This is a genomic window from Isoptericola chiayiensis (assembly GCF_013149805.1).
Taxonomy (GTDB): Bacteria; Actinomycetota; Actinomycetes; order Actinomycetales; family Cellulomonadaceae; genus Isoptericola; species Isoptericola chiayiensis.
Genome location: NZ_JABEZT010000006.1, coordinates 170,824 through 218,488 on the forward strand (window position 1 = coordinate 170,824; position 47,665 = coordinate 218,488).

Genomic DNA, 47,665 nt, shown 5'->3' on the forward strand with positions numbered 1-47,665 from the left:
GAAGCTCACCGCCGCCGAGCAGCGGGTCGCCGAGCTGAGCCGCAACGAGGCCGCGCAGCAGTCCGCCGAGCCCGAGGCCCCCGCCCCCGTGGCCGCGCCCACCCCGGCGCCGGCGGTCGCGGGCGAGAAGCCCGCCGAGCCCGAGTCGGCCACGGGCATGCTCCAGCTCGCCCAGAAGCTGCACGACGACTACGTCCGCTCCGGCCAGGAGGAGGGCGACCGGCTCATCACCGAGGCCAAGGCCGAGGGCAGCCGCATCGTGCGGGAGGCGGAGGAGACCAGCCACCGCACCCTGTCCCAGCTCGAGCAGGAGCGTTCGCTGCTGGAGCGCAAGATCGACGAGCTGCGCCTGTTCGAGCGCGACTACCGCACGCGGCTGAAGAGCTTCCTGCAGAACCTCCTCGGCGACCTGGACGCCCGCGGCTCGGCCCTGCCGCCGCAGCGTCAGAACGCCGGCGCCGGCAGGTCCGGCGAGAACGTCTGAGCCGCTCCCCGGAGCGTCACCGGAGCGGTCGGGGGCGGACCGGTCCCGCACGGCGCACGCCTGCACGGCGCGTGCTGTTGTGCGGGCCGGTCCGCCCCTTTACGCTCTGGTGACTTCGACGAACGGAAGGCAGCGCATGCCCAAGCTCTCCACCACCCAGCGGGCCACGATCCGCGAGGAGTTCCCGAACCTCTCGCGCGACGTGAAGAAGTTCCCGGTCCGCGACGGGGAGGAACCGTGGACGACGGCGGAGGTCTCCGAGCTCGTCCAGCTCCTCCTCGACGACAAGGAGCGGTTCACCGCCGAGCTCGCCGCGGCCGACGCCGAGCTCTCCGACCTGCTGCGCAACTCCGGCGACGGCGCCGGCGACGACCAGGCGGACTACGGGTCGAGCGCGCTGGAGCGCGAGCAGGAGCTCACGCTGGTCAACAACCTGCGCGACCTGCTGGCGCAGACCACCCACGCGCTGGACCGGATCGCCAAGGGCACGTACGCGACCTGCGAGATGACCGGCGCCCCGATCGGCAAGGCCCGCCTGCAGGCCTTCCCCCGGGCGACGCTGTCGGTGGAGGCGAAGGCGCGCGAGGAGCGTCGCTAGCGCCGTAGAATCGGCCGCGATGTCCACCACGCCCGCCGGTCCCGCACCGGTTCCCGAGACCCCGGACGAGGCCGACGGGCCGACGCCGACCACCGGCGTCGCCGCCACCGGCACGGCGCCCGACGCGCCGTCCGAGCGCCCGGCGAGCCGTCGGCTCGGCCTGCTGGCCCTTCTGCTCGCCGCACTGGTCCTGGTCGCCGACCAGCTCACCAAGTGGTGGGCGCTCGAGTCGCTGACCGAGGGCGAGCGCATCGACCTGGTGGGCGACCTGCTGGGCCTGACGCTGGTCTTCAACCCGGGTGCGGCCCTGTCGTTCATGGCGAACGGGTACACCTGGGTCCTGACGATCGTCGTCGTCGCCGTCGTCGTGGTGATCCTGCGGGCCATGCGCCGCCTGGGATCGCGCGGCTGGACCGTGGCGCTCGGCCTCCTGCTGGGCGGCGCGGTGGGCAACCTGGCCGACCGGCTGTTCCGCGAGCCGGGCTTCGCCGAGGGGCACGTGGTGGACATGATCGCCTACGTCGACTTCTTCGTCGGCAACGTCGCCGACATCGCCATCGTCGCTGCCGCCGGCCTGATCATCGTCCTGACCTTCCGCGGCATCCGGCTGGACGGCACCCGCGAGACGGACGAGCGCGACTGATGGCGCTGCGCACGCTGCCGGTGCCCGACGGGCTCGCCGGCGAACGGGTGGACGTCGCCCTGGGGCGGATGCTCGGCTTCTCCCGCAGCCAGGCCGCCGAGCTGGCCGCCTCCGGGGCGGTGCGGGCGGACGGCCGGGTGCTGGGCAAGTCGGACCGGCTGGTCCCCGACACGCTGCTCGAGGTGGACGTCCCGGACGCACCGACCGGGGCCGTCGAGGTCGTCGCCGAGCCGGTCGAGGGCATGACGATCGCGTACGAGGACGACGACGTGGTCGTCGTCGACAAGCCGGTCGGCGTGGCGGCCCACCCGTCGCCGGGGTGGACCGGGCCCACCGTCGTGGGCGCGCTCGCCGCGGCCGGGTACCGCATCTCGACCTCCGGCGCGGCGGAACGCCAGGGGATCGTGCACCGGCTCGACGTCGGCACGTCCGGCCTGATGGTCGTGGCCAAGTCCGAGGCCGCCTACACCGGGCTCAAGCGGGCGTTCAAGGAGCGCACGGTCGACAAGGTCTACCACGCGCTCGCCCAGGGCCACCCCGAGCCGACGACGGGCACCATCGACGCGCCGATCGGCCGGCACCCGCACCACGACTACCGGTTCGCCGTGGTGGCTGGCGGGAAGCCCTCGGTGACGCACTACGAGGTGCTCGAGATGCTGCCGGCGGCGTCGCTCGCCGAGGTGCACCTCGAGACCGGGCGCACGCACCAGATCCGGGTCCACTTCGCCGCGCTGCGCCATCCCCTCGTGGGTGACCTGACCTACGGCGCGGACCCGGTGCTGGCCTCGCGCACGGGTCTGGAGCGGCAGTGGCTGCACGCGATGCGCCTGGGGTTCGCCCACCCCGTCACCGGCCGGGACGTCGTCGTCTCCTCGCAGTACCCGGACGATCTGGCCCACGCGCTCGACACGCTGCGCGACGCCTACCGGTGAGCCGGTGAACCTCGTCACGGCGAGGCTCGGCGGGAGCGTCACAGGGCGGTCCTAGACTCGGGGCATGCCGGACGCCGAGACCTCTTCGAAGACCGACGACTTCGTCCACCTGCACGTCCACACCGAGTACTCGATGCTCGACGGCGCGGCACGGATGGACGACCTGTTCTCCGAGGTCGCCCGGCTGGGCCAGCAGGCCATCGCCATCACCGACCACGGCTACCTCTTCGGCGCCTTCGACTTCTGGAGCACGGCCCGGAAGTACGACATCAAGCCCATCATCGGCGTCGAGGCCTACGTCACGCCCGGCACGAGCCGGCACGACCGCACCAAGGTGCAGTGGGGCGAGCAGCACCAGAAGCGCGACGACGTCTCGGCCGGCGGCGCCTACACCCACATGACGCTCTGGTCGCGGGACAACACGGGGATGCACAACCTGTTCCGGGCCTCGTCGCTGGCGTCGCTGGACGGTCAGATGGGCAAGTGGCCCCGGATGGACCGCGAGCTGCTCGAGACCTACTCCGAGGGCCTCATGGCCACCTCGGGCTGCCCGTCGGGGGAGATCCAGACCCGGCTGCGGCTGGGCCAGTGGGACGAGGCGGTCCGGGCCGCCGGCGAGTACCAGGACATCTTCGGCAAGGAGAACTACTTCGTCGAGCTGATGGACCACGGGATCGAGATCGAGTCCCGCACGTCCAAGGACCTGCTGCGCCTGGCGCAGCACATCGGCGCGCCGCTGGTGGCGACGAACGACCTGCACTACACCAAGCAGGAGGACTCCCACGCCCACGAGGTGCTGCTCGCGGTGAACTCGGGCTCGACGCTGGACGAGCCGACCTACGACCAGGGCGGCAGCCGGTTCGCGTTCAGCGGTGACAGCTTCTACGTCAAGTCCGGCGCCGAGATGCGACGGTTGTTCGCGGAGATGCCGGAGGCGGTCGACAACACCCTGCTGATCGCCGAGCGCTGCGAGGTCTCCTTCGACACCGGCGCGAACTACATGCCGAGCTTCCCGGTCCCGGCGGGCGAGGACGAGGTCTCCTGGTTCGTCAAGGAGGTCGAGAAGGGGATGCACGTGCGGTACCCGCAGGGCATCCCGGACGCGGTGCGCGCCCAGGCGAAGTACGAGACCGAGGTCATCGTCCAGATGGGCTTCCCCGGCTACTTCCTCGTGGTCGCGGACTTCATCAACTGGGCCAAGGAGCAGGGCATCCGCGTCGGCCCGGGCCGCGGCTCGGCGGCCGGGTCGATGGTCGCCTACGTCATGGGCATCACGGAGCTCGACCCGATCGAGCACGGCCTCATCTTCGAGCGCTTCCTCAACCCCGAGCGCGTCAGCATGCCCGACGTCGACGTGGACTTCGACGAGCGCCGGCGCTCCGAGGTCATCCGCTACGTCTCCGACAAGTACGGCGACGACCGGGTCGCGATGATTGCCACCTACGGCTCGATCAAGGCGAAGCAGGCGCTCAAGGACGCCTCGCGGGTGCTCGGGTTCCCGTTCGCGATGGGCGAGCGGCTCACCAAGGCGATGCCGCCGCCCGTCATGGGCAAGGACATCCCGCTGTCGGGCATCTTCGACCCGGACCACGACCGCTACTCGGAGGCGGGGGAGTTCCGCCAGCTCCACGACACGGACCCCGAGGCGCAGCGCGTGGTCGAGACGGCGCGCGGCATCGAGGGGCTCAAGCGGCAGTGGGGCGTGCACGCGGCGGGCGTGATCATGTCCTCGGACCCGCTGATCGACGTCATCCCGATCATGCGCCGCCCGCAGGACGGCGCGGTCATCACGCAGTTCGACTACCCGACCTGCGAGGGTCTGGGCCTGATCAAGATGGACTTCCTGGGGCTGCGCAACCTCACGATCCTCGAGGACGCCCTCGAGATCATCGAGGCCAACGGCAAGGACCCGGTCCAGATCGAGACGGTGGCCCTCGACGACAAGGCGTCCTACGAGCTGCTGGCCCGCGGCGAGACGCTCGGGGTGTTCCAGCTCGACGGCGGTCCCATGCGCTCGCTCCTGCGCCAGATGCGGCCCGACAAGTTCGACGACCTCTCGGCCGTCATCGCCCTGTACCGCCCGGGGCCGATGGGCATGAACTCGCACGTCAACTACGCGTTGCGCAAGAACGGCATGCAGAAGATCGAGCCGATCCACCCCGAGCTCGCCGAGCCGCTGTCCGAGGTCCTCGACGAGACGTACGGCCTGATCGTCTACCAGGAGCAGGTCCAGCGCGCGGCGCAGGTGCTCGCCGGGTACTCGCTGGGACAGGCCGACCTGCTGCGGCGCGCCATGGGCAAGAAGAAGCCCGAGGTGCTGGCCAAGGAGTTCGTCAACTTCGAGGCCGGCTGCAAGGAGCGCGGCTACTCGGACGCCGCGATCCAGGCGGTGTGGGACACCCTGGTGCCGTTCGCCGGGTACGCCTTCAACAAGGCGCACTCGGCGGGCTACGGCCTGGTCGCCTACTGGACCGCCTTCCTCAAGGCGAACTACCCGACCGAGTACATGGCCGGTCTTCTGCAGTCCGTGCGGGACGACAAGGACAAGATGGCGCTCTACCTGGGCGAGTGCCGCCGGATGCGGATCACGGTGCTGCCGCCGGACGTCAACGAGTCGGCGGCGAAGTTCACCGCCGTCGGGGAGGACATCCGGTTCGGCCTGACGGCGGTGCGCAACGTCGGCGCCAACGTGGTGGACGCCATCGTCGCCGCGCGCGAGGAGCACGGGGCGTTCACGTCGTTCACGGACTTCCTGGACAAGGTGCCCGCCGTGGTGTGCAACAAGCGCACCATCGAGTCCCTGATCAAGGCCGGGGCCTTCGACTCCCTGGGGCATCCGCGCCGGGCGCTGCTCGTGGTGCACGAGCAGGCCGTGGACTCGGTGATCTCGGTCAAGCGCAAGGAGGCCGAGGGGCAGTTCGACCTGTTCGCCGACCTGGGCGGCGGGTCGGACGACGCCGTGACCTTCGCCGTCGAGGTCCCTGACCTGCCGGACTGGGACAAGAAGCAGCGGCTGTCGTTCGAGCGTGAGATGCTCGGCCTGTACGTCTCCGACCACCCGCTGTCCGGGCTGGAGCACGTGCTGTCGCGTGCGGCGGACACCTCGATCGCCACCCTGATGGCCGACGAGCACCGCGCGGACGGGTCCAGCGTGACGGTGGCCGGTCTGCTCACCTCGGTCCAGCGCAAGATCTCCAAGAACGGCAACCCGTGGGCCGCGGTGACCATCGAGGACCTCGAGGGCGCCGTCGAGGTGATGTTCTTCGGCGAGACGTACCTCGCCTATTCCACGGTGCTGGCCGAGGACCAGGTGGTCACGCTCAAGGGTCGGGTGCGCCGCCGCGACGACCAGATGCAGCTCCAGGCCCAGGAGGTCTCGTTGCCGGACACGTCCGCGGTGGCGGACTCGCCGGTGCAGGTGACCGTCCCGCACACCCGGTGCGTCGAACCGGTCATGGTCCGGCTGCGCGAGGTCCTGGCCACGCACCCGGGTTCGGCCGCGGTTCAGGTGTCCGTCGCCGAGCCCGGCAAGCGCACCCTGGTGCAGGCGGGCGACGGGCTGCGGGTCGAGAAGTCCCCGGCCCTGTTCGGCGACCTCAAGGCCCTGCTGGGCCCGAGCTGCCTGTCATGACGGGGCCGACGCGTCCCGGTTGGGACGACGGCAGCGCCGACCACCGGTTCCGCGTGGTGCCGGCCGCGTACGTGCTGCTGCGCCGCGAGGGGCAGGTCCTGCTCCAGCTGCGCCGGGGCACCGGGTTCATGGACGGCTTCTGGGCGGCGGGGGCCGCGGGCCACGTCGAGGCGGGGGAGTCGGTGCTCGACGCCGCCGTGCGCGAGGTGCGGGAGGAGCTCGGTGTCACGGTGACGCCGTCGGACCTGGTGCCGTTGACCGTCCAGCACCGCGGCCTGCCCGGCGGTCCGGCGCTCGAGCAGCGCGTCGACGTCTTCTTCGCCGCGGACCGCTGGAGCGGCGAGCTGCAGATCCGCGAGCCCGAGCGGACCGCGGACCTGCGCTGGTTCCCGCTCGTCGCGCTGCCGGACCCGGTGGTGCCGCACGAGCGGCCCGTGCTGCGCGGGCTGCACGACGGCGTGCTGCCGGCCGTGATGACCTTCGGGTTCGGGTCGTAGGGTGTCCCGGGTGCGACTCAACCCGGAACAGCTCGTCTTCGTCACCGAACGTCATCTGGCCACGCTGACGACGCTGCGCGCCGACGGCACGCCGCACGTCGTGCCGGTGGCCTTCACGTGGGACGCCGAGCGCGGTATCGCCCGCGTCACCGCGCGCCGGGGCTCGGTCAAGGCCCGCAACGCCCGGCGACGCGGCGCCGACGGCGCACCTCCGCGGGCCGCGCTGTGCCAGGTCGACGGCGGCCGGTGGCTGACGCTCGAGGGCACCCTCGAGGCGGTCGAGGATCCCGACGAGGTCGCCGAGGCGGTGCGGCGCTACGCCCGGCGCTACCGGCAGGTCGAGTACGACCCCGACCGGATCGTGCTGCACCTGCACGTGGACCGGACCATGTCGTCGGCCTACATGGCCTCCTGAACCCCCCTCCCCACAGCGCGGATCAGGCGACGACGGCGGTCTCCTCGCCCTCCGGGCCGGCCACGGTGACGCGTGCCCCGCGCTGGAGCTGGCGGCCTCGTCGCGTCTCGACCTCGCCGTCGACCAGCACGTCGCCGTCGGCGACCAGGTCCCGGGCGTGGGTGCCGGACTCGGCGAGCCCGGCCAGCTTGAGGAACTGACCCAGGCGGATGACGTCGTCGCGGATGGGGACCTCGATCGGGGTGTCCATGGATCCATTGTCCGGGACGGCCCCGCCGACCGCCGCCGCCGGACCTAGACTGGGTGGGTGATCCAGCGAATCGACCTGCGGGGCAGGTCCCTGTCCCGTGCCGACCTCCTCGACGTGCTCCCGCGCCCCGAGATCGGGGTGGAGGAGGCGCTGCCCGCGGTGACCTCGGTCATCGAGGACGTGCGCGGTCGTGGCGCCGGGGCGCTGCGGGACCTCGCGCAGCGGTTCGACGGCGTCCGGCCGGAGCATCTGCGGGTCCCGGCGGGCGCGCTGACCACGGCGCTGGAGGGTCTCGACGACGCGGTGCGTTCCGCCCTGGAGGAGTCGATCCGCCGTGTGCGCGCGGTGCACGCCGCGCAGGTCCCGCGGGAGCACGCCACGGTGCTCGCCGACGGCGCCGAGGTGCGTCAGCGCTGGGTGCCCGTGGAGCGCGTGGGTCTGTACGCCCCGGGCGGTCTGGCGGTGTACCCCTCCTCGGTGATCATGAACGTCGTGGCCGCCCAGGAGGCCGGTGTGGCCGCGCTGGCCGTGGCCTCGCCCCCGCAGAAGGACTCCGGCGGTCTGCCGCACCCGACCATCCTCGCGGCGTGCGCGCTGCTTGGCGTGGACGAGGTGTACGCCGTCGGCGGCGCGCAGGCGGTGGCGATGTTCGCGTACGGCGCGGCGGGCAGCGAGCCGGTCGACGGCGCGGTCCTGTGCGAGCCGGTGGACGTGATCACGGGCCCGGGCAACGTGTACGTGGCGGCGGCCAAACGGCTCGTGCGCGGCGTCGTGGGCATCGACTCGGAGGCGGGCCCGACGGAGATCGCGGTGCTCGCCGACGACACGGCCTCCGCCGACCACGTGGCGCTGGACCTCATCAGTCAGGCCGAGCACGACCCGATGGCGGCCTCGGTGCTGGTGACCCCCTCGGTCGAGCTGGCCGGGGCCGTCGAGGCGCGGCTGGTCGACCTCGCGGAGGGCACGAAGCACGCGGCGCGGGTGGCGACGGCCCTCGGCGGGCCGCAGTCCGCCGTCGTGCTCGTGGACGACGTCGAGCACGGGCTGGCGGTCGTGGACGCCTACGGCGCCGAGCACCTGGAGATCCAGACCCGGCAGGCCGCCGACCTGGCGCAGCGGGTGCGGTCCGCGGGCGCGATCTTCGTGGGCCCCTGGTCGCCGGTCTCCCTCGGCGACTACCTCGCCGGGTCGAACCACGTGCTGCCCACGGGCGGCACCGCGCGGTTCGCCAGCGGGCTCGGCGTGCACGCCTTCCTGAAGTCGGTGCAGGTGATCGAGTACACGCGGGACGCCCTGGCCGAGGTGGCGGACCGGATCGTGGCCGTCGCCGACGACGAGGACCTGCCGGCGCACGGCGAGGCGGTCCGCGGGCGCTTCTGACGGCGGCCGGGCGGTCCGGTCGGCGGTCCGTCGGCGGCTCGGTGGCCCGGCGCGCGCAGCGGGCCGTCACCCTGAGAATAGTGTGCCAAGCGGCCCTGCGCCGGCGCCCACCGGAGGGTGTCGGCGCCGCGTGGCAGCATGGACGCCGTGACCGCCGCCCCGCCCCGCCTCGACCCGCTCGTGGTCGGCGGCGTCGTCGGGGCCACGATGTTCCGCCGGGGGCAGGGGTACCAGCGTGCCGGCATGGTCCGCTCGTGGCGCTGGGACGCCGACGGCCTCGTCCTGACCGCGCGCGTGACCGGCAGCGGCGCGCAGCCCTACACCTGCCGCGTGTGGTTCGTCGTCGACGGGGACCGGTACGGCTTCGAGGACTCGAGCTGCACGTGCCCGGTCGGCGTCGACTGCAAGCACGTCGCCGCCGCGCTGCTCGAGGTCGGCCGGCACGGCGTCGACGGACCGGACCGCGACGCGGGCGCCGACGGCTGGCGCGGACGACTGGCCGGCGTCACCGGCCGCGTTCCCGGTGCGACGGCGGAGCACGGCGGGGGAGACGTCCTGCGCGTCGCGCTGCGCTTCCGGCTCGACGGCGCGTTCGGCGACACGGCGCCGGGCCTGTCCGTCCGGCCGGTGGTGCCGGCGAAGAAGGGCGGCTGGAAGGTCGCACCGGAGGCGGGGTGGGACGCGCTGAGCCGCGGCCTGTACGCGTTCGCCGGCGTGCGTGCCACGCCGCGACCGGCGGTGCGGCGCTGGTTCGCCGACCTGGGCGCCGCGCTGGCACCCGGTCCCTTCGCCACGCGGGAGGCCTGGCGCTCCCTCGACGCGGGCGGTCGTGGACTCTGGGCGCTGCTCGCGGAGGCTGCGGAGCTGGAGGTCCCCCTGGTCGGGCACGGCGCACGCGACGAGGTCCGCCTCGCCGACCGGGCCACGCTCCGGCTCGAGGCGCGACGGACCGACGACGGCGTCGGTCTCGAGCCGCGACTCGCTTTCGACGGCGTGGACGTGCCCGCGCGCGCCACGCCCGGCACCGTCGGTGACACGGGCCTGTACGCCGCGGTGGCGGCCGAGGGGCGCACGGTGCTGCACCTCGGGCCCGCCCCGCGACGTCTCGCGGACGGAGCGGCCGACCTGCTCGCCGGCGGCCGGATCGACGTGCCGGCGTCGGACCTGACCGAGCTCTGGGACGAGCACCTGCCGGCGCTGCGACGGACGGTCCGCGTCACCTCCGACGGCACGGTCGAGGTGCCCGAGCCGCCGCGCCCGGTCCTGGTCGCCACGGTGCGGTTCGCCTCCCCGGAAGAGGCGCGGCTCGACTGGCACTGGCGCTACGGCGGCAGCGGACGGGACCGGTCGGTGCCGCTCGACGGCGCCGAGACGGACCCCACCCGCGACCTCGAGGTGGAGCGCGAGATCCGCGCCAAGGCGCTCGCGGTCGTGCGGGGCGTGCCGGGTCACGCTCGCCACGAGCTGGCGGACTCGTGGACCGTCCGGGGGCTGGAGGCGCTCGACCTCGCCCACGACCTGCTGCCCGCTCTGGCGACCGCCGGTCCCGACGTCGTGCTGGACGCCGAGGACGTCCCGGACTACCACCATCTCGACGGTCCGGCACGGGTCGTCGTCGAGGGCGCCGCCTCGGGGGACGCCGACTGGCTGGACCTGGGGATCTCCGTCTCCGTCGGCGGCCGGGAGGTGCCCTTCTCACGCCTGTTCACCGCGCTGGCCCGCCGGCAGAAGCGGCTGCTGCTCGTCGACGGGTCGTGGCTGCGGCTCGACCAGCCGGTGCTGGACCGCCTGCGCGGTCTCATCGACGACGCCGCCTCGCTCGACGACCGTCGCGGGGCGCTGAGCGTGAGCCGCTACGACGCCGACCTGTGGGGCGAGCTCGAGGACGTCGCCGACGCCGTCGAGGTCGCGGACGACTGGCGACGCACGGTGACGGGGCTGGCGGCCCTCGCGGAGGGCCGGGCCGTGCTCGACGACCTGCGTGCCCCGTCCGGCCTGCGCGCAGAGCTGAGGCCCTACCAGCACCAGGCGTTCGAGTGGCTCACGTTCCTGTGGCGGCACGGGCTGGGCGGGATCCTCGCCGACGACATGGGCCTGGGCAAGACGGTCGAGACCCTCGCGTTCGTGGCGCACGCCCGCGCCGAGCGGCCGCAGGACCCGCCCTTCGTCGTCGTCGCGCCGGCGTCGGTGGTCGGCAACTGGGTGGACGAGGCGACCCGCTTCACCCCGGACCTGCGTGTCGCGACGCTGCCCGCCACCGCGAAGAAGCTCGGCACGTCGGTCGCCGACCGGGTGGCGGGCGCCGACGTCGTGGTGGTCTCGTACGCGGTCTACCGCCTGGAGTTCGACGCCCTGGCCGGGATGGAGTGGTCCGGGCTGATCCTCGACGAGGCGCAGTTCGCCAAGAACCCCCGCACGCGGGCCAACCGCACCGCCCGGGCGCTGCGGGCCCCGTTCAAGCTCGCCGTCACCGGCACCCCGCTGGAGAACGACCTGACCGAGCTGTGGGCGATCCTCGCGATCGTGGCCCCCGGCCTGTACCCGTCCGTGCAGCGGTTCCGCGAGCAGACGGTCAAGCCGGTGCAGGCCGCGGCGCGCGACGACGACCCGCAGGTCGTCGCCGCCGGAAACCGGGCGCTGGGGCTCCTGCAGCGTCGGCTGCGCACCCTGATGCTGCGCCGCACCAAGGAGCAGGTGGCCCCCGAGCTGCCCGCGCGCACCGAGCAGGTGCTGCGGGTGCCGCTCACGCCGGACCACCGCAAGGTCTACGACACCCACCTCCAGCGCGAGCGGCAGCGGCTGCTGGGGCTGCTCGAGGACTTCGACGCCAACCGCTCGGCGATCTTCCGTGCGCTGACCGTGCTGCGCCGGCTCGCGCTGGACGCTTCCCTGGTGGACGACGCGTACACCGGGGTCGGGTCCGCCAAGCTCGACCTCGTCGTCGACCAGCTCACCGAGATCGCCGCCGAGGGGCACCGGGCGCTCGTGTTCAGCCAGTTCACGTCGTTCCTCGGCCGGGTCGCCGAGCGGTGCGCCGCAGCCGGGCTGGAGCACGTCTACCTGGACGGTTCGACCACGCGTCGCCAGGAGGTGGTCGCCGCGTTCCGGTCCGGCGACGCCCCGGTGTTCCTCATCAGCCTCAAGGCCGGTGGCTTCGGGCTCAACCTCACCGAGGCGGACCACGTCTACCTGCTGGACCCGTGGTGGAACCCGGCCGCCGAGGCGCAGGCCGTCGACCGCACGCACCGCATCGGCCAGACGCGTCCCGTCCAGGTCACCCGGCTTGTGGCCGCCGACACGATCGAGGAGAAGGTGATGGCGCTCGCCCGGCGCAAGGCCGCGCTGTTCGACGCCGTGGTGGACGACGCGGGCGGACGGTTCTCCGGGTCCCTCGCGGCGGACGACGTGCGCGGACTCCTGGGGCGTTAGCGCACGCCGAGCACGAACGGGAACACGGCCGCCGCCCCGGCCTCGCGCAGCAGCCGCGCCGCGACCGTGAGGGTCCAGCCGGACTCGGTCCAGTCGTCCACGAGCAGCACCCGTCGCCCGGGCAGGCCGGACAGCGCCGCCGCGTTCAGCTCGAGACGCAGCCGCCGCGCCACCCCCGCGAGGCGCATCGCCGAGTTGACGTCGTGGCGGCCGGGCTCCTCGGCGCCCGGCGCCGGCCCGACCGCACCGATGAGCGGTACGCCGAGGTAGGACGCCAGACCGTTGGCCAGGTGGAAGGTCAGCTGCGGACGGGTGACCGACCGGACCGCCACGACCCCTTCGACGAGCAGGGCCCCCGGGCCGCCGTCCGCCCCGGCACCCGCGCCGTCCGTGCCGATCTCCGCGCCGTCCGTGCCGGCCTCGGAGGGCTCGCGGATCGCGTCCCAGTCGTCCAGCACGCGGGCCGCCGCACCCCGCAGCGCGACCGGCGTCTCGCCGTCGGGCGTCGTCGGTGCGAAGAGGTCGCGGACCGGGTTGGACCATCCGAGGCCGTCGAACCGCGCGACCGCGCGGCCCGGCTCGGCGCGCTCCGACTCGGCGATCTTGCCCTTGACCTCGAGGCCGAGCGACGACAGCCCGGACGGCCACATCTTGCGCGGTGCCACCTCGAGGCCCGGACGGTCCATCTCGGAGCGGGCGGACGCGACCGTCTCGGCGTCGGGCGGAGGCGGCAGGGCGACGCCGCCGCACCGGTCGCACCGACCGCACGTCCAGCCCTCGGCCAGCTCCGGGTCGTCGAGCTGATCGCGCAGGAACCGCATCCGGCACCCGTCGGTGGCGATGAAGTCCAGCATCGCCCGCTGCTCGGCGCGCCGTGCCTGCTCCACGCGCTCGTAGCGGGCGGCGTCGTAGGACCACTCGGCGCCGGTGGCCACCCAGCCGCCCTGGACCCGGCGGACCGCGCCGTCGACGTCGAGGACCTTGAGCATGGTCTCCAGCCGGGAGCGCTTGAGGTCGACGTGCGTCTCCAGCGCGGCCGTGGACATCGTCTGACCGGCACCGTCCAGCGCGGCGAGCGCCGCCCGCACCTGCGGTTCGGCGGGGAAGGCCTGCGATCCGAACCAGTCCCAGATGGCGCGGTCCTCGTGACCCGGCAGGAGCACCACGACGGCGTCGTCGACGCCACGTCCCGCACGCCCCACCTGCTGGTAGTAGGCGATCGGCGACGACGGCGCGCCCAGGTGGACGACGAACGCCAGGTCGGGCTTGTCGAAGCCCATCCCGAGCGCCGACGTCGCCACGAGGGCCTTGACACGGTTGTCCTTGAGGTCCTCCTCGAGCTGCTCGCGCTGGGTCGGGTCGGTGCGGCCGGTGTAGGCCTCCACGGCCAGTCCCGCTCCGCGGAGCTGGGAGGCGACCTCCTCGGCCGCGGACACGGTCAGGCAGTAGACGATGCCCGACCCGTCGATCTCCTGCAGCGCCTCGACCAGCCAGGCCACCCGGGTCGGCTGGTCGCCCAGCTCGAGGACCGCCAGGTGCAGCGACTCGCGGTCCAGGCCCCCGCGCAGCACCAGCACGTCCTCGGTGGTCGCCAGCGCCTCCTCGACGGTGGTGGTCCCGGCGTCGACACCGTCGGTGCGCACCGCGAGCTGCTCGGCCACGTCGCGGGTGACCCGCTCGTTGGCGGTGGCCGTGGTGGCGAGCACCGGGATCCCCGGCGGCAGGTCGGCCAGCAGGGTGCGGATGCGCCGGTAGTCGGGCCGGAAGTCGTGGCCCCAGTCGGAGATGCAGTGCGCCTCGTCGACGACGACGAGACCGGCGTCGGCCGCCAGCCGTGGCAGCACCTCGTCGCGGAACGCCGGGTTGTTGAGGCGCTCCGGCGAGCACAGCAGGACGTCGACCTCGCCGGCCGCGATGCGCCGGTGGATCTCGTCCCACTCCGCGACGTTGGCCGAGTTGATCGTCACGGCGCGGATGCCGGCCCGGCCGGCGGCGGCGATCTGGTCCCGCATGAGCGCGAGCAGGGGCGAGACGATGACCGTCGGTCCCGCGCCGCGGGACCGCAGCAGCGACGTGGCGACGAAGTACACGGCCGACTTGCCCCAGCCCGTGCGCTGGACCACGAGGGCGCGGCGGTGGAAGGCGACCAGGGCCTCGATCGCGCTCCACTGGTCCTCGCGCAGCTCGACGTCGTCGCGGCCGACCAGGGCGCGCAGCGCCGTCGTGGCCTGCTCCCGCAGCGTGCTCGACCCGTCTCCGGTGCCGGCGGTGTCCATCAGCCCGCGCAGCATCGCCAGCTTGGCGCGCCTGGTCGCCTCCGCGCGGTCCGGGGACGGTCCCGGGGCGCCGGTACGCTCGTCGGCGCCGGTACCGGTGCCGGCACCGCGCGGCACGGGGGCGCCGGCCAGGTGGGCGTCGCCCGGCGGGGCGAGGTCGTCCTCCGGCGGCGGTGCGTCGTCGTCCGGGGGCACGTCGTCGTCGGTCCAGGCGGGCACGAGGTCGGCGTACTGGTCGTCGGTGGAGGCCACCCGGCGATCGTAGGCGCTGCCCGCGACATCGCGCCGCCGTCGTCCACAGGGTCACGCGGCACCGGCGGACGGCGGCCGGCGGTCAGCGGGACTGCTCGCGCAGCAGCGCCGCCGTCGAGGCGACCACGGCCAGCACCTCCGACACCGCCGCGATCCACTCGTTGGGCCCCGCCTGGGCGCTCGTCACGCCGAAGAACCCGACCGTCGTCGACGCCACGAACGCCAGCAGCGTGGCGGCGCCGAACCCGATCCCGCCCACCAGCGGGAGCCAGTGCCGCCACAGCACCAGGAGCACGGCCAGGACCGCGCCGCCGACGCCGTTGAGGAGGAACAGCGGACCCACGACGGCGATGTCGCGGTACCCGTCGACCCACAGCACCAGGTGCACCGCCGCCGAGACCAGGACGCCCACGGCCGCCACCACGCGCCAGAGGCGGGCCACCGGGGGCCGGGCCCGACCGTGCGCGGCTGGCACCTGGCCCGAGGATGCATCCATGATGGACATGCTGCCACCATGCGGCGTGCCCCACCCGGCACGTCCCGTCGCGAGGAGACCTCGATGAACCAGCCCGCACCGTGCTGCACCCGACGTCAGGTCCTGCGGGGGGCCTCGGTCGCCGTCGGCGGTCTCGCCGTGGGCGGAGCCCTCGCCGCCTGCTCGGAGGGCACCGACCCGGGGGCGTCGGTCGACGACGTGTCCACCTCCGGCGCGGGGGAGGTCGTCGTGGCGCTCGCCGACGTGCCCGTGGGCGGTGCCGTCAGCGCCGAGGTGGCCGGGGTGGCGGTGCTGGTGACGCAGCCTTCCGAGGGGGAGGTGCACGCCTTCAGCGCCGTGTGCACCCACCAGGGCTGCACCGTGACCCCCGGCGACGGCGTGCTCGAGTGCCCCTGCCACCGGTCGGTGTTCTCCCTCACCGACGCCGCGGTGCAGTCCGGTCCCGCACCGGAGCCCCTGGGCGAGGTCGCCGTGGAGGTCGTGGACGGCGACGTCGTGGTCGCCTGACGTCCGGCGCGCCGCACCGACCCTCCGGATCGCTCGTAGACTGGGCCGGTGACCACCCCTGCCGTGCCGGTCCTTCCGCTGCGCCCCGAGCTCGCCGACGAGGTGCCCTACGGGGCGCCGCAGCTCGACGTGCCCGTGCTGCTCAACGTCAACGAGAACCCGTTCGCGCCCTCCGAGGAGGTCGTGGCCACGATCGCCGCGAGCGTCGCCGAGGCCGCCCGGGGGCTGAACCGGTACCCGGACCGCGACTTCCCGGGGCTGCGCCAGGACCTGGCCGACTTCCTCGCCGTCGAGTCCGGTGTCCGGCTCGACCCGTCCCAGGTCTGGGCGGCGAACGGGTCGAACGAGGTCATGCTGCACCTGCTGCAGGCGTTCGGCGGCCCCGGACGGACCGCCGTGTCGTTCGCGCCGACGTACTCGATGTACCCCGAGTACGCCCGGGACACGCACACGCGGTGGGTGACGGGGCGCCGCGCCGAGGACTTCACGATCGACCCCGCCGCGGCCGTGGCCCTGATCGAGGCGGAGCGGCCCTCGGTGGTCCTGCTCGCCAGCCCGAACAACCCGACCGGCACGGCGCTGCCCCGCGAGACCCTCGAGGCCGTCCTGGACGCCGCGGCCCGGGTGCCCGCCGTCGTCGTCGTCGACGAGGCGTACGCCGAGTTCCGGCGGGAGGGCACGCCGTCGGCCCTGGACCTGCTGGCCGACCACCCGCACCTGGCGGTCACCCGGACCATGTCCAAGGCGTTCGCCGCCGCCGGGATGCGCCTGGGCTACCTCGCGGCGTCGACCGCGCTGGTCGACGCGCTGCGCGTGGTCCGGCTTCCCTACCACCTGTCGGCCGTCACGCAGGCGGCCGCGCGGGCGGCGCTCGCCCACCGCGACTCGCTGCTCGCCCAGGTGGCGGACCTGCGTGCGCAGCGCGACGCGCTCGTGGCATGGTTGCGCACGCAGCGTGCGGGGGGCCGCGCGCTGCAGGTGGCCGAGACCGACGCCAACTTCGTGCTGTTCGGCACGTTCGACGACCGGCACGCGGTCTGGCAGGGGCTGCTGGACCGCGGCGTGCTCATCCGCGAGACCGGGCCGGAGGGCTGGCTGCGGGTCTCCGTCGGCACCCCGGCCGAGACCCGGGCGTTCCAGGACGCCCTGACCGACGTGATCGCCCAGGAGGAACTGTGATGGCAGGCCGCACCGCGCGGGTGGAGCGCGCCACGAGCGAGTCGACCGTCGTCGTCGAGCTGGACCTCGACGGCACCGGCCGCACCGACATCTCCACGACCGTGCCGTTCTACGACCACATGCTCACGGCCCTCGGCAAGCACTCGTTGATCGACCTGACGGTCCAGGCGCACGGCGACACCGACATCGACGCCCACCACACCGTCGAGGACACCGCGATCGTGCTCGGGGAGGCCCTGAAGCAGGCCCTGGGCGACAAGAAGGGCATCTCCCGGTTCGGCGACGCGCTCGTCCCGCTGGACGAGGCGCTGGCCCAGGCCGTCGTCGACGTCTCCGGGCGCCCGTACCTGGTGCACTCCGGAGAGCCCGCCGGCCAGGAGTACCACCTGATCGGCGGCCACTTCACCGGCTCGCTGACGCGGCACGTGCTCGAGTCGATCGCGCACCACGCCGGGATCTGCCTGCACGTGCGGGTCCTGGCCGGGCGCGATCCCCACCACATCGTGGAGGCCCAGTTCAAGGCGCTCGCCCGCGCGCTGCGGGCCGCCGTCGCCCTCGACGAGCGTGTCGAGGGCATCCCGTCGACCAAGGGAGCGCTGTAGGGTGCCCGACCAGTTCCACGACGGGTCGCAGCGACCCGACCTGCCCGACGTCCCGGACGACTTCGAGGTCCCCGACGACCTGTCCACCCTCGACGGCGGCTCCGCCGAACCGGAGATCGCGGTGCTCATCACCCAGGTCGCCGACGCCGAGCCCCTGGCCGCGGCGTGCGCCCTGGCCGAGATCGAGGTCGACGCGGTACCCACCCCGGTCGGGGCGCTGGCCGTGCTGCGCGACCGCGGCGGCGAGGCGCCGCAGCACGCGGCGGCCACCGTGTCGGCGGTGGTCAAGGGGGTGCCGCTGATCCTGGTCACCCGCACCGGCGAGCAGCTGACCTGCCACCGGTACGTCGACGGGGCCGACGAGGGCCGGCTCCCGGCGGGCCTCGTCCTGGGTGGCGCCCCCGACGCCCTCGAGGACCTGCTGACCGGCCACCTGACGATCGACGACCTGCCGGGCGTGGTGCCGTCGGCCGGTATCGGACGGCTCAAGGCGGTGCGCATGCTCTCGTCCGTGTCCCGCAAGGCGCGCCGGAGGAAGCGATGAGCGACGTCCCCGACCTCCTGCCCGACGGCGGCGCCGCGGCCGAGCTGAACGCCCGGCCCGCCCCCACGCCCCGTGCGGCGGGTCGTCCGCGGGTGGTCGTGCTCGACTACGGGTTCGGCAACGTCCGCTCGGCGGTGCGCGCTCTCGAGCGCGTGGGCGCCGACGTCGAGCTCACCGCGGACCGGCACGCCGCGATCGAGTCCGACGGTCTCGTCGTGCCCGGTGTCGGCGCCTTCGCCGCCTGCATGGAGGGACTGAAGGCCGTCCGCGGCGACCAGGTCGTGGACCGCCGCCTCGCCGGTGGCCGGCCGGTGCTCGGCATCTGCGTCGGCATGCAGGTCATGTTCGACGAGGGCGTGGAGCACGACGTGCGCGCCGACGGCCTGGGGGAGTGGCGCGGGATCGTCGACCGACTCCAGGCACCGGTCGTGCCCCACATGGGCTGGTCCGGCGTCGAGGCCGCCGAGGGGTCGGTCCTGTTCCGCGGCGTCGAGCACGAGCGCTTCTACTTCGTGCACTCCTACGCGGCGCAGTCCTTCACCCAGGGCCACGACGCCGCCGCGGACCCCCGTTTCACCCCGCCGCGGGTGACCTGGTCGACCCACGGGCCCGAGGGCTCCGCCGCCCGGTTCGTCGCCGCGGTGGAGGACGGCCCGCTGTCGGCCACGCAGTTCCACCCCGAGAAGTCCGGCGACGCCGGCGCCACCCTGCTCGAGAACTGGGTGCGGTCCCTCTGAGGACCGCCGCACCCGACGGCTCGACGACCACGACTGGAGACCCCCGCATGACCGAACGCCTGGTGCTGCTTCCCGCCGTCGACGTCGCCGACGGCCAGGCCGTCCGCCTCGTCCAGGGCGAGGCCGGCTCGGAGACCTCCTACGGCGACCCGCTCGCCGCCGCGCTGGACTGGCAGTCCGGCGGGGCCGAGTGGATCCACCTGGTCGACCTGGACGCGGCCTTCGGGCGCGGGTCGAACGCGGAGCTGCTCTCCCGGGTCGTGGCGCAGGTCGACGTGCAGGTCGAGCTGTCCGGCGGCATCCGGGACGACGCCTCCCTGGAGCGGGCGCTGGCCACCGGTGCCCGCCGCGTCAACATCGGGACCGCGGCGCTGGAGGACCCCGAGTGGACCGCGCGGGTCATCGCCGAGCACGGCGACCAGGTCGCCGTCGGCCTCGACGTGCGCGGGACCACGCTGGCGGCCCGCGGCTGGACGCAGGAGGGCGGCGACCTGTGGGAGGTGCTCGCCCGGCTGGACGAGGCCGGGTGCGCCCGCTACGTGGTCACCGACGTCACGAAGGACGGCACGCTGCGCGGGCCCAACGTCGACCTGCTGCGCGAGGTCGCCTCGCGCACGCCGGCGAAGGTCGTCGCCTCCGGCGGCATCTCCTCGCTCGCCGACCTGGAGGTGCTGCGCACGCTGACCGGCGACGGCGTCGAGGGTGCCGTGGTCGGCAAGGCGCTCTACGCCGGGGCGTTCACGCTCCCCGAGGCGCTCGACGTGGCGGGCCGCGCATGAGGTCCATCCAGCCGACCAGCCCGTTCGCCGGCGACGACGGGTCCGCCGACGCCGAGCTCGTCCGTCTGCTCGAGGGTCTGCGCGCCGGGTCCACCCCGCTGCGGGACGTCGTCGCGCGGCTCGCCGACACCCGCGTGCTGGTGCCCGTGCTCGCCGAGGCCGAGGTGACCGGGACCACGGAGCACGACGGAGCCGCGCTCGAGGTCGACAAGGAGGCGTCGGCCGGTGTCGTCGCCCTCGAGTCCCCGGACGGCCGGCGGGCCCTGCCGGTGTTCACGTCGGTGGCCGCGATGCAGGCGTGGCGGTCGGACGCGCGCCCCGTGCCCGTCGAGGCGCGACGTGCCGCGCTGTCCGCCGTCGACGAGCAGTGGTCGTTGCTGGTCGTGGACCCGGCCGGGCCGATCACGGTCCAGGTGCCCCGCCCCGCCGTGTGGGCGCTGGCGCAAGGCGTCGAGTGGCGGCCCGCCCTCGTGCCGACGGCGGACGGCCTCGAGGTCGACGCCGAGGTGGCCCGCGCCGTCGGCGACGCCGCAGCGCCGGTGCAGCACGTGGTGCGCGCCCATGCCGAACCGGGGCGCAAGGCCGAGGTCGCCGTCGTGCTCGCGCTGGACCCGGGACTGGACCGTGCCGGGCTGGACGCGGTGCTCGGTCAGGTCAACGCGCGTCTCGCGGCGGCGCGGCCCATCGCCGACCGCGTGGACTCCCTCGAGCTGCGGATCGCCGCGGCGCGCTGAGGGGGCGCGCCGAGACGCCCCGCGGCACGTGCGGTCCTCAGCAGGGGTCGACCTCCGCGAAGGAGTCGTCGTCGGCCAGCAGCTCGTTGAGCGTCGACTGCGGCACGAGCAGGGAGCGGTCGTCGCCGGTCTTGGCGTAGACGACGCCGATGACCTCGCCGTCGGAGTCGAGGGCGGCCGAGCCGGACGACCCGGGCTCGACGGCGGCGTCCGTGACGAGCACCTCCCCGAGGTTCTCGTGCAACGGGTCCGTCGTCGTCCCGATCACCCGGCCCACCGTCACGGTCAGCTCCCCGCCGGAGGGGTACCCGACGACGGTGACCTCCTCGCCCTGCTCGGGGTCGGCGCCGGACAGCGCCGCCGACGACGGCAGCGCGTCCCGGGTCCGCACGACGGCCAGGTCGGCCAGGGCGGCGGCGCCGGTGGTCGCGACGTCGATGTCGCGACCGTCGTAGGTGCTGACCTGGAGCGTCTCGGACTCGGCCACGACGTGGCGGTTGGTGATGAGCGTGTGGGAGTCCACCGCGAACCCCGACCCGGTCGACAGGTTCCCGCAGCCCACGTTGCGGATGCGCACCGCCATGCGCTGGACCGCGTCGAAGCCGTCGGGGGAGAGGCGCTCCTCGTCGTCGGCGGCCAGGGTCGGGGCGGCGATGCTCGGCACGATGTCGTCGGGGACGGCCGGCGGCATCGGCGGCAGCGCCGCGCAGGCGGCCAGGGACGCGGCGAGCGCCGTCACGGCGCCGACGCCGGCGCCGCGGTTCCTCCGGGACCGGCGGGTCACTGGGCGAGCTCCGACTGGAGCTGTTCGTTGGCCTCGTTGGCCTCGTCGCACAGGCCCTCGACGTCGGCGGCGAAGCGTTCGAGGTCGGCCTGGTCGTAGGCCTCGCGGTTGTTGAGGTAGCCGATGAGCTGGGACTGCGCCGCGGTGCACTGCCCCAGCGCGGTGGCCACGACGCCGGCGGCCTCGCTGACCCGACGCTGGTAGTCGAGGTACTGCCGGCTCGCGACGTTCTCGTCGCCGAGCTGTGCCTTCTCGTCGGCGAGCTCGGTGATCCGTGCGGTGGCGGTGTCGAGCTGTTCGGTGGTCGCGTCGAGCTCGGCCCGTGTCGCCTCGAGCTCGCCGCGGAGCGTGGCGACCTGCTCGGCGTACCCCTGCGCCTCGGTCTCCCAGTCGGCGGCGTGCTGCTGCCAGGCGCTCGTGGTCTGCCAGAGGTAGCCGCCCGTGGCGAGCGCGCCGATCAGCAGGACGGCCAGGACGACGGCGGTGATCCGGGCCGCACGCCCGCGGGCGGGGGGTGCGGTGGTCGTCCCGTCCGCCGGGGGGACGGCCGACGTCGTCGTCGGCTCCCACGGGCTGCCCGGTGCCGTCATGTCAGACGACGGACCCGGTGTACTTCTCGCCGGGGCCCTCGCCCGGCGCGTCGGGCACCACGGACTTCTCGCGGAAGGCGAGCTGGAGCGAGCGCAGCCCGTCCCGCAGCGACCGCGCGTGCTGGTTGCCGATGTCGGGCGCGGACGCCGTGACGAGGGCGGCCAGAGCGGTGATGAGCTTGCGGGCCTCGTCGAGGTCGAGCTGGTCGTCGGCGTGGGGGTCGTCGGAGAGCCCGCACTTGACGGCGGCGGCGCTCATGAGGTGGACGGAGGCGGTGGTGATGACCTCGACGGCGGCCACGTCGGCGATGTCGCGGGTGGCCGACGCGACGTCGCCCGGTTCGGTGGAGGAGCTCATGGGTCCATCTTGGCACCTTCGACCCGCCGTCGTGGACGACCGGAGGCCGGGGCCGCGTGCTGCGGCCCCGGCCTCCGGCGTGGGGGGTTCGCACCGGCGGGGCCGGTGCCGCGGGACGTCGCGTCGACGCCCGTCAGTCCGGGCGGGTCAGGAGGCGACCTCCGAGCGCAGCTTCGCGCCGAGCTCGGCGTCGACGCTCGTCCAGTACCAGAAGAACCGCTCGCGGATCTCGTCGATCGTGATCGACTTGCCCTGGCCGGTCAGCGTCTCCAGGAAGCGCGCCTTGGCGGCGTCGTCGAACACCTCGCGGTACAGGGTGCCGGCCTGCCCGAAGTCGTCGTCCTCCGAGTGCAGGGTGTACGCCGAGCGCATGAGCTCGCCGTCGGCCTCCCAGCTGCCCTCGGCGGTGCGCGTCGGGTCGGCGGACGGGCCACCGAACGAGTTCGGCGTGTAGACGGGGTGCTCCGCGCCGTTGAAGTGGTACTGCATCGGGCCCTGGTGCATGTAGGTGCTCACCGGCGCGGCGTGCGGCTGGTTGACGGGGAGCTGGTTGAAGTTCGCGCCGATGCGGTGACGGTGCGCGTCGTTGTAGGAGAACACCCGCGCCATGAGCATCTTGTCCGGCGAGATGTCGGTGCCCGGCACCTGGTTGCCCGGCGAGAACGCGGCCTGCTCGATCTCGGCGAAGAAGTTCTGCGGGTTCCGGTTCAGGGTGAAGGTGCCGACCTTGATCAGCGGGTAGTCCGCGTGCGGCCACACCTTGGTCATGTCGAACGGGTTGAACCGGTAGGTCTTGGCGTCCTCGTACGGCATGATCTGGACCTTGACGTCCCAGGAGGGGTGCTCGCCGCGCTGGATCGCCTCGAACAGGTCGCGACGGTAGTAGTCGGCGTCCTCGCCGGCGATGCGCTCGGCGTCCTCGTTGCTCATGTTCTCGACGCCCTGCTTCGAGATGAAGTGGTACTGCACCCAGAAGCGCTCGCCGGCGGCGTTGATCCACTGGTAGGTGTGCGAGCCGTAGCCGTTGAGGTGGCGCCACGACTTCGACAGCCCGCGGTCGCCCATCAGGTAGGTGACCTGGTGCGCGGACTCCGGCGACAGCGTCCAGAAGTCCCACTGCATGTCGGCGTCGCGCAGGCCGGAGGCGCCGAGGCGCTTCTGGGAGTGGATGAAGTCGGGGAACTTCATCGCGTCGCGCAGGAAGAACACCGGGGTGTTGTTGCCGACGACGTCGAGGTTGCCCTCGGTCGTGTAGAAGCGCAGCGCGAACCCGCGCACGTCGCGCCAGGTGTCGGGGGAACCCTGCTCGCCGGCCACGGAGGAGAACCGCAGCAGGGTCTCGGACGTCGCGCCCGGCTGGAACACGGCGGCGCTGGTGTACGCCGAGACGTCCTCGGTGACCTCGAACTCGCCGAACGCGCCACCGCCCTTGGCGTGCGGGTTGCGCTCGGGCACGCGCTCGCGGTTGAACGACGCGAGCTTCTCGACCAGGTAGCGGTCGTGCAGGACGGTGGGGCCGTCGGCACCGACCGTCAGGGAGTACTGGTCGCTCGCCACCGGCGAACCGGTCTGCGTCGTCGTGAACGGGGTCGTCATGGAGACGTCCTTTCTCGGGGGGTTTTCAGCGGGCCGGGGTGCATCGGGGGCACAGGCCCCAGAAGGTCACCTCGGCGAGGTCGACGGAGAAGCCGTGGGTGTCGCCGGGCACGAGGCAGGGGGCGTGCCCGACGGTGCAGTCGATGTCGGTGACGGCCCCGCACTCGCGGCACACGACGTGGTGGTGGTTGTCGCCCACCCGTCGTTCGAACCGGGCCGGGTGGCCGGCGGGTTCCATGCGGCGCAGCAGGCCCGCGCCCGTCAGGGTGTGCAGGGTGTCGTACACCGCCTGGACGGACGCGCCGCCGAGGTCGGACCGCACGGCCCGCACGACGTCGTCGGCCGTGGAGTGCTGGTGGGCGCCGAGGGCGCGCAGCACGGCCAGGCGGACCCCGGTGGCGCGCAGGCCGGCGTCGCGCAGGAGCTGCACGTCGTCGGGGGCGAGGGGGGTGGTGGACATGAGCCCAGCCTAGGACGTTTTCTGGAACGATTACAGTCTGGGGCTCCCCGGCGGTCGTGACGGACGCGACACCGCGGCATCGGCCCGGGCCGGCCGGGGGCGGGTGCCTCCGTGCTACTGTAGTGCGCGGACCGACCCGGCCGTGCGACGGCCGGGTGCTTCAAGTGGAGGACATCCCACCCGAGCGCCGACAGGCATCTGCTCCCCGAGCAGCGTGGCCGACAGGGGCCGGGTCCGGTCGGACGGCGTTCGTCGTCCTGCCCTGGTCCGTCGACCCGCGTGTCGACGGTACCGGACGTGATGGCCCCCACCTGTCGCCCAGGTCGGGGGCCTTTCCCGTTCCTGGCGGTCGTTCACGACGAGTCTGAGGAGCACCACCATCAGCGAGCCTCGCATCAACGACCGGATCCGCGTCCCCGAGGTCCGGCTCATCGGCCCGGGCGGGGAACAGGTCGGCGTGGTCGCCACGGGAGTCGCCCTGAAGCTGGCCCAGGACGCCGACCTCGACCTGGTCGAGGTCGCCCCGGACGCCCGTCCGCCCGTCGCCAAGCTCATGGACTTCGGCAAGTTCAAGTACGAGTCGGACATGAAGGCGCGCGAGGCGCGGCGCAAGCAGGCCAACACCCTGCTCAAGGAGATCCGCTTCCGCCTCAAGATCGACCCGCACGACTACGCCACCAAGAAGGGGCACGTCGAGCGCTTCCTCTCGGCCGGCGACAAGGTCAAGGTCATGATCATGTTCCGCGGCCGTGAGCAGTCCCGTCCCGAGATGGGTGTGCGGCTGCTGCAGCGCCTCGCGGACGACGTCGCCGAGCTCGGCTTCGTCGAGTCGATGCCGAAGCAGGACGGTCGCAACATGACGATGGTCCTGGGCCCGGTCAAGAAGAAGGCCGAGGCCAAGAGCGAGCAGCGCAAGCGCTCCGCCGAGGTCAACGCCCAGCGCAAGACCAAGTCCGAGGTCAAGGCCGAGGCGCGCGCCCGCGCCGCCCAGGACGGCGACGGCGAGCAGCCGGAGCCCGCCACGGAGCCGGCCGCGGAGCCGGCGACGAGCTCCGCCGCGCCGAAGCCCGGCGGACCGAAGCCGGGACCGGCGTCCCGCTGAGGTCCCAGAAGTCCATCTGACACCGGGCCGGCGATCCGGCCGCGGTCAGCACGACGTCCCCGCCCCCGAGGGCGGGCGACCGACACGAGGAGAGACGGCAGTCATGCCGAAGAACAAGACGCACTCCGGTGCCAAGAAGCGCTTCCGGGTCACCGGCAAGGGCAAGGTCATGCGCGAGCAGGCCAACCGCCGCCACCTGTTCGAGCACAAGTCGAGCAAGCGCACCCGTCGACTGGCGGCCGACCAGGAGGTCGCGCCGGCGGACGTCAAGAACATCAAGAAGATGCTCGGTAAGTGAGTCCTGCCGGCGGCACCTGCCGCCGGGACCACTGCCGGCCCGAACTGCAAGGAGCATCACGTGGCACGCGTGAAGCGGGCGGTCAACGCCCACAAGAAGCGCCGTACGACCCTCGAGCGCGCCAGCGGCTACCGCGGCCAGCGTTCCCGTCTGTACCGCAAGGCCAAGGAGCAGGTCACCCACTCCTTCGTCTACTCGTACCGTGACCGGAAGGCCAAGAAGGGCGACTTCCGCAAGCTGTGGATCCAGCGCATCAACGCTGCGGCCCGCCAGCAGGGTCTGACCTACAACCGCTTCGTCCAGGGCCTCAAGGCCGCTGGCGTCGAGGTCGACCGCCGGATGCTCGCCGAGCTCGCGGTCAACGACACCGCCGCGTTCAACGCGCTGGTCCAGGTCGCCAAGGACGCCCTTCCCGAGGACGTCAACGCGCCGAAGGCCGCCTGAGCTCCACGCTCAGCACCAGGACGCCCGGACGGCCCCACCTGCCGATGCCCCGCATCCCCGACGTGACCCTCGCCAACCCGCGGGCCGATCGCGTCAAGCAGGTCAGGGCCCTGTCCGGGCGTCCTGCGCGTTCGCGGCACGGTCAGTTCCTCGTCGAGGGGCCCCAAGGGGTCCGCGAGGCCGTCCGGCACGCCCCCGGACAGGTCCGGGACGTCTACCTCACCGAGACGGCGGCCCGCCGCTACGGCGAGATCGTCGAGGCCGCGTCCGACGCCGGCCGGCGGCTCCACGTGGGTACGCCGGAGGTGCTCGCAGCGATGAGCCCGGACGCCCAGGGTGTCCTCGCCGTCGTGCGCGCCGCGCCGGTCTCGTTGGACGAGGCGCTGACCGCGGCCCGCGGCGACCGGCCCCTGCTCGTCGCGGTGCTCGCGACGGTCCGCGACCCCGGGAACGCCGGGACCGTGATCCGCGCGGCGGACGCGGCGGGTGCCGACCTCGTCGTGCTGGCGGGGGACAGCGTGGACGTGCACAACCCGAAGACGGTCCGGTCCACCGCCGGGTCGTTGTTCCACCTGCCCGTGGTCGTGGACGTGACGCTCGGCGAGGCCGTGGCCGGCGTGCGCGCCGCGGGGTGCGCCGTGCTCGCCGCCGACGGCGCCGGGCAGCACGACCTCGACGAGGTGCTCGACGTGGCCGGGACCTCGCCGCAGGACAACGTCCCGGACCTGGCCGCCGACACCGCCTGGATCTTCGGCAACGAGGCGTGGGGTCTGCCCGAGGAGGACCGGGCGCTGGCCGACGCCGTCGTCCGCGTGCCGATCCGTGGCCGGGCGGAGTCCCTCAACCTCGCGACCGCCGCGACGGTCTGCCTCTACGCCAGCGGTCGCGCGCAGCGGTGACCGGGTCCGGTCGAGGACCCTGCCCAGGAGCAGGGCCCTCGACCGGACCCGGTCTCCTGCCGTCAGGCCGGGCAGGCGGCGTCGACGGCGGCTCCGACGTCGGCACCCGGAAGCAGGACGGCCGCGTAGTCCTTGAGCACGACGTTCGCGGTCGCGGTGTCCGTGCGGTGGATCTCCAGCACCGTGCTGAACGGGATGACGTTCCCGCTGCCGATCGGGTACTCGAGTCCGTCGGCGGCCACGCTCGGCAGGACACCGGTGTCCCGGAGCACGCCGAGCTCGAACTGCTGGCACGCGACGCCGGTGGGCTTGCCGCCCTCGCCCGCGCCGGCGGGCGGGCCCGCCGAGGCGGAGCCTGCGGTCGCGACGGTGGCCAGGCCGGCGAGCAGCGCGGCGGCGCCCGCGGTGACGATGCGCTTCATGGTCGTTCCTCTCCTTCGGGGACGTGACGACCGGTGTTCGCTCCCGGGCCCGTGCTCGGATGCACCGCGGGGCTCCCCGCCTCGGTGAGCCCCGGGCGGACCTGGTGCCGCCGTACCATCGTCGGGTGCGTCTCTTCACGGCCGTGTACCCCGACGTGGCGGCCCTGCAGCACCTCGACCTCGCGCTCGGCGGTGTCGGCGGTCCGGCGGTCGCCGACCCGGGAGCCGGGCTGCGGTGGGTGCCCCGGACGCAGCGGCACGTCACGCTCGCCTTCCACGGCGAGGTGCCCGACGGCGCGGTGCCCGGCTACGTGGACGCGCTCACCGAGGCTCTGGCCGCCACGGCCCCGTTCCGGCTCGCCCTGGCGGGCAGCGGCACGTTCGGCGGCCGGACCCTGTGGGTCGGGCTCACCGAGGACGTGGACGCCCTGCGGGCGCTGTCCCGGCGGGTGGCGACCGCTGCCGAGGACGCGGGGATCGGCGCCGCCGACCGCGCCGGCGGGCGCCCCCACCTGACGGTGGCGCGGGCGTCGTCGGCACTGGTCGGTGCGGACCGGGCGCGCGAGCGCCGTGCGCGCCGTGGCCGGACGCCGTCGTCCCCGGGCTCACCCTTCGCGGGCTGGGCGCGGGCCCTGGCGGTCTACCGTGGGCCGTCGTGGACCGTCGACGTGGTGCACGTGGTGCACTCGCGGCTCGGTGCGGGACGGTCCGGCGGCCCGGCCCACGAGGACGCGGCGGTGCTCGCGCTGCCGAGCGGCCCATAGACTGACCCCTGCCGCCACGCACACCTCCAGGAAGGCCCGCATGTCTGCGCCCGATCCGTCGTCGGACACCCCGAACCCGCTGGACCCCGCCGCGCTCGACGCCGCGGTGGACGCCGCGCTGGCCGACGTCGGCTCGGCGTCGGACCTCGACGAGCTCAAGGCCGTCCGCATCCGGCACGCCGGTGACCGGAGCCCGCTCGCGCTGGCGAACCGCGCGATCGGGGCGTTGCCCGGTCCGGACAAGGCCGCGGCCGGCAAGAACGTCGGTCCGCGGCGGGGCCGGGTCAACCAGGCCCTCGCAGCCCGGCAGTCCGAGCTCGAGGCCGAGCGGGACGCGCGCGTGCTCGTCGAGGAGACCGTCGACGTCACGCTGCCCGTCGGGCGCCGGCCGGTGGGGGCGCGGCACCCGATCGAGCTGATCCAGGAGCGTGTCGCCGACTTCTTCGTCGGCATGGGCTGGGAGATCGCCGACGGCCCCGAGGTCGAGGCCGAGTGGTTCAACTTCGACGCGCTGAACTTCGGGCCGGACCACCCGGCGCGCCAGATGCAGGACACGTTCTACGTCGACGGCGGCAAGAACCTCGTGCTGCGCACCCACACCTCCCCGGTGCAGGCGCGCTCCCTGCTGGAGCGCGGGGTGCCGCTGTACATCGCGTGCCCCGGCAAGGTGTTCCGCACCGACGCCCTGGACGCCACGCACACCCCGGTCTTCCACCAGGTCGAGGGTCTCGCGGTCGACAAGGGTCTGACCATGGCGAACCTCGTCGGTACCCTCGACGCCTTCGCCCGCGCGATGTTCGGCCCGGAGGCCAGGACCCGCCTGCGTCCGAGCTTCTTCCCGTTCACGGAGCCCAGCGCCGAGATGGACCTGTGGTTCCCGCAGAAGAAGGGCGGGGCCGGCTGGATCGAGTGGGGCGGCTGCGGCATGGTGCACCCGAACGTGCTGCGCGCCGCGGGCGTCGACCCGGAGGAGTACTCCGGGTTCGCGTTCGGCATGGGTATCGAGCGCACGCTGATGCTGCGCCACTCGATCGCTGACATGCACGACATCGTGGAGGGCGACGTGCGCTTCTCCACGCAGTTCGGGACGGAGATCTGATGCCCCGCATCGTTGCTGACTGGCTCGCCGACCACGTCGAGCTGCCCGCGGACCTGACCACCTCCCGGCTCGCCGCGGACCTCGTCCGGGTCGGCCTGGAGGAGGAGGAGATCCACCCCGCGGCCGTCACCGGCCCGCTGGTGGTCGGCCGCGTCCTGGCGATGACGCCGGAGCCGCAGAAGAACGGCAAGACGATCAACTGGTGCCTGGTCGACGTCGGTCCCGAGCACAACGCCACGCAGATCAAGGGCGTCGACGACGCCGACGTGCCGACGGGCGGGGCGCGCGGCATCGTCTGCGGTGCGCACAACTTCTCCGTCGGAGACCTCGTCGTCGTCTCCCTGCCGGGCACGGTGCTGCCGGGCGGGTTCGCGATCGCCTCGCGCAAGACGTACGGGCACGTCTCCGACGGCATGATCTGCTCCACCAAGGAGCTGGGCCTCGGCGAGGACCACGCCGGCATCCTCGTGCTCACCGAGGCGGGCTTCGACGCCGCGGACCTCACCCCCGGTCAGGACGCGGTCGCGCTGCTCGGCCTGGGTGACGAGGTCCTCGAGATCAACGTCACCCCGGACCGCGGGTACGCCTTCAGCTACCGCGGCGTGGCGCGCGAGTACGCCCACTCCACCGGCGCCTCGTTCGTCGACCCCGGCATCCCGACGGGCGCCGAGCCCGCGGCCACGGCCGACGGCTTCGCCGTGGAGGTAGACGACGACGCGCCGATCGACGGGCAGCAGGGTTGCGACCGCTTCGTCACCCGCATCGTGCGGGGCATCGACCCGGCCGCACCGACCCCCGCGTGGATGAAGCGGCGGCTCCAGGGATCGGGGATGCGGTCGATCTCGCTGGCCGTGGACGTGACCAACTACGTGATGCTCGACCTGGGCCAGCCCCTGCACGCCTACGACCTCGACCGCGTGGCGGCGCCGATCGTGGTCCGCCGTGCCGCGGCGGGGGAGCGGCTGACCACGCTCGACGACGTCGACCGAGCCCTGGACGGCGAGGACCTGCTGATCACCGACTCGCCCGACGGCGCCCGCGGGTCGCGCGTGCTGGGCCTGGCCGGCGTGATGGGCGGCGCGTCGTCCGAGGTCTCCGCGACCACGTCGGCCGTGCTCGTCGAGGCCGCGCACTTCGACCCGGTGACGGTGGCCCGCACCGCCCGGCGCCACAAGCTGCCCTCCGAGGCGGCCAAGCGGTTCGAGCGCGGGGTCGACCCCCTGCTGCCCGCCGTCGCGGCGCAGCGTGTGGTGGACCTGCTCGTCGAGCACGGCGGCGGGACGCCCGACGGCGCCGTCAGCGACCTGGACACCACGAGCCCGCCCGAGCCGGTCACCCTCGACGTGACGCTCCCGTCGCGGACCTCCGGGGTGGAGTACAGCCCGGGGCAGGTCGTCGACATCCTCGAGCAGATCGGCTGCACCGTGGACGGTGCCGACGCCCTTGGGGTCACGCCGCCCACGTGGCGCCCGGACCTGACCGAGCCCGCCGCGCTGGTCGAGGAGGTCGTCCGCATCGCGGGCTACGACCAGATCCCGTCGGTGCTGCTCGCGGCTCCCGGCGGCCGGGGGCTGACGCCCGAGCAGCGCACCCGCCGTTCGGTGGCCCGCGCGCTGGCCGACGCCGGACTGGTCGAGGTGTTGTCGTACCCGTTCGTGGGTGCCCAGGACCTGGACGCCCTCGGCCTGCCGGCCGACGACCCCCGCCGCGACGCACTGCGGCTGGCGAACCCGCTCGCCGAGGACCGCCCGCTGCTGCGCACCCACCTGCTGGTGAGCCTCCTGGAGACCGCCCGCCGCAACGTGTCGCGCGGCATCGCGGACGTGGCCGTCTTCGAGCTCGGACTGGTGACCCGGCCGGCCCCCGGCGCCCCCGCGGCGCCGCAGCTCCCGGTCGGAGTCCGCCCGTCGTCCGAGGACCTCGCCGCGCTCGCCGCCGCCACCCCGGACCAGCCGCGCCGGGTCGCCGGGGTGCTCGCGGGCGACCGCGCCCCCGCTGGCTGGTGGGGTGCGGGTCGGCCGGTCGACTGGGCGGACGCCGTCGAGGCGGCCCGGCTCGTGGCCGACGTGGTCGGCGTCGACGTCACCGTCGAGGCCGACCGCGAGCACCTGCCCTGGCACCCGGGCCGCTGCGCGCGGTTCACCGTCGTGGCAACGGACGGGTCGCAGCACACGGTCGGGCACGCCGGTGAGCTCCACCCCACGGTGGTGGAGGGGCTCGGTCTGCCCCGCCGGACGGCGGCGTTCGAGCTGGACCTGACCGCGCTGACCGCTGCCGCGTCCGGCGAGCCGGTCATCGCGGTGCCGGTGTCGGCGTTCCCCGCCGCCAAGGAGGACTTCGCACTCGTGGTGGACGCCGACGTGCCGGCGGCGGACGTCGAGGCCGCCGTCGTCGCCGGTGCCGGCGAGCTCGTCGAGCGCGTCGAGCTGTTCGACGTCTTCACCGGCGACCAGGTCGGTGCGGGCAGGAAGTCGCTGGCCTACTCGGTGCGGCTGCGCGCCGCCGACCGGACGCTGACCGCCGAGGAGGTGCGGTCCGCGCGCGACGGCGTCGTGGCGGTCACCGCCGAGCGCGTGGGGGCGGTCCTGCGTGGCTGAGCGGCAGGTCGCCCCCGCACGCACGGCCCTCGTCACCGGCGCGACCCGCGGCATCGGCCGCGCGGTCGCGCTCGGGCTGGCCGACGCCGGGCTCGACGTGGCGCTGCTGGCCCGCGACGCCGACCGTCTCGCGCAGGTCGCCGACGAGGTCCGCGCCGCCGGCCGCACGGCCGTCGTCCTGCCGTGCGACGTGACGGACCCCGGTGCGGTCGCCGCGGCGGTGCGGCAGGCCGAGGACGAGCTCGGGTCCGTCGACCTGCTCGTCAACAACGCCGGCCGCATCGACGCCGAGGTCCCCGCCTGGGAGGCCGACGTCGACGAGTGGTGGCAGGTGATGGAGACCAACGTGCGCGGGCCGTTCCTGCTGGTGCGCGCGGCGGTCCCCGGCATGCTCGCCCGCGGCGGCGGGCGCGTGGTCGACCTGAACAGCGGCTCGGGCTCGCACGACATGACCTACTCCAGCGCCTACAATCTTTCCAAGACGGCACTGATGCGCCTGGGGCACCATCTGCACGCCACCGGGTACGGGCAGGGGCTGCGCACGCTCGAGCTGGCGCCCGGCGTCGTCTCCACGGACATGACGGCCTCGATGGACGTCCACGCCGGGCGCACGGAGTGGACCCCGGTCGACCGGACGGTCGACGTCACGGTCGCGTTCGCCCGCGGTGAGCTCGATGCGTGCTCGGGATGGTTCGTGCGGGTCTCGGACGACACCCCGGACTCGTTGCGGGCGACGGCGGACCGTGCGACGTCGGCGGCGCCGCGGCACCTGCGGGTCCTGCCCGCGGGTGACGACGACGCGCTGCGGCAGGCGCTCACCGGCCGCTGAGCCCGACGGCGGCGGGCGTCCGTCCGCCGCCGCCGTCGGGGCGCTGCTCAGCCCTGGGCGTCGCGCCAGGCGACCCACTGCGCGGCCGTCGACAGGTCGTAGTCGGGGCCGTTGACGCCGATCGTCAGGAGGGTCGCTCCCGCCGCGACCAGGCCGGGACCGGTCGCCTCCGGCGGTCCCTGGACCCCGACGGACCGCTCGACCAGTGCGGCGGTGTCGCGCCCGACGGCCTCGCCGTGCTCGTCGAGGATCGCCGACTTGCGGCGCAGCGTGTCGACGTCGCCGAAGGAGTGCCAGACGTCCGCGTGCTCGGCGACGATGCGCAGCGTCTTCTTCTCCCCGCCGCCGCCGATCAGGATCGGGATGTCGCGGGTGGGTGCGGGGTTGCCGGCAGCGAGGCGGCGGCGGATGCGGGGCATGGCCTCGGCGAGACGGGCGATGCGCGAGCCGGCGGTGCCGAACTCGTAGCCGAACTGCTCGTAGTCCTTCTCGAACCAGCCGGCGCCCATGCCCAGGATCAGCCGGCCGCCGGAGATGTGGTCCACGGTGCGGGCCATGTCGCCGAGCAGGTCGGGGTTGCGGTAGCCGTTGCCGGTGACCAGGGCGCCGATCTCGACGCGCTCGGTCTGCTCGGCCCAGGCGCCGAGCATGGTCCAGCACTCGAAGTGCTTGCCGTCCGGGTCGCCGGACAGCGGGTAGAAGTGGTCCCAGTTGAAGACGACGTCGACGCCCAGGTCCTCGGCGCGCAGCACGGCGTCGCGGATCTGGGCGTAGTCGGCGTGCTGGGGCTGGAGCTGGACGGCGATGCGGACGGGCCGGTCGGTCGCAGGTGTGCTCATGCGCCCAACCTACGTGGTGGCGCTGGTGGACCTGGTGGTCACGGCACGAGCAGCACCTTGCCGGTGGTGCGGCGCGCCTCGAGCGCCCGGTGGGCCTCGGCGGCGTCGGCCAGCGGGTAGGTCGCCCCGACGCGGACGTCGAGGTCGCCGTCGGCGGCGGCTCCGAGGACCTCGGCGGCCCGCCACTCGAGCTCGGCCCGGGTCGCCGTGTAGTGCGCGAGCGTGGGGCGGGTGACGTACAGCGAGCCGGCGGCGTTGAGGCGCTGCAGGTCGAACGGCGGCACCTGCCCGGACGCCCCGCCGAACAGCACCAGCGTCCCGCGGGGGCGCAGCGACGCCAGGGAGGCGTCGAACGTCGCGGCACCGACGCCGTCGTACGCCACGTGCACGCCGGCGCCGTCGGTGAGCTCGCGCACGACGGCGGGGAGCTCGGTGGCGAGGTCGTCCATCGCGGCGTAGTCGATGGTGTGCGCGGCGCCGGCCGCGGACGACAGTGCCGCCTTCTCGGGTGTGGACACGGTGGTCAGGACGCGCCCGCCGCGGGCGGCGGCGAGCTGGGTGGCGAGCAGCCCGACACCGCCGGCGCCGGCGGTGAGCAGGACGTCGTGCCCGGGCCCGACCTCGAACGTCGAGGCGACGAGGTAGTGGGCGGTCATGCCCTGCAGGGGCAGCGCGGCGGCGGTCGTGAGGTCCAGCCCGTCGGGGACCGGCACGGCCTCGGCGGCGGGCACGACGACGGCCTCGGCGTAGGAGCCGGGCGCGGCGGCCCACGCGACGCGGTCGCCGACGGCGAACCCGGTCACGTCGGTCCCGACCGCCTCGACGGTCCCGGCACCCTCGACCCCGACGACGTGCGGGAAGTCCGTCGGGTACACCCCGGCGCGGCGGTAGGTGTCGATGAAGTTGACCCCGGCCGCTGCGACGCGGACCAGCAGGTCGGTCGGACCGGGTGCCGGCTCGGGGCGGTCGACGACGGACAGGACCTCGGGGCTACCCGCGCTGCGGGCCTCGACTGCGCGCATACGGGCAGCCTACGACCGGCGTAGGCTGCCGCCGTGCAGATCCGTGCCGCCCGCAGCGAGGACTGGCCCGCCCTGTGGCAGATCGTCGAACCGATCGTCCGTGCGGGGGAGACCTACACCTATCCCACCGACCTGACCGGCGACCGAGCACGCGAGCTGTGGCTCGCCGGCCCTCCGGTCGAGACCTGGGTCGCCGAGGACGACGGCGTCGTGCTCGCGACGGTGCGGACGTCGCCGAACAAGCCGGGGCACGGCGACCACGTGGGCACGGCGGCGTTCATGGTCGCCCCGGCGGCGCGTGGCCGAGGCGTGGCGGCCGCGCTGGCCGAGCACGTCGTGGTCCGGATGCGTGCGCAGGGTTACCGGGGCATCCAGTTCAACGCGGTGGTCGAGACGAACACGTCCGCCGTCCGGCTCTGGGAGCGGCTGGGCTGGCGGATCGTCGGGACCGTGCCGGAGGCCTTCCGCAGCCCGTCCCGCGGCCTGGTCGGGCTGCACGTGATGTACCGCTCGCTGGTCTGAGGGGCGGCGGCCACGCCCACGATGCGGAATAGGTTCCATCTGGGTCGCATAGGTATGTATAGTCGCGTGCATGGCCACCACCTACCCGACCCGGCACCGACTGCGCGTCGCCGTCGCCGGTGCGTCCGGCTACGCGGGCGGAGAGTTCCTCCGCCTGGCCGCGCAGCACCCGCACCTCGAGATCGGCGCCCTGACGGCCCACTCGAACGCCGGCACGCCCCTGGGAGCCGTGCAGCCGCACCTGCGTTCGCTTGCGGACCGGGTGCTCGAGCCGACCACCGCCGAGGTGCTGGCCGGTCACGACGTCGTCGTCCTCGGCCTGCCGCACGGTGCCTCGGGTGAGCTCGCCGCCCAGCTCGGCGACGACGTGCTCGTGCTCGACCTCGGTGCCGACCACCGTCTCGCCTCGGCCGCCGACTGGCGGGCCTTCTACGGCTCCGAGCACGCCGGCACCTGGCCCTACGGGCTGCCCGAGCTGATCGTCGCGGACGACGCCGGCACCGGTACCCAGCGCGAGCGGCTGGCCGGGGTCCGCCGCGTCGCCGTCCCGGGGTGCAACGTCACCGCGGTCACGCTCGGGCTCCAGCCCGGGATCGCCGCCGGACTGCTCGACCCGAGCGACCTCGTCGCCGTGCTGGCCAACGGGTTCTCGGGTGCCGGCAAGGCGCTCAAGCCGCACCTGCTGGCCGCGGAAGGGCTCGGTGCGGCGTCCCCGTACGCCGTCGCCGGCACGCACCGCCACATCCCGGAGATCACCCAGAACCTGCGCACCGCGGGTGCGGACGCGGTCTCCATCAGCTTCACGCCCACGCTGGTGCCGATGGCCCGCGGCATCCTCGCCACGGCGACCGCGCGTCTCGCTCCCGGTCGGTCGGTGGACGCCGACGCGGTCCGGGCCGTGTGGGAGCAGGCGTACGCCGACGAGCCGTTCGTCGAGCTACTGCCCGCCGGGCAGTGGCCCTCGACCGCGGCCACCCTCGGCAGCAACGCCGCCCTGGTCCAGGTGGCCCTCGACGAGGCCGCCGGGCGCGTCGTGACCGTCACCGCGATCGACAACCTGGTCAAGGGCACCGCCGGTCAGGCGGTGCAGGCCATGAACCTCGCCCTCGGTCTCCCGGAGACCGCCGGCCTCGCCACCGAAGGAGTCGCGCCGTGAGCGTCACCGCACCCCAGGGATTCCGGGCCGCCGGCGTCGCCGCCGGACTGAAGTCCACCGGAGCTCGCGACGTCGCCGTCGTCGTCAATGACGGGCCGCTGGCCACCGCGGCCGCGGTGCTCACGTCCAACCGCGTCCAGGCGGCGCCCGTGCTCTGGACGCGCCAGGCGGTGTCCGACGGCGCCGCGCGCGCGGTGGTCCTCAACTCCGGCGGCGCGAACGCCTGCACCGGACCCGACGGGTTCGCCGACACCCACCGCACGGCCGAGCACGTCGCCGACGTGCTGTCCGCCGCCGCGGGGCCGGGGGGCGAGGTCGGCGCCGGCGACGTGCTCGTGTGCTCCACCGGGCTGATCGGCGTCCGGCTCGACCTGCCCGCGCTGCTCGGCGGCGTCGACGCCGCGGTGGACGCGCTGCACGCCGCGGGCGGCGACGAGGCGGCGCACGCCATCATGACCACCGACACCGTCGCCAAGCAGGCGCTCGCGCAGCGCGACGGCTGGAGCGTCGGCGGCATGGCCAAGGGCGCGGGCATGCTGGCGCCCGGACTGGCCACGATGCTCAGCGTCGTCACGACCGACGCCGTCGTCGACGCCGCCGCCGCCGACGCCGCCCTGCGGGCCGCCACCCGCACCACCTTCGACCGGGTCGACTCCGACGGCTGCCTGTCCACCAACGACACCGTGGTCCTGCTCGCCTCCGGCGCGTCCGGCGTCGAGGTCGCCGAGGACGAGCTCGCCGCGGCGCTGACGGAGGTGTGCGCTGACCTCTCCCGCCGGCTCGTCGCCGACGCCGAGGGCGCCTCCCACGACATCGCCGTGACCGTGACGAACGCGTCCGACGAGGACGCCGCCGTCGCCGTGGCGCGCGCCGTGACCCGCTCCAACCTGTTCAAGACCGCGATCTTCGGCAACGACCCCAACTGGGGACGCATCGTCTCCGCCGTCGGCACGGTGCCCGAGCACGTCGCGCCCTACGACCCGCTCACCCTCGACGTCACCGTCAACGGCGTCCAGGTGTGTCGCGCGCAGGGCGTCGGCGAACCCCGGGAGCTCGTCGACCTCGCCGCCGACCGCGAGGTGCATGTCGAGATCGACCTGCACGCCGGGACGGCGAGCGCCACGGTCTGGACCAACGACCTCACCCACGACTACGTCCACGAGAACAGCGCGTACTCCTCATGAGCGACACGAACACCGCTGCGCCCGACCCCGGGTTCCAGTTCGACACCCGTACCGACCTGCGCCCCGACCAGAAGGCCGAGGTGCTGGTCGAGGCCCTGCCCTGGCTGCAGGAGTTCGCCGGGGCGCTCGTCGTGGTCAAGTACGGCGGCAACGCCATGGTCGACGACCGGCTCAAGGCCGCGTTCGCCCAGGACATGGTGTTCCTGCGGCAGGTCGGGCTGCGTCCCGTCGTCGTGCACGGTGGCGGCCCCCAGATCTCCAGCATGCTCGAGCGCGTCGGCATCGACTCCGAGTTCCGCGGCGGCCTGCGCGTCACCACGCCGGAGGCCATGGACGTGGTGCGCATGGTGCTCGTCGGCCAGGTGCAGCGCGAGCTCGTCGGGCTGCTCAACGCCCACGCCCCCCGCGCCGTCGGGCTGTCGGGGGAGGACGCCGGGCTGTTCGGCGCGGTGCGCCGCCACGCCACGGTCGACGGCGAACCCGTCGACGTCGGGCTCGTGGGCGACGTCGTGCAGGTCAACCCGGGCGCGGTGCTGGACCTGCTCGACGCCGGCCGCATCCCCGTGGTCTCCACCGTCGCCCCGGACGTCGACGACCCCACCCAGGTGCTCAACGTGAACGCCGACACCGCCGCCGCGGCGCTCGCGGTCGCGCTGGGCGCCAAGAAGCTCGTCGTGCTGACCGACGTCGAGGGCCTGTACACCAACTGGCCGGACAAGGGCTCGCTGGTGGAGGAGATCACCGCCGGCGAGCTCGCCACCCTGCTGCCGAGCCTGACCTCGGGGATGGTGCCCAAGATGGAGGCCTGCCTGCGCGCGGTGTCCGGCGGCGTCCCCAAGGCGTCGGTCATCGACGGCCGGCAGGCCCACTCCCTCCTGCTGGAGGTCTTCACCACCCGGGGCAACGGCACGATGGTCGTGCCCGACACGACGGAGCAGCACGCATGAGCGACCTGACCACCACCGGCCACGAGCTGACCTCGGACGGGTGGACCCGGGCCTACACGGGTTCCGTCATGGACACCTTCGGCCCGCCGCAGCGCATCCTCGTGCGCGGGGACGGATGCGAGGTCTGGGACGCGGACGGCAACCGGTACCTGGACCTGCTGGCCGGGATCGCCGTCAACGCCCTCGGGCACGCGCACCCGACGCTCACGGCGGCGATCAGCGCACAGCTCGGCACGCTGGGGCACGTCTCGAACTTCTTCGGCACCCCGGCACAGATCACGCTGGCCGAACGGCTGCTGCAGCTCGCGCAGGCCCCCGCAGGTTCGCGGGTGTTCTTCGCCAACTCCGGCACCGAGGCGAACGAGGCCGCCTTCAAGATGACGCGGCGCACCGGACGCACCCGGGTGCTGGCTCTCGAGGGCGGGTTCCACGGCCGCACGATGGGTGCCCTGGCGCTGACGGCCAAGGCCGCGTACCGGGAACCGTTCGAACCGCTGCCCGGCGGGGTCGAGCACCTGCCCTTCGGGGACACGGCTGCGCTCGAGGAGGCCTTCTCCGCCGACGCGGTCGCCGCGCGCGGCGAGGTCGCCGGCCTCGTCGTCGAGCCCGTCCAGGGCGAGGCGGGCGTGCGCGAGCTCCCGGCTGGCTACCTGCCGCTGGCCCGCCGGCTGACCTCGGACGCCGGCGCACTGCTGGTGCTGGACGAGGTGCAGACCGGCGTGGGGCGCACGGGGGAGTGGTTCGCCCACCAGCACACCGACCTGGGCGGTGGGATCGTGCCCGACGTCGTGACCCTCGCCAAGGGGCTCGGTGGCGGGTTCCCCGTCGGTGCCGTGATCGCCTACGGCGAGGGCCCGGCGGCCCTGCTCGGCCGGGGGCAGCACGGCACGACGTTCGGCGGGAACCCGGTGGCGGCCGCCGCGGCCCTGGCGACGCTGGGCGTGCTGGACCGCGACCGGCTGCTCGCGAACGCCACCGAGGTGGGCGAGACCCTGCGCCGGGCCGTCGCCGGCCAGGACAACCCGCTGGTGGCGGGCGTGCGGGGACGCGGTCTGCTGCTGGCGGTCGAGCTCACGCGTCCGGTGGCGGCCGACGTCGCGCGGCTCGCCCTCGACGCCGGCTTCATCGTCAACCCCGTGGCGCCCGACGCCGTCCGCCTGGCCCCACCCCTGATCCTCACGGCCGAGCAGGCGCTGGAGTTCGCCGCGTTCCTGGCCGACGTGACCGTTCCCGAACCGGAGAAGAGCTGAGATGCCCCGCCACTTCCTGCGCGACGACGACCTGACGCCTGCCGAGCAGCGCGAGGTGCTCGAGCTCGCGGGGGCCTTCCGGCAGGACCGGTTCGTCCGCACCCCGCTCGCCGGCCCCCAGGGGGTCGCCGTGCTCTTCGACAAGCCGACCCTGCGCACCCAGGTCTCGTTCGCCACCGGCATCGCCGAGCTGGGCGGCTTCCCGCTGACCGTGGACGGCCGCCTCGCCCAGATCGGCGTGCGCGAGTCCGTCGCGGACGTCACCCGCGTCCTGGACCGTCAGGTGTCCGCGATCGTGTGGCGCACGTTCGGGCAGGACCGCCTCGAGGAGATGGCCGCCATCTCGCGGGTCCCGGTGATCAACGCGCTGACCGACCAGTTCCACCCCTGCCAGATCCTGGCGGACCTGCTCACGATCGCCCAGCACCGCGGCGGCCTGTCCGCGCTGTCCGGGCAGCGGATGACCTACGTCGGCGACGCCGCCAACAACATGGGCGCGTCCTACCTGATCGGCGGGGCGACGGCGGGCCTGCACGTCGTCGTGGCCGGGCCGGAGGGCTACCAGCCGGCGGCCGACGTCGTCGCGCGCGCCACCGAGATCGCGGCGAGCACCGGCGGCTCCGTCACCGTCACGACCGACGCCGCGGCCGCCGTCGCGGGTGCCGACGTCGTCGTCACCGACACCTGGGTGTCGATGGGCGACGAGGACTCCGCGGCGCGACGGGTGCAGGACCTGCTGCCGTACCAGGTCACGCCCGCACTGCTGGAGACGGCCGCCGACGACGCGATCTTCCTGCACTGCCTGCCGGCCTACCGCGGCAAGGAGGTGGCCGCGGAGGTCATCGACGGTCCCCGGTCCGCCGTGTGGGACGAGGCCGAGAACCGCCTGCACGCCCAGAAGGCCGTGCTGACGTTCCTGCTGGAGGCCGCAGAATGAGCACCACCTCCGGGCCGGGTCACGGGCCCGCGCCTGCCACCAAGGCGGCCCGGCACGCGCGGATCATCGAGATCGTGGGCCGTACCGCGATCCACTCCCAGGCCGAGCTCGCCCGCGAGCTCGCCGACGAGGGTCTCACCGTCACCCAGGGCACCCTGTCGCGCGACCTCATCGAGCTGCGCGCCGAGAAGGTCCGCAGCTCCTCGGGTGCGCTGGTCTATGCCGTGCCCGGCGAGGGCGGCGACCGCAGCGTCCGTGCCGCGGGCGTCGACGGCCAGGACACCGGCTACCTCGCCGCACGGCTGGCCCGCCTGTGCGCCGACCTGCTCGTCTCCGCGGAGGCCTCCGGCAACCAGGTGGTGCTGCGCACCCCGCCCGGCGCCGCGAACTACCTGGCCTCCGCCATCGACCACTCCGTCTTCCCCGGGGTCCTCGGCTGCATCGCCGGGGACGACACGATCCTCGTGATCTCCCGGGACCCCGTCGGCGGCGACGACCTCGCCCGCCGGTTCCTCGAGCTCACGACGTCCCCCGACGCCTGAGCCGCCCGCAAGCCTGTCAGACTCGACATCGAAGCCCACGCAAGGAAGAAGAACCTCATGACTGAACGCGTCGTGCTCGCCTACTCCGGCGGCCTGGACACCTCCGTCGCGATCGGCTGGATCGCCGAGGCCACCGGGGCCGAGGTCGTCGCCGTGGCCGTCGACGTCGGCCAGGGTGGCGAGGACCTCAACGTCATCCGCCAGCGCGCCCTCGACTGCGGTGCCGTGGAGGCCTACGTCGCCGACGCCCGCGACGAGTTCGCGACCGAGTACTGCATGCCCGCCCTGCAGGCCAACGGCCTCTACCTCGACCGGTACCCGCTGGTCTCGGCGATCTCGCGGCCGGTCATCGTCAAGCACATGGTGCGTGCCGCGCGCCAGTTCGGTGCCAAGACGGTCGCGCACGGCTGCACGGGCAAGGGCAACGACCAGGTCCGGTTCGAGGTGGCCACGACCTCGCTCGCCCCGGAGCTCACCTCCATCGCGCCGGTGCGCGACCTCGCGCTGACCCGCGAGAAGGCGATCGACTACGCCGAGAAGCACGACCTGCCGATCGCGACGACGAAGAACAACCCGTTCTCCATCGACCAGAACGTCTGGGGCCGCGCCGTCGAGACGGGCTTCCTCGAGGACATCTGGAACGAGCCCACCAAGGACGTCTACTCCTACACCGACGACCCGACGTTCCCGCCGGTCGCCGACGAGGTCGTCATCACGTTCGAGCAGGGGATCCCCGTGGCGCTCGACGGCGTCGCGGTCACCCCGCTGCAGGCCATCGAGGAGATGAACCGCCGCGCGGGCGCCCAGGGCGTGGGCCGGATCGACATCGTCGAGGACCGCCTCGTGGGCATCAAGTCCCGCGAGGTGTACGAGGCACCGGGTGCGATGGCGCTCATCGCCGCCCACCAGGAGCTCGAGAACGTCACCCTCGAGCGCGAGCAGGCCCGCTTCAAGAAGGGTGTCGAGCAGCGCTGGGGCGAGCTCGTGTACGACGGCATGTGGTTCTCGCCGCTGAAGAAGAGCCTCGACACGTTCGTCGCCGACACCCAGAAGTACGTCTCCGGCGACATCCGCCTCGTGCTGCACGGTGGCCGCGCCACGGTCACGGGCCGCCGCTCGGAGGCGTCGCTGTACGACTTCAACCTCGCGACCTACGACGAGGGCGACGCCTTCGACCAGTCGCACGCCAAGGGCTTCATCGAGATCTACGGCCTGGCCGCCAAGCAGGCCGCCGCCCGGGACGAGCGGTTCGGCAACGGCCCGGACTTCGGCGTGGGGACCCTCTGACCATGAGCGACGAGACCCTGCCCGACGGCGCGTCCGACGACGGGCCGGTCGCACTGTGGGGCGGCCGGTTCGCCGGCGGGCCCGCTCCCGAGCTGGCACGGCTGAGCAAGTCGACCGACTTCGACTGGGCGCTCGCCCAGTACGACATCCGCGGCTCACGCGCCCACGCCGAGGTCCTGCACGCCGCGCGCCTGCTGAGCGACGACGAGCTCACCGCCATGCACGAGGCGCTCGACCGGCTCTCCGCCGACGTCGCCTCCGGCGCGTTCGCGGCCGCCCCGCACGACGAGGACGTGCACACCGCCCTCGAGCGCGGTCTGATCGAGCGCGCGGGCGAGGAGCTGGGCGGCAAGCTGCGGGCGGGCCGTTCGCGCAACGACCAGATCGCCACGCAGGTGCGCATGTACCTGCGTGACCACGCCCGCGTCGTCGCCCAGCAGCTCGTGACCGTGGTCGACGAGCTCATCACGCAGGCCGAGGCGGCCGGCGAGGCCGTCATGCCGGGCCGTACCCACCTGCAGCACGCCCAGCCCGTGCTGCTGGCCCACCACCTGCTGGCCCACGTGTGGCCGCTGCTGCGCGACGTCGACCGGCTGATCGACTGGGACGTGCGGGCCGCGCGCTCGCCGTACGGTTCCGGAGCGCTCGCGGGGTCGTCGCTGGGACTCGACCCGGCCGCCGTCGCCGCGGGGCTCGGGTTCGACGGTCCGGTGGAGAACTCGATCGACGGCACCGCGTCGCGGGACGTCGTGGCGGAGTTCGCGTTCGTCGCGGCGATGATCGGTATCGACCTGTCGCGGATCTCCGAGGAGATCATCCTGTGGAACACCAAGGAGTTCGGGTTCGTCCGCCTCGACGACGCCTGGTCCACGGGGTCGAGCATCATGCCGCAGAAGAAGAACCCCGACATCGCCGAGCTGGCCCGCGGCAAGTCCGGGCGGCTCGTCGGTGACCTCACGGGTCTGCTCACCACGCTCAAGGGCCTGCCCCTGGCGTACAACCGCGACCTGCAGGAGGACAAGGAGCCGGTCTTCGACCAGGTCGGCACCCTGACGGTGCTGCTGCCGGCGTTCGCGGGCATGGTCCGGACTTTGACCTTCGACACGGCGCGGATGGCCGAGCTCGCCCCGCAGGGCTTCTCCCTGGCCACGGACGTCGCCGAGTGGCTCGTGCGCCAGGGCGTGCCCTTCCGGGTCGCCCACGAGGTCGCCGGAGCGTGCGTGCGGGTGTGCGAGGAGCGCGACGTGGAGCTGTGGGACCTGACGGACGCCGACCTGGCCGACATCTCCGAGCACCTCACGCGGGACGTGCGCGAGGTGCTGTCCGTGGCCGGGTCCGTCGCCTCCCGCGACGCCGTCGGGGGCACGGCACCGGTGCGGGTCGCCGAGCAGCTCGAGGCGGCCAAGGAACGGGCCACCGAGTTCCGCTTCTGGGCCGAGGGCTGAGTGACCGTTCCTGCGGACGTGCTCGCGGACCTGGTGCGCCGGGTCCACGACGCTCTGCCGCGGATGCCCGAGCCGGGTACCGCGCCCCCGTGGCGCGGTACCCGGCTCGTGTGCGTCGACGGTCCGGCGGGCTCCGGCAAGACCTCGCTCGCCACCCAGCTCGCCGTCGAGCTGTGCTGCCAGGTGGTGCACATGGACGACCTGTACGAGGGCTGGCAGGACGGTCCGGACGGCGGTGCCGGGCGTCTCGCGCGCCTCGTCCTGGAACCGCTGGCCGCGGGCCGGCCGGGGGAGTACCGGCGCTACGACTGGTACCGGGGGTCGTGGGCCGAGCGCCACGCCGTGCCCGTGGCACCGTTCCTCGTCGCGGAGGGCTGCGGATCCGCGGCACGCGTCGTCGACCCCTGGGCGGCGCTGAAGATCTGGGTCGAGGCCGACGCCGAGGAGCGGTTGCGGCGAGCGGTCGCCCGCGACGGCGAGGCGGCGCGGTCCCACCTGCAGCGGTGGATGCAGGACGAGGCCCGGCACTACGCTGCGGAGCAGACGCGCGCACGGTCCGACGCGCACCTCGACGGGTTCGGTCGGACACCGGCAACGGGTGAGCAGGAGATCCGATGGACAGCACGGTGACAGCCCACGGGCAGGCCACAGCGGTGCCCTGGCAGGTTCCCGGCCCCTCCTGGTACGCGCGGAGCGTGCACACCGTCGCCCGGGACCTGCTCGGCGCCTACCTGGTGCGACGGCACCCCGACGGCGACGTCGTCCTGCGCCTCACCGAGGTGGAGGCCTACGGCGGGTCGGACGACCCCGCGTCGCACGCCTACCGCGGTCCGACGGCGCGCAACCGGTCGATGTTCGGGCGGCCCGGCAGGCTGTACGTGTACCGGCACCTCGGCCTGCACCACTGCGTGAACGTCGTCTGCGGCTCGGTGGGGGACGCGGGCGCGGTGCTGCTGCGCGCCGGCGAGGTGGTCGACGGCGCGGACCTGGGCAGGAGCCGGCGCGAGGCCGCGGGGCGCTGCGACTCCGCCCGGCAGATCGCCCGTGGCCCCGCGCGGCTGGCCGTGGCCATGGCTCTCGACCTGCAGGACGACTCCGCCGACCTGACCGTGCCGGACGGTCCGGTCGCGATCCACCTCCCGGTGGACCCGCTGCCCCGGACGGTCGCGACCGGGCCGCGCGTCGGCGTGGGCGGTGAGGGCGCCGACCCGCGTCGGTTCGGGTGGCGGTCGTGGCTGGTCGACGAGCCGACCGTGTCGTCCTACCGGCCGGTGGCCCGCCGGGTGCGCTGAGGGGCGGACGCGACAGCGTCGTCCTCGGGCTGTCCGGTGTCACCGCGCAGCTGCGAACGCCAGGAGTCGAAGTCGCGGTCCGCCTGGATCTCTCCCGGGCTCCGTGCGAGCAGCGCGGTGACGACGAGCGCCAACGTCGACAGGAACAGGAAGACCGCCAACGGGACCAGCAGCTCACCGGTGCTCAGACCTTGCGGTTCCGCCGTCGCGGCGTGCCCGACGTGGTCACCCTCACCCATCCGCATCGCCGCCATCCCGGTGTAGTGCATGCCGGAGACTGCGATTCCCATGATCACGGCGGCGAGCGCGCCGGCACCCACCGACCTGACGTGGTACGAGAGCCAGAGCGCCGCCGTGGCGGCGACGACCCCGATCACGATCGACAGCAGCACCAACCACGGGTCGTACGACAGCGCCACGTCGGTGTGCATCGCGCGCATCCCCAGGTAGTGCATGCTCGACACCCCGAGGCCGGCGATCACGCCGCCGACGAGGATCGGCCCCGTCCTGCCGTGCGAGCGGTCCACGAGGAACAACCCGGCGGCGACCACCACCACGGCCAGCACGGCACTGAGGATCGTTAGCGGGATGTCGTAGCGGATCACGGCACCGTCGACCGAGAACCCGAGCATGGCGACGAAGTGCATCACCCAGACGCCCGTGCCACCGATGGCGAGAGCTCCGAGCCACAGCCACAGCGCACGTCGGCGGCCGCGGTAGTACCGGGCACGTGCGGTGCAGGACAACCCGGCGGCGCACCCGAGGAAGGACAGGACGAAGGACAGGACGGGTGTCAGGGCCCCGTAGGAGAAATGCTCGATCATGATGCCCCCTGGCTTGTTGTTGTGCCGACAGTCGGCGTCGCGAACCTAGAGGGACGCGAACGCTGACCGCAAGAGTCCGGTCCAGATGTCGGGCACGGCGTCGGGCACACTAGGGGTGGGTCCCGGCCGGGTCCCGACCCACCATCGAAGGAGTTCACGGTGACCGACGTTCTCGACGAGCTGCACTGGCGTGGCCTGGTGGCGCAGTCCACCGACGAGGCCGCACTGCGCGAAGCACTCGCGGCGGGACCGGTCACCTACTACTGCGGGTTCGACCCGACGGCACCGAGCCTGCACCACGGGCACCTGGTCCAGCTGATCCTGCTGCGGCACCTGCAGCAGGCAGGGCATCGTGCCGTCGCGCTGGTGGGCGGGGCCACCGGGATGATCGGCGATCCGCGCGAGTCGGGCGAGCGGACCCTGAACACCAAGGAGGTCGTCGCCGAGTGGACCGAGCGGCTGAAGGCGCAGGTCTCGCGGTTCCTCGACTTCGAGGGGGACAACCCGGCCGTCCTGGTGAACAACCTGGACTGGATCGACGGGATCTCGGCGATCGACCTGCTGCGCGACATCGGCAAGCACTACCGGCTGGGCACCATGCTGGCCAAGGACACGGTGGCGCGGCGGCTGCGGTCCGAGGATGGCATCAGCTTCACCGAGTTCAGCTACCAGATCCTGCAGGGCATCGACTTCCTCGAGCTGTACCGCCGGCACAGTGTGACCCTGCAGACCGGCGGCAACGACCAGTGGGGCAACCTGCTGTCGGGCGTCGAGCTGGTCCGCAAGTCCGAGGGGAGCGCGGTGCACGCCCTGACGACCCCGCTGATCACCAAGGCCGACGGGACGAAGTTCGGCAAGACGGAGGGTGGCGCCGTCTGGCTCGCGCCCGACCTGATGTCGCCGTACGCCTTCTACCAGTTCTGGCTCAACCAGGCCGACGACGACGTGGTCCGGTTCCTCAAGATCTTCACCTTCAGGTCCCGGGTGGAGATCGAGGAGCTCGAGCGCGAGGTGGCCGAGCGTCCCTTCGCCCGTGTGGCCCAGCGCACCCTCGCCGAGGACGTCACGACGCTGGTGCACGGGGCGGAAGCCACGGCCGCGGTGATCGCGGCGAGCCAGGCGCTCTTCGGCAGAGGTGAGCTGGGCGGGCTCGACGCCGACACCCTCGCCGGCGCGACGGAGGAACTTCCCCGGGCCACCGTGCAGGTGGGCGGCGCCGTCCTCGACGCGTTCGTGGACAGCGGCCTGGTGCCTTCCAGGGGCGCCGGCCGTCGGGCGATCTCCGAGGGCGGGGCGTACGTCAACAACGTCAAGGTCACCGACGAGGACGCCGTCCTGACGGCGGACCAGCTGCTCCAGGGGCGGTACGCGATCCTGCGTCGCGGGAAGAAGACGCTCGCCGTCGCCGTCGCCGAGTAGAAAACGCGCTCTGGCCTGCGAACTTGTCCTGCGGGCCAGAGCGTGTGTAATGTTCTGGTCGTTCGCCCGGCAGGGAGCAACGGACACCGTGGAGACAGCCTCGAGCTGGGTACCGGTGGCCGGTCCTGGGCGGATGACCCCGAAGCCTTGGATCAGGTACAGTTATGTGCCCGGTTCCTTCGGAGCCGACACGGTCGGCCAACCTCGGATCGCGAGTCGTCGCGAAGAGCGGGTTGGACACGGCGGGTTGGTTCGGGTAAGGTTGAAGGGTTGCCCCGGACGGGGTCAGGACGGGATGTTCTGGTCTTGGATGGTGTGCGTCGGTTGTTTGAGAACTCAACAGTGTGCTTGATAGTCAATGCCAATTTATTGAACCTTCATTGGTTCCTTTG

General features: G+C 73.5%; 48 protein-coding genes (1 of these 48 cut by a window edge). 36 read left to right on the forward strand and 12 right to left on the reverse strand.

Annotation, left to right across the window (positions count from 1 at the left end; genetic code table 11):
- The 7 genes from HDG68_RS12345 to HDG68_RS12375 form a co-directional block, all read left to right on the forward strand.
- Positions 1-484, forward strand: partial view of a DivIVA domain-containing protein gene (locus HDG68_RS12345; RefSeq protein ID WP_172152508.1) — the 3' portion only. Its footprint begins 152 nt before the window's first position; the window shows 484 of its 636 coding nt (coding positions 153-636); its start codon lies beyond the left edge, outside the window; its stop codon occupies positions 482-484.
- A gap of 136 nt (positions 485-620) precedes the next feature.
- Entirely contained in the window at positions 621-1,082 is a 462-nt protein-coding gene (locus HDG68_RS12350; protein ID WP_172152510.1) for a TraR/DksA family transcriptional regulator, read from the forward strand.
- Between the two features lie 19 nt (positions 1,083-1,101).
- On the forward strand, positions 1,102-1,725 hold the full coding sequence (gene lspA / locus HDG68_RS12355) for a signal peptidase II (RefSeq protein WP_172152512.1): 624 nt from the start codon (positions 1,102-1,104) through the stop codon (positions 1,723-1,725).
- Positions 1,725-2,657 carry an RluA family pseudouridine synthase gene (locus tag HDG68_RS12360; protein ID WP_172152514.1) on the forward strand — a complete coding sequence of 311 codons (933 nt, stop codon included), beginning with the start codon at positions 1,725-1,727 and terminating at the stop codon, positions 2,655-2,657. The genes lspA and HDG68_RS12360 overlap by 1 nt, the downstream gene beginning before the upstream one ends.
- Before the next feature lie 64 nt (positions 2,658-2,721).
- Positions 2,722-6,288: a DNA polymerase III subunit alpha gene (gene dnaE / locus HDG68_RS12365; protein ID WP_172152516.1), complete on the forward strand. Its 3,567-nt coding sequence runs from the start codon at positions 2,722-2,724 to the stop codon at positions 6,286-6,288.
- Positions 6,285-6,785, forward strand: a complete 501-nt coding sequence (locus HDG68_RS12370; protein ID WP_172152518.1) for an NUDIX hydrolase — start codon at positions 6,285-6,287, stop codon at positions 6,783-6,785. Before dnaE ends, HDG68_RS12370 begins: the two co-directional genes overlap by 4 nt.
- Before the next feature lie 10 nt (positions 6,786-6,795).
- Complete coding sequence (locus HDG68_RS12375) at positions 6,796-7,200, forward strand: pyridoxamine 5'-phosphate oxidase family protein (protein ID WP_343037561.1); 405 nt, start codon at positions 6,796-6,798, stop codon at positions 7,198-7,200.
- A gap of 22 nt (positions 7,201-7,222) precedes the next feature.
- Here the strand turns inward: HDG68_RS12375 and HDG68_RS12380 are convergent, their stop codons facing one another.
- Complete coding sequence (locus HDG68_RS12380) at positions 7,223-7,450, reverse strand: RNA-binding S4 domain-containing protein (RefSeq protein WP_172152522.1); 228 nt, start codon at positions 7,448-7,450, stop codon at positions 7,223-7,225.
- A gap of 57 nt (positions 7,451-7,507) precedes the next feature.
- Between HDG68_RS12380 and hisD the strand changes: the two genes are divergently transcribed.
- Together hisD and HDG68_RS12390 are read left to right on the forward strand one after the other, a co-directional pair.
- A complete protein-coding gene (gene hisD, locus HDG68_RS12385) occupies positions 7,508-8,830 on the forward strand; it encodes a histidinol dehydrogenase (protein ID WP_172152524.1) in 1,323 nt (440 codons plus the stop codon).
- Positions 8,831-8,968: 138 nt separating this feature from the next.
- Positions 8,969-12,259 carry a DEAD/DEAH box helicase gene (locus HDG68_RS12390; RefSeq protein WP_172152526.1) on the forward strand — a complete coding sequence of 1,097 codons (3,291 nt, stop codon included), beginning with the start codon at positions 8,969-8,971 and terminating at the stop codon, positions 12,257-12,259.
- Here the strand turns inward: HDG68_RS12390 and HDG68_RS12395 are convergent.
- Both HDG68_RS12395 and HDG68_RS12400 read right to left on the reverse strand, forming a co-directional pair.
- Entirely contained in the window at positions 12,256-14,550 is a 2,295-nt protein-coding gene (locus tag HDG68_RS12395; RefSeq protein WP_172152615.1) for a RecQ family ATP-dependent DNA helicase, read from the reverse strand. The two genes, HDG68_RS12390 and HDG68_RS12395, sit on opposite strands and share 4 nt — an antisense overlap.
- A gap of 319 nt (positions 14,551-14,869) precedes the next feature.
- Positions 14,870-15,292 (reverse strand): hypothetical protein, encoded by a 423-nt coding sequence (locus HDG68_RS12400; protein WP_246253869.1) that lies wholly within the window; start codon positions 15,290-15,292, stop codon positions 14,870-14,872.
- A gap of 54 nt (positions 15,293-15,346) precedes the next feature.
- Between HDG68_RS12400 and HDG68_RS12405 the strand changes: the two genes are divergently transcribed.
- Genes HDG68_RS12405 through HDG68_RS12435 form a run of 7 tightly spaced genes read left to right on the forward strand, consistent with a single transcriptional unit; the run spans position 15,347 to position 20,365 of the window.
- Positions 15,347-15,790, forward strand: coding sequence for a Rieske (2Fe-2S) protein (locus HDG68_RS12405; RefSeq protein ID WP_172152528.1), 444 nt, complete (start codon positions 15,347-15,349; stop codon positions 15,788-15,790).
- Between the two features lie 48 nt (positions 15,791-15,838).
- Positions 15,839-16,969 carry a histidinol-phosphate transaminase gene (locus HDG68_RS12410; protein WP_172152530.1) on the forward strand — a complete coding sequence of 377 codons (1,131 nt, stop codon included), beginning with the start codon at positions 15,839-15,841 and terminating at the stop codon, positions 16,967-16,969.
- Positions 16,969-17,571, forward strand: a complete 603-nt coding sequence (hisB, locus tag HDG68_RS12415) for an imidazoleglycerol-phosphate dehydratase HisB (RefSeq protein WP_172152532.1) — start codon at positions 16,969-16,971, stop codon at positions 17,569-17,571. The genes HDG68_RS12410 and hisB overlap by 1 nt, the downstream gene beginning before the upstream one ends.
- Before the next feature lies 1 nt (position 17,572).
- Positions 17,573-18,115 (forward strand): hypothetical protein, encoded by a 543-nt coding sequence (locus HDG68_RS12420; protein ID WP_172152534.1) that lies wholly within the window; start codon positions 17,573-17,575, stop codon positions 18,113-18,115.
- Complete coding sequence (gene hisH / locus HDG68_RS12425; protein WP_172152536.1) at positions 18,112-18,852, forward strand: imidazole glycerol phosphate synthase subunit HisH; 741 nt, start codon at positions 18,112-18,114, stop codon at positions 18,850-18,852. Before HDG68_RS12420 ends, hisH begins: the two co-directional genes overlap by 4 nt.
- Positions 18,853-18,899: 47 nt before the next feature.
- Positions 18,900-19,631 carry a bifunctional 1-(5-phosphoribosyl)-5-((5-phosphoribosylamino)methylideneamino)imidazole-4-carboxamide isomerase/phosphoribosylanthranilate isomerase PriA gene (gene priA, locus HDG68_RS12430; protein WP_172152538.1) on the forward strand — a complete coding sequence of 244 codons (732 nt, stop codon included), beginning with the start codon at positions 18,900-18,902 and terminating at the stop codon, positions 19,629-19,631.
- Positions 19,628-20,365 (forward strand): SseB family protein, encoded by a 738-nt coding sequence (locus tag HDG68_RS12435; RefSeq protein ID WP_172152540.1) that lies wholly within the window; start codon positions 19,628-19,630, stop codon positions 20,363-20,365. Before priA ends, HDG68_RS12435 begins: the two co-directional genes overlap by 4 nt.
- Before the next feature lie 37 nt (positions 20,366-20,402).
- Here the strand turns inward: HDG68_RS12435 and HDG68_RS12440 are convergent, their stop codons facing one another.
- From HDG68_RS12440 to HDG68_RS12460, 5 genes are all read right to left on the reverse strand, one after another.
- Positions 20,403-21,149, reverse strand: coding sequence for a S1 family peptidase (locus tag HDG68_RS12440; RefSeq protein WP_343037562.1), 747 nt, complete (start codon positions 21,147-21,149; stop codon positions 20,403-20,405).
- Complete coding sequence (locus tag HDG68_RS12445) at positions 21,146-21,739, reverse strand: hypothetical protein (RefSeq protein WP_172152542.1); 594 nt, start codon at positions 21,737-21,739, stop codon at positions 21,146-21,148. Before HDG68_RS12445 ends, HDG68_RS12440 begins: the two co-directional genes overlap by 4 nt.
- A gap of 1 nt (position 21,740) precedes the next feature.
- Positions 21,741-22,097, reverse strand: a complete 357-nt coding sequence (locus HDG68_RS12450) for a DUF1844 domain-containing protein (RefSeq protein ID WP_172152544.1) — start codon at positions 22,095-22,097, stop codon at positions 21,741-21,743.
- Between the two features lie 147 nt (positions 22,098-22,244).
- Complete coding sequence (locus tag HDG68_RS12455) at positions 22,245-23,693, reverse strand: catalase (RefSeq protein WP_172152546.1); 1,449 nt, start codon at positions 23,691-23,693, stop codon at positions 22,245-22,247.
- A gap of 25 nt (positions 23,694-23,718) precedes the next feature.
- Complete coding sequence (locus tag HDG68_RS12460) at positions 23,719-24,153, reverse strand: Fur family transcriptional regulator (RefSeq protein ID WP_172152548.1); 435 nt, start codon at positions 24,151-24,153, stop codon at positions 23,719-23,721.
- A gap of 364 nt (positions 24,154-24,517) precedes the next feature.
- Between HDG68_RS12460 and infC the strand changes: the two genes are divergently transcribed.
- The 4 genes from infC to HDG68_RS12480 all read left to right on the forward strand — a co-directional run bounded on the left by infC (position 24,518) and on the right by HDG68_RS12480 (position 26,896).
- Positions 24,518-25,255 (forward strand): translation initiation factor IF-3, encoded by a 738-nt coding sequence (infC, locus tag HDG68_RS12465; RefSeq protein ID WP_172152621.1) that lies wholly within the window; start codon positions 24,518-24,520, stop codon positions 25,253-25,255.
- Positions 25,256-25,358: 103 nt separating this feature from the next.
- Positions 25,359-25,553, forward strand: a complete 195-nt coding sequence (rpmI, locus tag HDG68_RS12470; protein WP_172152550.1) for a 50S ribosomal protein L35 — start codon at positions 25,359-25,361, stop codon at positions 25,551-25,553.
- A 60-nt stretch (positions 25,554-25,613) separates the two neighbouring features.
- Positions 25,614-25,997: a 50S ribosomal protein L20 gene (gene rplT / locus HDG68_RS12475; RefSeq protein WP_172152552.1), complete on the forward strand. Its 384-nt coding sequence runs from the start codon at positions 25,614-25,616 to the stop codon at positions 25,995-25,997.
- A gap of 44 nt (positions 25,998-26,041) precedes the next feature.
- Complete coding sequence (locus HDG68_RS12480) at positions 26,042-26,896, forward strand: TrmH family RNA methyltransferase (protein WP_172152554.1); 855 nt, start codon at positions 26,042-26,044, stop codon at positions 26,894-26,896.
- Between the two features lie 62 nt (positions 26,897-26,958).
- Here the strand turns inward: HDG68_RS12480 and HDG68_RS12485 are convergent, their stop codons facing one another.
- A complete protein-coding gene (locus tag HDG68_RS12485) occupies positions 26,959-27,318 on the reverse strand; it encodes a hypothetical protein (RefSeq protein ID WP_172152556.1) in 360 nt (119 codons plus the stop codon).
- 125 nt (positions 27,319-27,443) lie between these two features.
- On the opposite strand from HDG68_RS12485, the gene thpR reads away from it, so the two are divergent.
- The 4 genes from thpR to HDG68_RS12505 are packed head-to-tail and all read left to right on the forward strand — an operon-like array spanning position 27,444 to position 32,607.
- Positions 27,444-28,082 carry an RNA 2',3'-cyclic phosphodiesterase gene (thpR, locus tag HDG68_RS12490; protein ID WP_172152558.1) on the forward strand — a complete coding sequence of 213 codons (639 nt, stop codon included), beginning with the start codon at positions 27,444-27,446 and terminating at the stop codon, positions 28,080-28,082.
- A gap of 40 nt (positions 28,083-28,122) precedes the next feature.
- Entirely contained in the window at positions 28,123-29,181 is a 1,059-nt protein-coding gene (gene pheS / locus HDG68_RS12495) for a phenylalanine--tRNA ligase subunit alpha (protein WP_172152560.1), read from the forward strand.
- On the forward strand, positions 29,181-31,778 hold the full coding sequence (gene pheT / locus HDG68_RS12500; protein ID WP_172152562.1) for a phenylalanine--tRNA ligase subunit beta: 2,598 nt from the start codon (positions 29,181-29,183) through the stop codon (positions 31,776-31,778). Before pheS ends, pheT begins: the two co-directional genes overlap by 1 nt.
- A complete protein-coding gene (locus HDG68_RS12505; RefSeq protein WP_172152564.1) occupies positions 31,771-32,607 on the forward strand; it encodes an SDR family NAD(P)-dependent oxidoreductase in 837 nt (278 codons plus the stop codon). Before pheT ends, HDG68_RS12505 begins: the two co-directional genes overlap by 8 nt.
- Positions 32,608-32,654: 47 nt before the next feature.
- On the opposite strand, the gene HDG68_RS12510 is transcribed toward HDG68_RS12505, so the two are convergent.
- Together HDG68_RS12510 and HDG68_RS12515 are read right to left on the reverse strand one after the other, a co-directional pair.
- Positions 32,655-33,446: an LLM class F420-dependent oxidoreductase gene (locus HDG68_RS12510; protein WP_172152565.1), complete on the reverse strand. Its 792-nt coding sequence runs from the start codon at positions 33,444-33,446 to the stop codon at positions 32,655-32,657.
- Between the two features lie 38 nt (positions 33,447-33,484).
- On the reverse strand, positions 33,485-34,468 hold the full coding sequence (locus HDG68_RS12515) for a quinone oxidoreductase family protein (RefSeq protein ID WP_172152567.1): 984 nt from the start codon (positions 34,466-34,468) through the stop codon (positions 33,485-33,487).
- 33 nt (positions 34,469-34,501) lie between these two features.
- Between HDG68_RS12515 and HDG68_RS12520 the strand changes: the two genes are divergently transcribed.
- The 11 genes from HDG68_RS12520 to HDG68_RS12570 all read left to right on the forward strand — a co-directional run bounded on the left by HDG68_RS12520 (position 34,502) and on the right by HDG68_RS12570 (position 45,030).
- Complete coding sequence (locus HDG68_RS12520; protein WP_172152569.1) at positions 34,502-34,990, forward strand: GNAT family N-acetyltransferase; 489 nt, start codon at positions 34,502-34,504, stop codon at positions 34,988-34,990.
- A gap of 70 nt (positions 34,991-35,060) precedes the next feature.
- The gene (gene argC, locus HDG68_RS12525) at positions 35,061-36,146 is read left to right on the forward strand and encodes an N-acetyl-gamma-glutamyl-phosphate reductase (protein WP_172152571.1); all 1,086 of its coding nucleotides are present in this window, start codon (positions 35,061-35,063) and stop codon (positions 36,144-36,146) included.
- Entirely contained in the window at positions 36,143-37,330 is a 1,188-nt protein-coding gene (argJ, locus tag HDG68_RS12530; RefSeq protein ID WP_172152573.1) for a bifunctional glutamate N-acetyltransferase/amino-acid acetyltransferase ArgJ, read from the forward strand. Before argC ends, argJ begins: the two co-directional genes overlap by 4 nt.
- On the forward strand, positions 37,327-38,277 hold the full coding sequence (gene argB / locus HDG68_RS12535) for an acetylglutamate kinase (RefSeq protein WP_172152575.1): 951 nt from the start codon (positions 37,327-37,329) through the stop codon (positions 38,275-38,277). Before argJ ends, argB begins: the two co-directional genes overlap by 4 nt.
- The gene (locus tag HDG68_RS12540; protein ID WP_172152577.1) at positions 38,274-39,527 is read left to right on the forward strand and encodes an acetylornithine transaminase; all 1,254 of its coding nucleotides are present in this window, start codon (positions 38,274-38,276) and stop codon (positions 39,525-39,527) included. The genes argB and HDG68_RS12540 overlap by 4 nt, the downstream gene beginning before the upstream one ends.
- 1 nt (position 39,528) lies before the next feature.
- Positions 39,529-40,464 carry an ornithine carbamoyltransferase gene (argF, locus tag HDG68_RS12545; RefSeq protein ID WP_172152579.1) on the forward strand — a complete coding sequence of 312 codons (936 nt, stop codon included), beginning with the start codon at positions 39,529-39,531 and terminating at the stop codon, positions 40,462-40,464.
- Complete coding sequence (locus HDG68_RS12550) at positions 40,461-41,006, forward strand: arginine repressor (protein WP_172152581.1); 546 nt, start codon at positions 40,461-40,463, stop codon at positions 41,004-41,006. Before argF ends, HDG68_RS12550 begins: the two co-directional genes overlap by 4 nt.
- 57 nt (positions 41,007-41,063) lie before the next feature.
- Complete coding sequence (locus tag HDG68_RS12555) at positions 41,064-42,293, forward strand: argininosuccinate synthase (RefSeq protein ID WP_172152583.1); 1,230 nt, start codon at positions 41,064-41,066, stop codon at positions 42,291-42,293.
- 2 nt (positions 42,294-42,295) lie between these two features.
- Positions 42,296-43,738 carry an argininosuccinate lyase gene (gene argH / locus HDG68_RS12560; protein WP_172152585.1) on the forward strand — a complete coding sequence of 481 codons (1,443 nt, stop codon included), beginning with the start codon at positions 42,296-42,298 and terminating at the stop codon, positions 43,736-43,738.
- Positions 43,739-44,368 carry a uridine kinase family protein gene (locus tag HDG68_RS12565; RefSeq protein ID WP_343037563.1) on the forward strand — a complete coding sequence of 210 codons (630 nt, stop codon included), beginning with the start codon at positions 43,739-43,741 and terminating at the stop codon, positions 44,366-44,368.
- On the forward strand, positions 44,353-45,030 hold the full coding sequence (locus tag HDG68_RS12570) for a DNA-3-methyladenine glycosylase (protein WP_172152587.1): 678 nt from the start codon (positions 44,353-44,355) through the stop codon (positions 45,028-45,030). The genes HDG68_RS12565 and HDG68_RS12570 overlap by 16 nt, the downstream gene beginning before the upstream one ends.
- On the opposite strand, the gene HDG68_RS12575 is transcribed toward HDG68_RS12570, so the two are convergent.
- Complete coding sequence (locus HDG68_RS12575) at positions 45,000-45,854, reverse strand: MHYT domain-containing protein (RefSeq protein WP_172152589.1); 855 nt, start codon at positions 45,852-45,854, stop codon at positions 45,000-45,002. The two genes, HDG68_RS12570 and HDG68_RS12575, sit on opposite strands and share 31 nt — an antisense overlap.
- Before the next feature lie 159 nt (positions 45,855-46,013).
- Here HDG68_RS12575 and tyrS point away from each other — a divergent pair, with 159 nt between their 5' ends.
- Entirely contained in the window at positions 46,014-47,273 is a 1,260-nt protein-coding gene (gene tyrS / locus HDG68_RS12580; RefSeq protein WP_172152591.1) for a tyrosine--tRNA ligase, read from the forward strand.
- The last annotated feature ends 392 nt before the right edge of the window (positions 47,274-47,665 follow it).

Bases quoted from the DNA above. Each gene is read 5' to 3' on its own strand.
- HDG68_RS12445 (WP_172152542.1), bottom strand. From the start codon at position 21,739: ATGACGGCACCGGGCAGCCCGTGGGAGCCGACGACGACGTCGGCCGTC.
- argC (WP_172152571.1), top strand. From the start codon at position 35,061: ATGGCCACCACCTACCCGACCCGGCACCGACTGCGCGTCGCCGTCGCC.
- HDG68_RS12360 (WP_172152514.1), top strand. From the start codon at position 1,725: ATGGCGCTGCGCACGCTGCCGGTGCCCGACGGGCTCGCCGGCGAACGG.
- dnaE (WP_172152516.1), top strand. From the start codon at position 2,722: ATGCCGGACGCCGAGACCTCTTCGAAGACCGACGACTTCGTCCACCTG.
- HDG68_RS12570 (WP_172152587.1), top strand. From the start codon at position 44,353: ATGGACAGCACGGTGACAGCCCACGGGCAGGCCACAGCGGTGCCCTGG.
- HDG68_RS12350 (WP_172152510.1), top strand. From the start codon at position 621: ATGCCCAAGCTCTCCACCACCCAGCGGGCCACGATCCGCGAGGAGTTC.
- HDG68_RS12380 (WP_172152522.1), bottom strand. From the start codon at position 7,450: ATGGACACCCCGATCGAGGTCCCCATCCGCGACGACGTCATCCGCCTG.
- HDG68_RS12460 (WP_172152548.1), bottom strand. From the start codon at position 24,153: ATGTCCACCACCCCCCTCGCCCCCGACGACGTGCAGCTCCTGCGCGAC.
- HDG68_RS12395 (WP_172152615.1), bottom strand. From the start codon at position 14,550: ATGCTGCGCGGGCTGATGGACACCGCCGGCACCGGAGACGGGTCGAGC.
- priA (WP_172152538.1), top strand. From the start codon at position 18,900: ATGACCGAACGCCTGGTGCTGCTTCCCGCCGTCGACGTCGCCGACGGC.
- argH (WP_172152585.1), top strand. From the start codon at position 42,296: ATGAGCGACGAGACCCTGCCCGACGGCGCGTCCGACGACGGGCCGGTC.
- HDG68_RS12435 (WP_172152540.1), top strand. From the start codon at position 19,628: ATGAGGTCCATCCAGCCGACCAGCCCGTTCGCCGGCGACGACGGGTCC.
- HDG68_RS12510 (WP_172152565.1), bottom strand. From the start codon at position 33,446: ATGAGCACACCTGCGACCGACCGGCCCGTCCGCATCGCCGTCCAGCTC.
- HDG68_RS12480 (WP_172152554.1), top strand. From the start codon at position 26,042: ATGCCCCGCATCCCCGACGTGACCCTCGCCAACCCGCGGGCCGATCGC.
- HDG68_RS12540 (WP_172152577.1), top strand. From the start codon at position 38,274: ATGAGCGACCTGACCACCACCGGCCACGAGCTGACCTCGGACGGGTGG.
- HDG68_RS12370 (WP_172152518.1), top strand. From the start codon at position 6,285: ATGACGGGGCCGACGCGTCCCGGTTGGGACGACGGCAGCGCCGACCAC.
- hisB (WP_172152532.1), top strand. From the start codon at position 16,969: ATGGCAGGCCGCACCGCGCGGGTGGAGCGCGCCACGAGCGAGTCGACC.
- lspA (WP_172152512.1), top strand. From the start codon at position 1,102: ATGTCCACCACGCCCGCCGGTCCCGCACCGGTTCCCGAGACCCCGGAC.
- HDG68_RS12450 (WP_172152544.1), bottom strand. From the start codon at position 22,097: ATGAGCTCCTCCACCGAACCGGGCGACGTCGCGTCGGCCACCCGCGAC.
- pheS (WP_172152560.1), top strand. From the start codon at position 28,123: ATGTCTGCGCCCGATCCGTCGTCGGACACCCCGAACCCGCTGGACCCC.
- pheT (WP_172152562.1), top strand. From the start codon at position 29,181: ATGCCCCGCATCGTTGCTGACTGGCTCGCCGACCACGTCGAGCTGCCC.
- HDG68_RS12515 (WP_172152567.1), bottom strand. From the start codon at position 34,468: ATGCGCGCAGTCGAGGCCCGCAGCGCGGGTAGCCCCGAGGTCCTGTCC.
- rpmI (WP_172152550.1), top strand. From the start codon at position 25,359: ATGCCGAAGAACAAGACGCACTCCGGTGCCAAGAAGCGCTTCCGGGTC.
- argF (WP_172152579.1), top strand. From the start codon at position 39,529: ATGCCCCGCCACTTCCTGCGCGACGACGACCTGACGCCTGCCGAGCAG.
- hisH (WP_172152536.1), top strand. From the start codon at position 18,112: ATGAGCGACGTCCCCGACCTCCTGCCCGACGGCGGCGCCGCGGCCGAG.
- HDG68_RS12555 (WP_172152583.1), top strand. From the start codon at position 41,064: ATGACTGAACGCGTCGTGCTCGCCTACTCCGGCGGCCTGGACACCTCC.
- HDG68_RS12550 (WP_172152581.1), top strand. From the start codon at position 40,461: ATGAGCACCACCTCCGGGCCGGGTCACGGGCCCGCGCCTGCCACCAAG.
- HDG68_RS12390 (WP_172152526.1), top strand. From the start codon at position 8,969: ATGGACGCCGTGACCGCCGCCCCGCCCCGCCTCGACCCGCTCGTGGTC.
- HDG68_RS12455 (WP_172152546.1), bottom strand. From the start codon at position 23,693: ATGACGACCCCGTTCACGACGACGCAGACCGGTTCGCCGGTGGCGAGC.
- argB (WP_172152575.1), top strand. From the start codon at position 37,327: ATGAGCGACACGAACACCGCTGCGCCCGACCCCGGGTTCCAGTTCGAC.
- HDG68_RS12405 (WP_172152528.1), top strand. From the start codon at position 15,347: ATGAACCAGCCCGCACCGTGCTGCACCCGACGTCAGGTCCTGCGGGGG.
- HDG68_RS12400 (WP_246253869.1), bottom strand. From the start codon at position 15,292: ATGTCCATCATGGATGCATCCTCGGGCCAGGTGCCAGCCGCGCACGGT.
- HDG68_RS12485 (WP_172152556.1), bottom strand. From the start codon at position 27,318: ATGAAGCGCATCGTCACCGCGGGCGCCGCCGCGCTGCTCGCCGGCCTG.
- HDG68_RS12575 (WP_172152589.1), bottom strand. From the start codon at position 45,854: ATGATCGAGCATTTCTCCTACGGGGCCCTGACACCCGTCCTGTCCTTC.